Raw genomic sequence first — 57,671 nt, 5'->3', positions numbered from 1 at the left:
CATCGCCGCCAAGGACGCCCAGGTCAGCGGCGACTGCAGTGATGTGATCTACGAAACCGCCGACTTGTGGTTCCACAGCCTGGTCATGCTCGCCCAACTGGGGCAGCATCCACAGGCAGTGCTGGATGAACTGGACCGTCGCTTCGGCTTGTCCGGGCATGCCGAAAAGGCCTCGCGCCCGTCCGCCTGAATAACTTTTACAGAGGAATTGCAGCATGGGCATTTTTGACTGGAAACACTGGATCGTCATTCTGGTGGTGGTGGTACTGGTGTTCGGCACCAAGAAACTGAAAAACCTCGGCACCGACGTGGGCGAGTCGATCAAGGGCTTTCGCAAAGCCATGAACGACGATGAGAAGCCGGCCGACCCGGTCGTCAACCCGGTGCCTCCGGCCCAGCCTGTGCACCCACAGGCCACCCAGCCGATCACCGAGCGTCGTACCTTCGACGTGCAGGCTGAAAAAGTCGAAGAGCCGACCCGCAAAGACTCGTGAGCACTGACTAATGTTTGGTATCAGCTTCTCTGAACTGCTCCTCGTCGGCCTGGTTGCCTTGCTGGTACTCGGGCCGGAACGCCTGCCCGGTGCCGCGCGCACGGCCGGCCTGTGGATCGGGCGCCTGAAACGCAGTTTCAACGCCATCAAACAGGAAGTTGAACGGGAAATCGGCGCCGACGAGATCCGTCGCCAGCTGCACAACGAACATATCCTGTCGTTGGAGCAGGAAGCGCGCAAAATCCTGTCTCCGGTGCAGGAACCCGCCAAACCGGCGGAGCCTGTGGTGGAACACAGTATCGCGCCGCCCGCGGCCGAGCCTGCACCCGTGGTGGAACCGACCCCGGCACCGAGCGTTCCCGCCCCGACAGAGCCAGCGCCGACGCCCGTTGCGTCGCCCGCTCCCCATGACCCTACATTGCCGCCGCGAGCCCCATGAGCGCTGATAAACCGGAAAACGACCAGCACATGCCGCTGGTCTCGCACCTCACCGAGTTGCGTACCCGCCTGCTGCGTTGCGTAGCGGCCATCTTCATCATCTTTGCCGGGCTGTTCGCCTTCACCCAGCAGATCTACACCTTCGTCTCTACGCCCTTGCGCCAGTACCTGCCGGCCGGCGCGACGATGATCGCCACCGACGTATCGTCGCCGTTCCTCACGCCGCTGAAGCTGACCATGATGGTCTCGCTGTTCCTGGCCATCCCGGTGATCCTGCACCAGATCTGGGGCTTTATCGCGCCGGGGCTGTACAAGCATGAGAAACGCATCGCCGTGCCGCTGCTGGTGTCGAGCATCCTGCTGTTCTACACCGGCATGGCGTTCGCCTACTTCCTGGTGTTCCCGCTGATCTTCAAGTTCTTCGCTGCCGCCACCCCGGCCGGCGTGGAGATGATGACCGACATCACCAGCTACCTCGACTTCGTGATGACGCTGTTCTTCGCCTTCGGCGTGGCCTTCGAAATCCCGGTGGCGGTGGTGCTGCTGGTGTGGATCGGCGTGGTCGACGTGAAGTACCTGAAGAAAATCCGCCCGTACGTGATCATCGGCTGCTTCGTGGTCGGCATGATCCTCACGCCGCCGGACATTTTCTCCCAGACCCTGCTCGCCGTGCCGATGTGGATGCTGTTCGAGATCGGCATCCTGTTCAGCGCCTTGATCAGCAAGCGCGGTGAACATCCGGATGACCAACCCGCCGACGACGACCAGCCGCCAGCGACCCAGCCGTGAACCTGCTGCTGCTCGAAGAGGCCGACTTCATCGCGGCCGACCGCGTCATCTTGCGTGATCGGCGCCTGGTGCACATGCAGGACGTCCACCGCGCGGCGGTCGGCGACAACTTGCGTGTCGGCCGCATTGGCGGGCTGATGGGCAATGCGCAACTGCAACGCCTTGAAGCACACGAAGCCGAGCTGCAAGTGAGCTTCGACCTGCCGCCCCCGGCCAAACTGCCGCTGACCCTGCTGCTGGCCCTGCCGCGCCCGAAGATGCTGCGGCGGGTGCTGCAGACCGTGGCAGCCATGGGCGTGCCCAAGGTGGTGCTGGTCAACAGCTATCGCGTCGAAAAGAGTTTCTGGCAAACCCCGTTCCTGGAACCCGAGGCGATCCGCGAGCAACTGATCCTCGGCCTTGAACAGGCGCGCGACACCGTGCTGCCCGAGATCATCATCGAGAAGCGCTTCAAACCCTTCGTCGAAGACCGCCTGCCAGCCATGACCGAGGGCACCCTGGGCCTGATCGGCCATCCGGGCGATCACCCGGCGTGCCCGCGCGGGCTGGATACGCCGGTGACCCTGGCCATTGGCCCGGAAGGTGGCTGGATCCCCTATGAAGTGGACCTGCTGAGCAAGGCCGGAATGCAGCCAGTCCAGCTTGGCGCGCGCATCCTGCGGGTCGAAACCGCCGTCACCGCCCTGCTCGCCCGGCTGTTCTGATCCCCCACTTGTTGCGGGTGAAGGTGTTTCAGGGGCGATCTGGCAAGCCTGCCAGCTGAGACAAGTGGAATTTTTGTGGATGGCAGGCTTTTTGTGGCGAGCGGGCTTGCCCCGCGTTGGGCTGCGAAGCGGCCCCAAACCCACCACTCATAAACACCTGACCCACCGCACTCTGCTGGATTGGCCCTGCTGCACAGTCCAACACAGGGCAAGCCCGCCACAACCCCTTCCTCCTACAGAATCTTCCCGCTCTGCCGATAACCCCTGGATAAGTCCAAGCCTTGTTCCAGGGGAGATCGCAGCATGTATCGTTGGTTAGCCGAAAAGCTGGGGAATGTGAGCGTCAACCGCAAGCTGGGCATAGGTTTTGGCCTGGTGTTGATCCTGACCCTGTTGATCACGTTCACCGGCTGGACCGGGCTGGGCGAGGTGATCAGCCGTGGTGACAAGCTGGGCTTCATCTCCAGCCTCACCGGGCTGACCAAAGACCTGCGCCTGGCGCGCCTGGACTTCGAAACCCGCCGTGGCGAACAGGGCACCGGCGCGGTCAATGACCTGATCACACAGCTGGAAAACGGCTTGAAAACTGCCGAGTCCCTGATCGAGCAACCCGACGACAAGGCCCTGGTCGAGCAACAACTGGACGCCTTGAACCAATACAAAAAAGCCTTCGGCGCGATGGTCCAGGCCGGCCTAAAGCGTGAAGGGGCTCGCAGCAAACTCGGCGACACCGCCGACAACGCCGTCGCCAAGATCAACGAAGTCGAAAAAACCCTGCTGCAAGGGGACAGCGTCACCCAGTTCAATCGTGTGGTCGACCTGAGCAAGCTGATCCAGCAATCACGCTTCCAGGTGCGCGGCTACACCTACAGCGGCAAAGTCGAGGCCGAACAGCCGGCGCTGGATGCCATCGACAACGCCCTGAAGAAAATCACCGAACTCGAAGGCCAACTGCCGGCCGAGTTCCAGGCCAACCTGCAAGAGGCCAGCGTTTCGCTGCAAGCCTACCGCGCGGCCGTCAGCCAGTACCGCGACTCCCAGGTCGCCAGTGCTGCGGCCCTGGCAATCATGAACACCCAGGGCGATGTGCTGCTGGGTCATAGCGAAAAACTCACGGCTTCCCAGACAGTGGTGCGCGATACCGACGCAGCGCAAGCCAAACAGTTGTTGCTGCTGGCCACCGCACTGGCGCTGATCTTCGGCGTCGTCGCGGCCTGGGCCATCACGCGCCAGATCGTCATTCCGCTGAACCAGACCCTCAAAGTCGCCGAGCGCGTAGCCTCCGGCGACCTGAGCCACAACCTCACTTCCCTGCGCAAGGACGAGCTGGGCCAGCTGCAACGCGCCATGCAAAGCATGAGCGTAGGCCTGCGCGAACTGATCGGCGGCATCAGCGACGGCGTCACCCAGATCGCCAGCGCCGCCGAGCAACTGTCGGCCGTGACGGAGCAGACCAGCGCCGGCGTCAACAGCCAGAAAGTCGAGACCGACCAAGTCGCCACCGCCATGAATGAAATGGCTGCCACGGTGCAGGAAGTGGCGCGCAACGCCGAGGAAGCTTCTGAGGCCGCTGTAGCCGCCGACCAGCAAGCCCGTGAAGGCGACAAGGTCGTCGGCGAAGCCATCGCCCAGATCGAACGCCTGGCCACAGAGGTCGGTAATTCCACCGAGGCCATGGGCCATCTGCAGCGCGAAAGCGACAAAATCGGCAGCGTGCTTGATGTGATCAAGTCCGTGGCCCAGCAAACCAACCTGCTGGCCCTCAACGCGGCGATCGAGGCCGCGCGGGCCGGTGAAGCCGGCCGCGGCTTCGCGGTAGTGGCCGATGAAGTGCGCAGCCTGGCCCAGCGCACCCAGAAGTCCACAGAGGAGATCGAGGAGCTGATTGTCGGCCTGCAAAGCGGCACCCAGCAGGTAGCGAACATCATGGACAACAGCCGCGGCCTCACCGACAGCAGCGTCGAGCTGACCCGCCGTGCCGGCAGCGCCCTGGGCAGCATCACCCGCACGGTATCGACCATCCAGGCGATGAACTCGCAGATCGCCACCGCCGCCGAGCAGCAAAGCGCCGTGGCCGAAGAGATCAACCGCAGCGTGCTCAATGTGCGCGACATCTCCGAACAGACCGCTGCGGCCAGCGAAGAAACCGCTGCGTCGAGCACCGAACTGGCGCGCCTGGGCACGCACCTGCAAGCGCTGGTCAGCCGCTTCCGCGTCTGACGCCCACCCCACGTGGCGACCTGTCCTGGGTCGCCGCGCATACCCTGTGAAATTTCCTACGCACTTATCAGCCCCGCCGTCGCGCCCCGAGAACTAGCGTTCAGTCAGTTCAATGTGCTTGCGCACCTCAAGAACGCCCGTTGTTCTCTTGTCGGAGGGGTCATCATGTTTGCTCGAATGACGCACCTGTTGGGTGACGCCAGCGTCACCCTCAAGCTGGTCCTGGGATTCTCGCTGGTCCTGGCCCTGAGCCTGGTGATTGCCGTCACCGGCTGGCAGGCTCTGGCCGCCTCGCTCTATCGATCACAAACGCTGACGATACTTGCGCAACTGGCGGTGACGGGCGAAGAACTGCGCGCTGACAGAATTGTTTATCGCACCCTCGACGATACCAACAGCCTAAATAAATTGAGTGTCAGCATGGGCAAAGTCGACGATCTGCTGGTGGAGCTTTCCGGCCGACTGAAAATACCCAAACCCATCGAATACCTGCAGGAAATGACGCGCATTTCAGCGTCGTTCAAAACCACACTCAAGGACGTGCCCCTGCTGGTTGAAAAGCGCGAGGGCGCCCGTGAACAGCTGAAGCAAAGCTCGTCGCGTACCGGCGACGTCCTGGCACAACTGGCCAGCGACCTGCCTGACCAGGAGGACGCAAAGGCCCTGGATGCCATCGAAGACCTGCGCCAGGCCATCGAGCAGGCCGAAGATCGCGCGCAGAGCCCCGCGTGGGCTGCCAGTTCGCTGGAGGCCTATGCGCAGGCGATCGGTGACGCAGAGCGCAGCCTGGAAACCGCCCAGGCCGCCGTGGCGAAACTGCCGGTGGACGGCAACCTGCTGAAAAATACCGTGCTCGGCACCCGCACTTACCTCACGCGTCTCAAGGACACCCAACTGACCACGGAAAATACGCAAACCCAACTGGAGCAACAGCTGGATCAACTGCTCGCGCAGAGCGACCTATTGAGCCAGGACCAGACCCACAGGCGCGACAGTGAGGCCGAGCAAGCCCGCACCCAGATGCTGGGGGTTACCGCTGCGGCGTTGCTCCTCGGTGTCCTGGCCGCCTGGGTGATTGCCGGGCAAATCGTCAAGCCGCTGCGCAAGGCATTGGACGTCGCCCATCGCATTGCCGAGGGCGACCTGAGCCACGACATACAGACCAGGCGCCGGGACGAACTGGGCCAGTTGCAACGCAGCATGGCGCAAATGACCCTGAACCTGCGCGGGCTGATTGGCAATATCAGCGATAACGCCCGGCAAATCGCCAGTGCAGCCGAGGAGCTGGCGGCCATCACCGTGCAAACCCGTGCCGGGGTCAGTCATCAGCGCGATGAAACCGAGCAGGTCGCGACAGCCATGAACCAGATGCTGGCCACTGCCCAGGAGGTGGCGCGCCACGCCGAGCAGGCGTCCATCGCCGCAGCCGAAGCCAATCAACAAGCGGAATTGGGCGATCAGGTGGTGACGGATGCCGTCGCGCAGATTGAACACCTGGCCCATGAGATGGCGCGCTCGAGCCAGGCCATGCTGGCGCTGCAACACGAGAGTCAGAAGATCGGCAGCGTGCTGGAGGTGATCAAGTCCGTGTCACAGCAGACCAACCTGCTGGCGCTCAACGCCGCGATAGAAGCCGCACGTGCTGGCGAAGCTGGCCGCGGCTTTGCGGTGGTTGCCGATGAGGTCCGCAGCCTGGCGCAACGGACCCAACAGTCTGCCGAGGAAATCGAGGGGCTGATCGGGGGCTTGCACAGCGGCACGCAACAAGTGGCCGACATCATGGACTACAGCCGCACCCTGACCGACAACAGCGTCACCCTGACGCGCAACGCCGGGGATGCCCTGACCGAGATCGCCCGCACCGTGGCGGTCATTCAGGAGATGAACCCGCAGATCGCCGCAGCCGCCGAAGAGCAAAGTGCAGTTGCTGAGGAGATCAATCGCAGCGTCTTGAAAGTCCGCGACGCCTCGGAACAGACCGCCACCGCCAGTGAGCAGACGGCGGCGGCGAGTCTCGAGCTGGCGCGGCTGGGAACGGATCTGCAACAGTGTGTGGGGCGGTTCAAAGTCTGAGCGCCCCCGCGCGTTACAGGACCTGACGCAAGAATGCCTGGGCCCGTGGGTCTTTCGGCGCGTCGAAGAACTCGGCCGGGGCGGCGTCTTCGAGCAATTTACCGTGATCGAAGAACAGCACCCGGTCCGCCACTTCGCGGGCAAAGCCCATTTCGTGGGTCACGCAGACCATGGTCATGCCTTCCAGGGCCAGGGTCTTCATGACGTCCAGCACTTCGCCGACCATTTCCGGGTCGAGCGCCGAGGTCGGTTCGTCGAACAGCATCACCTTGGGTTCCATCGCCAGCGCCCGGGCAATCGCCACGCGCTGTTGCTGGCCGCCGGACAGTCGCGACGGGAACTCGTTGGCTTTCTGCGCAATACCGACTTTTTCCAGCAGCGCCAGGGCCTTGGCCTCACGCTCCTGCTTGCCGCGCTTGCGCACGACTTTTTGCGCCAGGCACAGGTTTTCCAGCACGGTCATGTGCGGGAACAGGTTGAAATGCTGGAACACCATGCCGACTTCACGGCGATAGGCGTTCACGTCGGTTTTGGGGTCGGCCAGTTGCAGGCCGTCGATGCTCACCGAACCCGAATCGAATTCCTCCAGGCCGTTGAGGCAGCGCAGGAACGTCGACTTGCCGGACCCCGACGGGCCAATGACCACCAGCACTTCGCCCTTGGCGACTTGAGTGGTGACGTTATCCACCGCGCGCACCACATGGCCACGGGTGTCGAAGACTTTTACCAGATCGCGGACTTCAATCACTTTGCGCGAGCCTCCGCTCAAGCCGGCTGGCCATTTTCGACAGCGGCAGGTTGATCAGCAGGTACAGGCCTGCCACGCAGAACAGGATTTCAAACGGCGAGAACGAGGTGGTGATCACCTCGCGGCCACTCTTGAGCAGTTCGGTAATCGCGATCACCGACACCAGCGAGGTGTCTTTCACCAGGCTGATAAATTGCCCGGCCAGCGGCGGCAGCACGCGCTTGAACGCCTGCGGCAACACCACGTGGCGCATCGACTGGCTGGCACTCAGGCCCAGGGAGCGCGCGGCTTCGTTCTGGCCACGGGTGATGGACTGCACGCCGGCACGAACAATCTCGGCCACATAGGCACCGGTGAACAGCGACAGTGCGGCGATCCCGGCAAACTCGCGGGACAGGTTGAGCACCGTGCCGATGAAGAAATAGAAAATGAAGATCTGCACCAACAGCGGCGTACCGCGCACCAGTTCGACGTAGATCGTCGATAGATCGCGCAAGGTCGGATTAGTGGACAGACGGCACAACCCGGTCGCCAATCCAATCGCCAAACCGAGAATGCCGGACACCACCGACAGCCACAACGTGGTCCACAAGCCCCACATCAGTGGCCCCAACGCCCAATGCCGGGTCACACCGACCACATCGCCCTCGGCCACATCGTCACCGCGCGCCACTTGCAGGCTGTTGTCGGCCACGCTGAGCTTCTGCTCCACGCCGGCATCGTTGCGCAGGGTCACTTCGGCTACATCGCCTTTGCGCACCAACTCGACCACGGTGGAGATATCGGCGGCACGCTGCGACGTTTCGGCCTGATAGGCGAAGTACTGCGGTACGCGATTCCAGCGCCATTCGTAGGACATCAACGACGTGGCGTAGTACAAGGCGCCGGCCAGGCCGACCAGCACGACCACGGTCAGCAGGTGCCAGGGCCATTGGGCTTTTTTCTGTTTCATTTCAGGTTCCGCAAAATTGTATCGCCAGGCAGGCCGCCATCGCGGGCAAGCCCGCTCCCACAATGCTCGATGTCAGGCCTGACAACTCGGTCAACTGTGGGAGCTGGCTTGCCTGCGATACAGGCAACTCGGTCTCGGCCTTATTCCATGTCCTTGAGCCACTCGGAGCTCTTGAACCACTTGTCATGGATACGATCGTAGGTGCCGTCGTTGCGGATCTGGTGCAGGAAGTTGTTGATGTAGTTGATGCTGTCGTAGTCACCCTTTTTCAGGCCAAACGCCAACGGCTCGAAGGTGAAGGGTTCTTCCAGGAACACCAGCTTGCCGTTACCGACTTTTTTCTCGGCAACCACGTTGTAGGGGGCGTCATACACAAAGGCGTCGGCCTTGCCGTTGACCACGTCCAGCACGCCTTCCTGCTCGTTGTCATAGCCGTGGTACTTGGCCTTGGAGATCAGCTTCTTGGCGACCATCTCACCGGTGGTGCCGAGCTTGGAGGTCAGGCGGTATTTCTCGTCGTTCAGGTCCTTGTAGGACTTGATGGTGCCTTCCAGGTCCTTGCGAATCAGCAGGGTCTGGCCGACGACGATGAAGGGTTCGCTGAAGTTCAGGCGCAGGTTGCGCTCCTGGGTCAGGGTCATGCCGCTGCCGATCATGTCGAACTTGCCGGTCAGGAACGCCGGGATGATCCCGTCATAACCGGTGGAGACCAGCTCCAGCTTGACGCCCATGGACTTGGCCAGGGCCTTGAGGATGTCGACTTCGAAGCCGATGATCTCGCCACGCTTGTCGGTCATTTCGAACGGCATGTAGGTCGGGTCCATGCCGACTTTCAGCGTGCCGCGCTTGACCGCATCGTCGATGGCGCCGGCCTGGGCCGCAGTGGCGGCAACCAGCGCCGTGACGCCGAGCAGCAGCATCGAAAGATACTTTTTCATCATCAAGTCCCCTGAACGTTTCTTATGAGGTCGGCGCGCAAACGGGCTGCACCATTTCGGGGTGCGATCCTAACCCACTCGATGCCCGTCACAAAGGTTTCACGGGTAATTGTTATCGGCGTATGTCGCAAAGGCCCCACAACGGTGCAGCCAAGCGCAGGACTAGACGCATGCACACGGCAAAGCGCCAACGGATTGATGTGTAAGAAGTTATGACTTTCAGTGGATTTCCTTCAGCCAGGCTGTGTCTTTAAACCACTTGTCGTGCAAGCGATCATAGGTGCCGTCCTGGGCGATCTGATTGAGGAAATGGTTGATCCAGTTGAGGCTGTCGAAATCGCCCTTTTTTACCCCAAACGCCAGTGGCTCGAAGGTGAACGGCTGTTCCAGGGCCAGCAGCGCGCTGTTTTCCGGACGCCCCAGGGCGATCAGGTTGTAGGGCGCATCATGGATAAAGGCATCGGCCGCACCGGTCACCACCTGATGCACGCCCTCCTCCGGCGTGGCAAAACTGCTTAATCGCGCTGCGCCGAGAAAGCGTTGCGCCGCCGCCTCGCCGGTGGTGCCTTCGGTGGTGGCGATGCGGTAGCTGGCGTCGTCGAGGTCTTCAACGCTGCCGACCTTGCCGAGCAGGCTGGGGTGCAGCAGCACGGACTGGCCGACCACGATGAAAGAGTCGCTGAAATTCAGCTTCAGGTTGCGCTCCTGGGTGACCGTCATGCCGCTGCCGATCAGGTCGAACTTCTTCGCCAGCAACCCCGGCATCAGCTCCGTATAGGGCACGCTGACCAGCTCCAGCTCCACCCCCAGGGCCTGGCTCATCACCTTGAGCAGGTCGATTTCAAAGCCGACGATATGCCCCTGTTTGTCGGTCATTTCAAACGGAACGTAAGTGGGCGTGGTGCCCACCTTGAGCACGCCGCGCCGAACGGCGTCATCAATGGCCCCGGCCTGGACCAGGCCGATGTGCAGCCACGCGACAGCGATTATCAGCAGTGCCGAACAATACCGTTTACTCATGAATCCCCCTGTGACTACGTCAAATTCGGGGCGATGCTAACCCAGCCGCGCGCACGGCAATACGCCTCGGGCGAGGGTCTTTTGTTTCGAAATAACAAGGAGTTAGAGAGATACGGAATAGGGTCGAAACGCTGTAGGACACGCGTCTCGAACACCCCCGAGGAGAACCCTCGGGGGCGTCTGAATCAGGCCGGTTGGGCCTGGGACGACAGCGGTTGCAGCGGCAGCAACGGCGCGTGCGGATCGGCCTTGATCGAGTCACGCCAGGCGGCGAGCCACTCGGGATGCCCTTCGCTCCAGACCTGCTCGTGCAGGCGGGCCAGGGCTACCGGATCACTGAGCAAGGCCAGGCGCTCGGCATTGTTGAGGCCGGCAGGGCCGACTTTCAACGCATGACGCACACGCTCGACACGCACGTATTCGATCGGCTCCGCTTCACGGTGCCGCGAGGTCGCCAGGGCGCAGGCCAGGGCGTTCTGCTGCGGGTCGACCACCGAACGCACGAAGCCGTCGTTGAGTGCGTGCCAACGGTTTTCGTGGGTGTACTTCTCGGTCGACAGCAGGGCTTGCGGCGGATTGTATTCCTCAGGGATCAGGAACAGGCTCTCGTCACGCGACTTGAGGCCCAGCTTGACCCGGCTGGAAATCACCGACACCGGGATCGACAGCATCAGCGAACCGACGATCGGGATCAGCCACCACAGGAAGCTTGGGTTCAACCACACCACCAGCAGCGCCCACAGGAAGCCGAGCACGGTTTGCGGGCCGTGGCGCTTGACCGCTTCGCTCCAGGGGGTGGAGTCGTCGTCACGCTGTGGCGAATTCCAGGTCGCGGCCCAGCCGAGGAACGCGGCAAGTACGAAACGCGTGTGGAAAATCATCCGCACCGGTGCCAGCAGCATGGAGAACAACATCTCCAGCAGCATCGACAAGGTCACCTTGAACTTGCCGCCGAACTCTTTCGCGCCCTTGGCCCAGATCAGGATGATGCTCAGCAACTTGGGCAGGAACAGCAGCACGATGGTGGTGGAGAACAGCGCCACCGCCTTGTCCGGATGCCATTGCGGCCACAGCGGGTACAACTGGCGTGGCGCCATGAAGTACTGCGGCTCCATCAGGGTGTTGACCGCCAGCAACGCGGTGGACAACACCAAGAAGAAGAACCACAACGGCGCCGACAGATAAGACATTACACCGGTCAGGAACACCGCGCGGTGCACCGGGTGCATGCCTTTGACGAGGAACAGGCGGAAGTTCATCAGGTTGCCGTGGCACCAGCGACGGTCACGCTTGAGTTCGTCGAGCAGGTTCGGCGGCAACTCTTCGTAGCTGCCCGGCAGGTCGTAGGCAATCCACACGCCCCAGCCGGCACGGCGCATCAGCGCGGCTTCGACGAAGTCGTGGGAGAGAATCGCACCGGCAAACGCACCCTTGCCCGGCAACGGCGCGAGGGCGCAGTGCTCGATAAACGGCTTCATCCGGATGATTGCGTTGTGACCCCAGTAGTGGGATTCACCCAGCTGCCAGAAGTGCAGGCCGGCAGTGAACAGCGGGCCGTAGACGCGGGTGGCGAACTGCTGCATGCGTGCATACAGGGTGTCCATGCCCGACGCACGCGGCGCGGTCTGGATAATCCCGGCATCCGGCGTGGCTTCCATCAGGCGGACCAGGCTGGTCAGGCATTCGCCGCTCATCACGCTGTCGGCGTCGAGGACCACCATGTACTTGTAGTCACCGCCCCAACGACGGCAGAAGTCGTCGAGGTTGCCGCTCTTGCGTTTGACGCGACGGCGACGGCGGCGATAGAAGATCTTGCCGAAGCCGCCGGCTTCGCGGCACACGTCGAGCCAGGCTTGCTGCTCGGCGATGCAGATGTCGGCGTCATTACTGTCGCTGAGCACGAAGAAGTCGAAGCGATCCAGGTCGCCGGTGGCGGCCACCGACTCGAACGTCGCGCGCAGCCCCGCAAACACACGCGGCACGTCTTCGTTGCAGATCGGCATCACCAACGCGGTGCGCGCATCTTTCGGGATCGGCTCGTCGCCGGCACTTTTACCGGAGATCCGGTATTTGTCGTGGCCGGTGAGCAACTCCAGGAAGCCCATCAGCGCGGTCCAGAAACCGGCCGAAACCCAGCAGAACAAAATCCCGAACATGATCAGGATGCTGGTTTGCAGGGCGTAAGGCAGCACCTGGGTGGCGGTTTGCAGCAGGGTCTGGTTGCGGATCTCGTCGAAGTCGACCAGCGACCAGCCCTGGTACGGCATGATGCCTTTCATGTACCAGCCGGCGACGATGGTCTGGCCGAGCATCAGCACCAGCAGGATGTAGCGGCGGATCGAACCGACGGTGCGCCAGCGCGCAGCCGGCAACACACGCTCGTCTTTCGGCGGCTTCGGCGGGTTGGTGCGGCCGGTCAGGCGCCGCCAACCACGTACCAGGATATTGGTGCGCCATGGCTCAGGCACGACCTTGGTACGGCGAATCGGCGGCGTGGCCTTGAGGCACACGCGACCGTTGGCGTCGAGCGCGAGCATTTCGGCGTCTTGCAGCTCTTCGGCCGTGTTCAGGGTCAGCCGGCGGCCGACCGACGCCTGGGCGGCATCGACCGGCGCATCGAACGTCGACGACGACAAGCGCTCGTGCAGCTCGGTGAAGGATGTGCAGCCCGCCAGTTCGGCGCGCTGCTCAGCGGTCATCGGGAGATGCGCCAGATACTCGGAGAGAGTCTCTGGCTGGACTTGAGAATTACTCATCGGCAGGCAACTGATAGCTCCAGGTTTCGGTCAGGACTTGCTCGGTCTTGATCGGCTCCGGCGTGGCTGGGGCAGCTTCTGGCTGCTTGGCTTCCTTGTCTTTCGCGTCTTTCTTGGCCTGTTTCTCGTGCTGCTTGGCCAGGACCTTGTCAGCCTTGAGCACTTGCGTCGAAACCTGCTCCGGCTCCGGCTGCACGATGTCTTGCACCAGTGCGGCGCGCATTTCGGTCGGCTTGCCTGCGTCCTTGATCTTCATGCGCAGGGTCAGGCGCCAGCCTTTGGTGTGCTCGTTGTAACGCACGCTGTTTTCCACGATTTCAGCGTTGTCACCCACGCTCACCTGGCTGCGCACCGGGGCGTCCGGCAGCAGTTTTTTCAGGGACGGACCTTCGAAGTCGACCAGGTAGGCAACGCTGCCATCCGGCTGACGGATCAGGTTCGATTGCTTCACATCACCGGTGGAACGCAGGGTCTGCTTGACCCAGGCGCTGTCCGGCGAGTGGAACGCGGCGTCGTCCAGCGTCCAATGCAGGCGATAGGCAACATCCAGCGGCTTGCCGACTTCCGGCAATTCGGCCGGGCTCCAGAACGCCACGATGTTGTCGTTGGTCTCGTCGGCGGTCGGGATCTCTACCAGGTCGACGGAACCCTTGCCCCAGTCGCCTTCAGGTTCGATCCAGGCGCTTGGGCGCTTGTCGTAGTTGTCGTCCAGGTCTTCGTAGTGGCTGAAGTTGCGACCACGCTGCAGCAGGCCGAACCCACGCGGGTTCTCGACGGTGAAGTTGCTGACCGACAGGTGTTTAGGGTTGTTCAGTGGGCGCCAGATCCACTCGCCGTTACCGGCATGGATCGACAGGCCGCTGGAATCGTGCAGCTCGCGACGGTAGTTGAGGACCTTGGACGGCTGGTTGGCGCCGAACAGGAACATCGAGGTCAACGGGGCAACGCCCAGCTTGCTGACCTTGTCGCGCAGGAACATCTGGGATTTGACGTCGACCACGGTGTCGGTGCCCGGACGCAGGATCAAGCGGTAGGCGCCGGTGGCACGTGGCGAGTCCAGCAGGGCGAAGATCACCAGGTGCTTGTCACCCGGCTTCGGGCGCTCGATCCAGAACTCGGTGAAACGCGGGAATTCTTCACCGGACGGCAGCGCGGTATCAATCGCCATGCCACGGGCAGACAGGCCGTAGACCTGGTCCTTGCCCACGACGCGGAAGTAGCTGGCGCCGAGCATGGTCATGATTTCGTCTTGCTTGTCGCCCTTGTTGATCGGGTACAGCACGCGGAAACCGGCATAACCCAGCTGTTCGGTGGCCTTGGGATCAAACTTGACGTCGCCGAAATCGAAGCGCGTCGGGTCGTATTTGATTTCCTGGACGCTGTCGGCAGTGACTTCGTTGATTTTCACCGGTGTATCGAAATGCATACCCTGGTGATAGAAGGACAGCTTGAACGGGGTGTTCTGATCGGCCCACTCGGCTTTTTCGTTGCGGAAACGAATCTTTTGGTAGTCAGCGAATTTCATTTCGCGGAATTCGTTCGGCAGATTGCTGCGCGGAGCTTCGTATTTCTGCCCGGCCAGCTCTTTTGCCTTGGCCGACACATCATCCAGACTGAATGCCCACAGTTGACCCGCGCCGAACAGGCAAAACAGGGCAGAGCCCGTCACCAGTGCGTTTCGTAACCGTTTGGCAGACAATTTTGGTGCATTACAGGGACTAACAATCACGAGCAACCCTCGCCGAAAACAGATCAAAAAACCAACGGCCAGCTATCTATATGCCAGGTTGGCGAGCATTGTTCCGACTCCCCTGGGTCAAAATGATTCCCCAATGGCGATCGGACAAGTCTCTACCTAAGTCAAAAATGGACCAAACAACGCTGATCCCCGTAGCGCGCGATTATCTAGTAGCCCGCGAGACAACGCATCAGGGACAACGAAGTATTTGTAGCGAAACCCTGCGTTTTTAGGCATTAAAGTCGTTTTTAATACATTCATGTCTGTAAGAGGAAGGTCACAGGGCCATCATTGACCAAATGCACCTGCATATCGGCACCAAAACGCCCCGACGCCACCTTGCCATGCAATTGTTGCGCTTGTAACAGCAAGTGATCAAATAGCGCCGCTCCCAGGGCGGGCGGTGCCGCCGTGGAGAAGCTTGGCCGCAGCCCGCTTTTGGTGTCCGCCGCCAGCGTGAACTGCGACACCAGCAGCAAACCACCGCCGATGTCCTTCAACGACAGGTTCATCTTGCCCTCGTCGTCGCTGAACACACGGTAGTTAAGCAGCTTGTGCAGCAGCTTATCGGCACTTTCGGGCGTATCCGACGGCTCGACGGCCACCAGCACCAGCAAACCCTGGTCAATCGCCCCGACGATTTCGCCGTCTACTTCGACGCGGGCGCCACACACCCGTTGCAACAGGCCCTTCATGCTTCTTCTGGCGGCAGATCAAGCAGGCGGCGTGCCATTTCGGCGGTCGCACGCACCAGCGCATCGGTAATACCCGGCTCGGACGCGGCATGGCCCGCCTCGCGGATCACCTGCAGCTCGCTGTTGGGCCAGGCCTGGTGCAGCTCCCAGGCGTTATCCAGCGGGCAGATCATATCGTAGCGCCCATGAATGATTACGCCAGGCAGATGGGCGATCTTGTGCATGTCGCGAATCAGCTGGTTGGGTTCCAGGAAGGAGTTATTGGTGAAGTAGTGGCACTCGATGCGCGCGATCGACAGCGCACGTTGCGGCTCGGAAAAACGCTCCACATGCTGCGGGCTCGGGCACAGGCCGAGCATGCGCCCTTCCCAGCCGGACCAGGCCTTGGCCGCGTGCATCTGGGCGATCTGGTCGTTGCCGGTCAGGCGCTTGTGGTAGGCCGTGATCATGTCATGACGCTCATCGGCCGGGATCGGCGCGATGTAGTCCTGCCAGTAGTCCGGGAACAGGCGGCTCGCGCCCTCCTGGTAGAACCAGTGGATATCCTGCGGGCGGGCCAGGAAGATGCCGCGCACGATCAGGCCATGCACACGCTCGGGGTGGGTTTGCGCGTAGGCCAGCGCCAGGGTCGACCCCCAGGAACCGCCGAACAGCACCCATTTGTCGATGCCCAGGTGTTCGCGGATGCGCTCGAGGTCGGCGACCAGGTCCCAGGTGGTGTTGTTTTCCAGGCTGGCGCGTGGCGTGGAGCGCCCGCAGCCGCGCTGGTCGAAGGTGACGATGCGGTACAGGTTCGGGTCAAAATAGCAGCGGCTCTGGGCGTCGCAACCGGCGCCGGGACCGCCATGAATGAAGACAACGGGCAAGCCCTCGGGGGAGCCACTTTCATCGACGTACAGCGTGTGGGTGTCATCGACGGCCAGATCGTGCCGGGCGTAGGGTTTGATCTGCGGGTACCAAGTCTGCATTGCGCGCTCCGTAGGGGGTCGGGTTCATCCCTGGGGGGACGTCTTTTATTTTGCCGTCTGGCACTATAAACCCGAATTGTGCAATGAGCATGTCCTTGAGCACTTAGACCTGTGTCAGCCCTTCGCTCCTGAGGTAGTCCAACAGATAGCCGTACAGCCGGTCGACTTCCGGCACCTGGCCACGCGCGCGCAAACAGCCATGGACCAGGCCTTTGCCGGGGTACAGCACGGCGGCCACGCCTGACTGTTGCAGGCGTTCGGCGTAAAGCATGCCGTCGTCACGCAGCGGGTCGAACTGGGCCACGGCGACCAGTGCCTTGGGCAAGCCGCTGAAATCCCTGGCCAGCAGCGGCATCGCATAGGCCGACGGCTTGCCCGCGCCGCGCAGGTAAAGTGCCAGGTAGCAATCGGTGTCGGCGGTGCTGAGCAGCGGCGCGTCCATGCAATCGCGGCGCGAGGGCAAATCGGCCGGGCCACCCAGGCCGGGGTAGATCAACACCTGGGCCCGGGGCAACGGCTGCCCGTCGTCGCGCAAACCCAGGCACAGCGCCGCCGCCAGGTTGCCGCCGGCACTGTCGCCGATCACCGCCAGGCGTTGGGGGTCGATGGCATACGGTGCCGCCCCCGCCTGGAGCGCCTGCCACACCGCGCGGCAATCCTCATAGGCCGCCGGAAACGGGTGTTCCGGCGCCAGGCGGTAGTCGATGGCGATCACCAGCACCTGCAACGCGCTGGCCAGTTCGAAACAGATGAAGTCATGGGAATCCAGCCCGCCGACCACCCAGCCGCCGCCGTGCATATATAGAAGACAGGGCCAGCCCTGCGCCGGCGTGGGCGTCGTCGGCACGTAGCTGCGTACACCGACGCCGCCGAGAGAGACGTCCTTGACCGTCAATCCCTCAGGCACGGGTGGGGTGAACGCCTGGCACATGCGGTCGTAGTTTTGGCGCAGCCCAGCCAGGGAGGAATCGTCGCTGGTGAAGGACTCAGTCCTGGCGACGAAGGCTGCCATCTGCGGAGAAATCGGGTACATGCGCAAATATCCCTGACAATGGAGATCCACCTGTGCGAGCGGGCTTGCTCGCGAAGGCGGTGTATCAGTCGCCTGATGAGTTGGCTGGCCTATCGCATTCGCGAGCAAGCCCGCTCCCACATTTGCTGTGTATTGTTTGATCTACCGAGCCCGGCTCAGGGTTTCAGCGTGGCTTGTACGGACGCCACGCCATCGCTGCCATCAAATGCAGTCACCCCGGCCAGCCAGCGCTGCAAGTCCTCGGGATGGTCGCGCAACCACTGCTTGGCCACGTCCTGCGGCGACTGGCGCGCCATGATCGGTACCATCAACTGGCTTTCCTGGGCGGCGGTGAAGGTCAGGTTTTCCAGCAGGTGGTTGGCGTTGGGGCAGTGCTCGGCGAAATCCGGGGCGGTGACGGTGGACACCGTGGCACGGCCCTCATTGGCGCCGAACACGTCTTCGCTGCCGGTGAGGTAGGCCATTTTCATGTTGATGTTCATCGGGTGCGGCGTCCAGCCGACAAACACCACGAACTCCTTGCGATTCACCGCTCGCTGCACGGCGGCGAGCATGCCAGCTTCACCGGAGGCCACCAGCTTGAAGTCGCCCAGGCCGAAGTGGTTGGTGTCGATCATTTTTTGGATATCAGTATTGGCGCCGCTGCCGGGCTCGATGCCATAGATCTTGCCGCCGAGCTGGTCCTTGAAACGGGCAATATCGGCGAAGGTTTTCAAGCCGGCGTCGGCCACGTATTGCGGCACGGCCAAGGTAGCTTGGGCGTCGGCCAGGCTGGGCGTGTCGAAGACCTTGACCTGCTTGGCGGCCAGGAACGGCGCGATGTTGTTGTCCATCGCCGGCTTCCAGTAGCCGAGGAAGATATCCAGGCGTTTGTCGCGGATGCCGGCAAAGATGATCTGCTGCACGGCGCTGGTCTGTTTGCTGTCGTAGCCCAGGCCATTGAGCAGCACATCGGCCATGCCCGAGGTGGCGACCACGTCGGTCCAGCTGACCACGCCCATGCGCACGGTTTTGCACGAGGCGGGTTCAGCCGCCATGGCGTGCGCACTGAGCAGCGCGGCGCCGGTAAGCGTCAACAGGTAACGGGTGAACAGTCTTTTCATGAAAGTGGTCTCACTCGGCAGCTTTATTGTGGGGAGTGGCGTCTGGTGCGCCGTACCCACAACCTTACCCAGCGAGAACACTGTCAACACGAACTGGGGCGACCGGCAGTTGCACTGGGGCGACTGTGAGGACCCCTTCGCGAGCAAGCCCGCGCCCACATTCAGACCGCACGCTCATGTTGGAACTCGGTCAAGTGTGGGAGCGGGCTTGCTCGCGAAAGCTGTTACAGCAGTAGCGAAAACTACCGGTAGTGCTGCTGCCCCCAGGCCAACAACCCTTCCAGCAACTGCTTCAACACCACCCGCGTCGGCTCGGCCAGGTCAGGCCGATAACGGAACGGCTCAAACTCTTCCATATAGGCGCTCTGGCACAACTCCAGCTGCACGGCGTGGATATCCTGCGCCGGGTCGCCGTAGTGACGAGTGATATGCCCGCCTTTGAAGCGCCCGTTGAGCACGTGGGTGTACTGCGGATGCGCGGCGCAGATGGCTTCCAACCGGCTCGCCAGCTCAGGGTCGCAGGCCGCGCCGTTGAAGGTGCCGAGGTTGAAGTCCGGCAGCTTGCCGTCGAACAGGTGCGGGATCACCGAACGGATCGAGTGCGCATCGAACAGCAATGCGTAGCCGAACTCGGCCTTGAGCCGCGCCAGTTCTTCTTGCAGGGCGCGGTGATACGGGCCCCAGATCTTCTGCAGGTAGCTGGCACGCTCGGCCTCGCTTGGCTCCAGGCCTTCGCGGAACAACGGCACGCCATCGAACAGGGTCGCCGGGTACAGACCGGTAGTGGCGCCGGCGTACAAGGGTTTGTCGTCTGAAGGCCGGTTCAAGTCGATGACAAATCGCGAGTACTCGGCCGACAAGGTGCTGGCGCCCAGTTCCTCGGCAAAGTCATACAGCGTAGGGATATGCCAGTCGGTGTCCGGCAGGCTTTGCGCCTCGGGGATCAGGCCCGCTTCCACCGCAGGCGTCAGGCGCAGGCCGGCGTGGGGCATGCTGATCAGCAGCGGCACACGGCCTTGTTTGAAATTGAGAACCTTATCCACAGCAGCACTCCTCATACGGTGACGTCGACGCCATGGCGCACGACGCGTTTATCCAACTCGCCGCCCAGCCAGTAGGCCAGGTCAGCGGGACGATCGATCTGCCAGGCGACGAAATCGGCGACTTTGCCCACCTCCAGCGAGCCATGGGTGTCGCCCATCCCGAGGGCGGTGGCCGCATGCTGGGTGGCGCCGGCCAGGGCTTCTTCCGGGGTCATGCGGAACAGCGTGCAGGCCATGTTCAGCATCAGGCGCACCGACAACGCCGGCGAGGTGCCAGGGTTGAGGTCGCTGGCGATGGCGATTTTCACACCGTGCTTGCGCAGCGCCTCCATCGGCGGCAACTGGGTTTCACGCAGGAAGTAGAACGCCCCTGGCAGCAACACGGCGACGGTGCCGGCGGCGGCCATGGCGATGGCGTCTGCTTCGGTCATGAATTCCAGGTGATCGGCCGACAACGCGTGGTAACGCGCCGCCAGGCTGGAGCCATGCAAGGAGGACAGTTGCTCGGCGTGCAGCTTCACCGGCAGGCCGAGTTGCTGGGCGACCTTGAACACGCGCTCTACCTGCGCCGGGGAAAACGCCAGGTATTCGCAGAACGCGTCGACCGCATCCACCAGCCCTTGCGCCGCCAGCGCCGGCAGCATCTCGCTGCAGATATGTTCGATGTAGTCGTCGGCGCGGTCCTTGTACTCCGGCGGCAACGCATGAGCCGCCAGGCACGTGGCCCGCACGCTGACCGGCAGCGCTTCACCGAGGCGCCGCGCCACGCGCAGCATCTTGCGTTCGTTGACCAGGTCCAGCCCGTAGCCGGACTTGATCTCTACCGTGGTGACGCCATCGCGCAGCAGACTGCGCAGGCGCTTTTCGGCGCTGGCAAACAGCTCGTCCTCGCTGGCAGCACGCGTGGCACGCACGGTGCTGGCAATCCCGCCGCCCTGGGCCGCGATCTCGGCGTAGCTCACGCCTTGGAGGCGCTGCTCGAACTCGCCGCTGCGATTGCCACCGAACACGGTATGGGTGTGGCAGTCGATCAGCCCGGGGGTGACCCACGCGCCTTGCAGGTCATGCACTTGCGCGTAATCCGCGCTCGGCACCTGGCTGCGGGGGCCGATCCACTCAATGAGCGAATCGGCGGTCACCATGGCGGCATCCTCGATGATCGAGTATTTGCCGCTGGCCATGGTTGCGACGTGGCAGTGTTGCCAAAGCGTTTTCATCAACGCCTCCCTAAGTTATCGATGAGACAAAGCCGGGTCGTAATGGACCTTGGCCGCCTGCCCGGCAGCGGGCTTGACCCACAGCAGGTAGGCAACGACCAGCAACACGATCCACACCGCCCCGACCAGCAAGGCTGCCTGGGTGTCCGGGAAATAACCCAGCACGCCAAACACGAACAGCATGAACACGATGGCCGCGGCCGGCGCGTAGGGCCAGAACGGTACCGGGAATTTCAAGTCGGCCACCTGCTCCTGGGTCATGGAGCGGCGCATGGCGACTTGGGTAAACAGGATCATCAGCCACACCCACACGGTGGCAAAGGTGGCAATCGAGGCGATCAGCAGGAACACGTTTTCGGGAATCAGGTAGTTGAGCACCACGCCGCCGAGCAGCGCCGCCCCCATCACCACCACGGTCATCCATGGCACACCGTGCCTGGACAATTGCGCAAAGCCCTTGGGCGCCTGCCCTTGCTGGGCCAGGCCGTACATCATGCGCCCGGCGCCGAAGATGTCGCTGTTGATCGCCGACACCGCCGCCGAGATCACCACGATATTGAGAATAGTCGCCGCCGAACCGATGCCCAGGTTGCTGAAAATCTGCACGAACGGGCTGCCCTGGCTGCCGATCTGCGGCCACGGGTAGATCGCCATCAGCACGAACAAGGTCAGCACGTAGAACAACAGGATGCGCAGCGGCACGGCATTGATCGCCTTGGGGATCACGCGCTGCGGGTCCTTGGCTTCACCGGCAGTGATACCGATGATTTCGATGCCGCCAAACGCGAACATCACCACCGCGAACGAGGCGATCAGGCCGCCGATGCCGTTGGGCATGAAACCGCCGTGGGCCCACAGGTTGCTGATCCCGCTGGCGTGCGTTTCGCCCGCCGAATGGATGCCGAACAGCATGATGCCGAAGCCGCCGAGGATCATCGCCACGATGGCGCCGACCTTGAGCAACGACAGCCAGAACTCCATCTCGCCAAACACTTTGACGTTGCACAGGTTCAGGCCGCCGATCAGAAACACGATGCCGAGCACCCAGACCCAGCGCGCAACCTCGGGAAACCAGAAGCCCATGTAGATGCCGAAGGCGGTGACGTCGGCGAGGCAGACGATGATCATTTCAAAGGCGTAGGTCCAGCCGAGGATAAAACCGGCCATGGGGCCCAGGTAGGTGCTGGCGTACTGGCCGAAGGAGCCGGCCACGGGGTTGTGCACAGCCATTTCACCGAGGGCGCGCATGACCATGAACACCGCGGCGCCGCCGATCAGGTAGGCCAGCAGCACGGCGGGGCCCGCCATCTGGATGGCAGAGGCGGAGCCGTAGAACAGCCCGGTGCCGATCGCCGACCCCAGTGCCATGAAGCGAATATGTCGGGCTGATAGCCCGCGTTTCAAACCTTTTTCTTGCTGGTGCATTTCTCGTCCCTAATTATTCTTATGAAGAGAAGATCGTTCCCACGCCCTGCGTGGGAACGCATCCTATGACGCTCCGCGTCACGGCTCTAAAAGCAGACGCAGAGCGTCCAGGGCGGCATTCCCACGCAGCGCGTGGGAACGAGCAGTTACAGACTTGGCAACAGCTTGGCTGGCACCAGTTCATTCAAGCAGCGGCTGGCGAGCAGGTCGGTGGCGGCGATGATGTCCGGGGCGAAGAAGCGGTCCTTGTCATAGAACGCCACTTTGTCGCGCAGGATGCCACGCGCTTTTTCCAGCTTCGGCGAGGTTTTCAAGCCTTCACGCAGGTCCAGGCCTTGGGCGGCTGCCAGCCATTCCACGGCGAGGATGCCACGGGTGTTTTCGGCCATTTCCCACAGGCGCTTGCCGGCTGCGGGGGCCATCGACACATGGTCTTCCTGGTTGGCGGACGTCGGCAGGCTATCCACGCTGTGCGGATGCGCCAGCGCCTTGTTCTCGCTGGCGAGTGCGGCGGCAGTCACCTGGGCGATCATGAAGCCGGAGTTGACCCCGCCGTTGCCCACCAGGAACGGCGGCAGTTGCGACATGTGCTTGTCCATCATCAGCGAGATACGGCGCTCGCTCAGCGAGCCGATTTCAGCGATGGCCAGCGCCATGTTGTCAGCGGCCATGGCCACCGGCTCGGCGTGGAAGTTACCACCGGAAATCACATCGCCTTCAGCGGCAAATACCAAGGGGTTGTCCGACACGGCGTTGGCTTCGATCACCAGCACTTCGGCGGCCTGGCGGAACTGGGTCAGGCACGCGCCCATGACTTGTGGCTGGCAACGCAGGGAGTACGGGTCTTGCACCTTGTCGCAGTTCTGGTGCGACTGGGAGACCTGGCTGCTTTCACCCAGCAGGTCGCGATAAGCCGCCGCCGAGTCGATCTGCCCACGCTGGCCACGGGCGGCGTGAATGCGCGCGTCGAACGGCGAGCGCGAACCCAGCACGGCTTCCACGGTGAGCGCACCGCACGCCAGCGCGCCGGCGAACAGGTCTTCGCCCTCGAACAGGCCACGCAGGGCATACGCGGTGGACACCTGGGTGCCGTTGAGCAGCGCCAGGCCTTCCTTGGCGGCCAGGGTCAACGGGGTCAGGCCGGCGACTTTCAGCGCGGCGGTTGCCTCCAGCCATTCACCCTTGTAGCGCGCCTTGCCTTCGCCGAGCAGCACCAGCGACATATGCGCCAATGGCGCCAGATCGCCGGAAGCACCGACCGAACCCTTGAGTGGGATATGCGGGTACACCTCGGCGTTGATCAGCGCGATCAGCGCGTCGATCACTTGCCGACGAATCCCGGAGAACCCACGGCTCAGGCTGTTGACCTTGAGCACCATGACCAGCCGCACCAGCGCATCGCTGATCGGCTCACCAACGCCGGCGGCGTGGGACAGCACCAGCGAACGCTGGAGGTTTTCCAGGTCTTCGCTGGCGATGCGGGTCGAAGCCAGCAGGCCGAAACCGGTGTTGATGCCATAGGCGGTGCGGTTCTCGGCGAGAATCTGCTCCACGCAGGCGACACTGGCTTCGATCTGGGCCGAGGCGCTGTCATCCAGACTGAGGGTTACCGGCTGCTGGTAGATGGCCCGCAGTTGGGCGAGGCTCAGTTGGCCTGGAATCAGGTTTAGCGCAGTCACATTCATGCTCCTTTTGAATTATTTTTCAGTGCAAATGGGGAATTGTCTGGTGCAGCAGGGCCGTGTCCTGAAGCAATGCAGCGGCGGCCGCAATGTCCGGTGCCAGCCAGCGGTCCTGCTCATAGGCCGGCACCACTTCACGCAGCAGGCGCCAGGCACTGTCGGTGCCCGCGCCGAAGCGCTGGTCCTTGAGGAATTCGAAAGCCTGGGCCGCCAGCAGGTACTCGATGGCGAGGATCTGCGTGACGTTGGCCAGCACCTGGTGCAGCTTCAGCGCGGCGTTGGTGCCCATGCTCAAGTGGTCTTCCTGCAGGCCCGAGGTGACGAAGTTGTCGAGCACCGCCGGTTGCGCCAGCTGGCGGTTCTGCCCGCACAGAGAGGCGGCGACGTACTGCACGATCATCATCCCGGAGTTGACCCCGGGGTTGCTGACCAGGAACGCCGGCAGGCCGCTGACGTGCGGGTTGATCAGGCGGTCCAGGCGGCGCTCGGCCACCGAGCCGATTTCGGCCATGGCGATCGCCAGCATGTCGGCGGCCAGTGCCACGGACTGCCCGTGCGGGTTGGCCTGGGACACCACGCGGTAATTGTCCGGGGTACCGAGCACCAGCGGGTTGTCGGTGGCGCTGTTGAGTTCGGTTTCGATCTGGCGGGTCGCGTGCTCCACCTGGTCGCGCGCCGCGCCGTGGATCTGCGGGATCGAGCGGATGCTCAGCGCGTCCTGGGTGCGGATGCCTTTGCTGCTGGCGATCACTTCACTGCCGTCGAGCAGCGCACGCAGGTTGATGCCGACATGTTGCATGCCCGGGTGCCGCTTGAGCGCGATGATTTCTGCATCGAAGGCATCGATCTGGCCGCGCTGGGCTTCAAAACTCATGGCACCGATCACGTCGGCCCACTGCAGCAAGTGATGCGCATCGGCCAGCGCTAGGCAGCTCAGGCCGGTCATGCACGGTGTGCCGTTGACCAGGCACAGGCCGTCCTTGGCGCCTAGCACCACCGGCTGCAAACCTTCTTCGCTGAGGGCCTGTTGCGCCGCGACGATCCGGCCCCGGTAGCTCACAGTGCCGACACCGAGCAAGGCCACGCCGACATGGGCCATATGGGTCAGGTAACCCACCGACCCCTGGGACGGCACTTGCGGCGTGATGCCGTGGTTGAGCAGCGCCAGCAGCGAATGCACCACCTGCGGATGCAGGCCGGATTTGCCCTGGCTGTAGTTGATGACGGCCGCGCAAATGATCGCGCGGGTCTGCTCGTCGCTCAGCACCGGGCCGACGCCACAGGCGTGGCTCAGCAGGGTATTGCGCGACAGCTGGCTGAGTTGCTCGCCCTTGAGCGACACGTTGCACAGCGCGCCCAAGCCGGTGTTCACGCCATAGGCGCGCTCGCCGCTGGTGACGATGCGCTGCACGATGGCCTGGGCATTGTCGATCCGCGCCCAGGCCTGGCCCGAGAGTTCGAGGACCGCGCCATGGCGAGCGACGGCGACGACGTCCTGCCAGCGCAAGGGGGCGTCGGCGATGATGATTTTTGCAGCCTGGGACATCGTTGACCTCTTCATGTTTATCGTTCCCACGCTCTGCGTGGGAATGCCACCTGGGACGCTCTGCGTCCCGCTGTTAGAGGTGACGCAGAGCGTCACGGGATGCATTCCCACGCAGAGCGTGGGAATGATCAGCTACACCACCGCCGCCCGCCGCTGGACAAACCGGTCCACGTACTCATCCGCCGGCGAATGCAGGATCTCGCGCGGGGTGCCGACCTGGATCAGCTTGCCGTCCTTGAGGATCGCAATGCGGTTGCCGATGCGCACGGCCTCATCGAGATCGTGGGTGATGAACACGATGGTCTTGTGCAGGGTCTTTTGCAGCTCGAGCAACTGGTCCTGCATTTCGGCGCGGATCAGCGGGTCGAGGGCGCTGAAGGCTTCGTCCATCAGGATGATGTCGGTGTCGGCCGCGAGCGCACGGGCGAGGCCGACGCGCTGGCGCATGCCGCCGGAGAGCTGGTGCGGGTATTTGTTTTCGTAGCCCTTGAGGCCCACGGTTTCGATCCAGTGCAGCGCACGTTCGGCGCAGACCTGCTTGGTTTCGCCACGCACCTTGAGGCCGTAGGCGACGTTGTCCAGCACACTCTTGTGGGGCAGCAGGCCGAAGCTCTGGAACACCATGCTGATCTTGTGCCGACGGAATTGACGCAGCGCTTCCATGTCCAGTTGCAGGATGTCTTCGCCGTCGACCAGGATCGCGCCGCTGGTGGGGTCGATCAGGCGATTGAAGTGGCGCACCAACGTGGACTTGCCGGAACCCGACAGGCCCATGATCACGAAGATCTCACCGGTGCCGATGCTCAGGGACAAGTCGTTCACCCCGACCACGCAACCGGTTTCGGCCAGGACCTGGTCTTTGCTCTTGCCTTGGCCGATCAGCGACAGCGCATCCTTGGAACGGGCGCCGAAGATCTTGAAGACGTTTTTGACTTCGATTTTGCTGACAGTAGTCATTTGCTCGCCTCATGCCGTGGACGACCATAGGCCTGGGTAATGCGGTCGATGACCACTGCGAGAATCACGATCGCCAGCCCGGCTTCGAGGCCCCGGCCGACGTTGAGGGTCTGGATGCCGACGAGGACGTCCTCACCCAGCCCACGGGCGCCGATCATCGAGGCAATCACCACCATCGACAACGCCATCATGGTGGTCTGGTTGATCCCGGCCATGATGCTCGGCAGGGCCAGCGGCAGTTGCACGCCGAACAGTTGTTGCCAACGGTTGGCACCGAAGGCGTTGATCGCTTCCATGACTTCGCCGTCGACCTGGCGAATGCCCAGGTCGGTGAGGCGGATCAACGGCGGTGCGGCGTAGATCACCGTGGCGAAGATCGCCGGGACCTTGCCCAGGCCGAACAACATCAGCACCGGGATCAGGTACACGAAGCTGGGCATGGTTTGCATGATGTCGAGCAACGGCATCAGTACCGAGCGCAAGCGATTGCTGCGCGCCGACAGAATGCCCAGCGGGATGCCGATCAGCACCGAGATCACCGTGGCGACCATCATCAGCGCCAGCGTCTGCATCAGCTTGTCCCACAGGCCGACCGCACCCACCAGGAACAGCAGGCCGACGATCACCGCCGTGGTCACCACCTTGCGGGTGGCGTGCCAGGCAACTGCGCCGACGATGGCCAGCATCAGCCACCAGGGCGCCGCACGCAGCAACCCTTCCAGGTTGACGATGGCCCATAGCAGGGTGTCGGAGATGTGCCGGAACACATCACCGTAGTTGGTGACCAGTGAATCCACCCAACCGTTGACCCAGTCGGCAATGGAAAACGTAAAACTCTCAGGAAACATATCGTGCTCTCGATCCAGTGGGTTGTGGCCAGGCACCCGGCCACCCCTGAGGGTAGCCGGGCACACTTGACCTACAAGGCCGCGTCGATTTTCTTGGCTGCGTCGTCGCTCACCCAGGCGTGCCAGACTTCAGGATGTTCCTTGAGGAAAATTTTCGCCAGTTTTGGCGACTCAATTCGCTCCTTGGCCATGCGACCCAGGTTCTGGTTCAGCAGGTCGATCGGCAGGTTGACCTTTTCCAGCACGGCCACCAGTTCCGGCGCCTGCTCGTGGAAGGTCTTGGACAAGCCGACCTTGATGCTCACGCTTTTATCGACGCCGGGTTTTTCTTCAAGCTTGACCAGGTCGACCTGGCCCATCAGCGGCGTTGGCGACCAGTAGTAGAACAGGATCGGCTCGCCACGCTTGTAGCTCGACAGCACGGCCGCATCCAGCGCCGGGCCGGTGCCTGGACGGAAGTTGGTGTAGGTGCTTTCCAGGCCGTAGCTCTTGAGCATTTCGCTGTTGTCCAGCTCGCAGGTCCAGCCGGCCGGGCAGTTGTAGAAACGGCCCTTGGACGGCTCTTCCTGGTCCTTGAACACCGAGGCGTACTTGGCCAGGTCAGCGATGTTTTTCAGGTCCGGCGCCTTGGGTTCGAGCTTGCGCTTGGCGTCGCCTTCGATCACGTAGCGCGGCACGTACCAGCCCTCGACAGCGCCCACCACAGGGGCGCCGACGCCGACGACTTTGCCGGCCTTCTCGGCCTTGTTCCACACTTCACTGCGGCCTACCCATTCTTCGGCGAAGACCTGGATGTCGTTGCTGCTCAGGGCGTTTTCCATGGTGATGGAGTTGCCCGGCAGGCTGTCGGTTTTGCAGTCGTAGCCTTTTTCCAGCACGGTCTGCAGGATGTCGGTGAGCAACATGCCGCTTTCCCAGTTCAGGCCGGCGAATTTCACCGGTTTGCCGGACTCGCACCAACCGGCCGCCTGGGCGCCGGCAGTGGCCAGCAAGCCTGCAGAGAACAGAGTGGCCAACAGGGTTTTATGCATTTTCATTGTTGTGACGCTCCCAATCTTGAAATGGATTACGGCAGTCAGTAGGCATCCTGCCCTGTCCACGTCCCATCAGGCTTGTGCGGCCAGCCCGTTTGTCGTCGTCGGTGCAGCGCCCTGCTCTATCGGCAGGATCAGGTGTTCAGGAATCGCGCTGTGCCACTTTTTCGCAGCCCAGTAATACAGCGCAGCAGGCACCACCAGGCCGATGATCCAGGAGATATCGGTGTCGCCAAGGCTCGCGACCAGTGGGCCGGTATAGAAATGCGTGGAGATGAACGGCATCTGGATCAGCACGCCGAACACGTAGATGCCGATGCCCATCAGGTTCCAGCGGCCATAACGACCATTGGGGTTGGACAGCGCCGGAATGTCGTAGCGTTCCTTGGTGATGCAGTAGAAATCCACCAGGTTGATCGCGCTCCACGGCGTGAAGAATGCGAGCAGGAACAGGATGAACGCGGAGAAGTCCTTGAGGAACGAGTCCTTGCCCAGCAACGCCAGCGCGGCGGCAATCGATACCATCAGGAAGATGTACAGCAGGCGCACCGCACTCGAGATGTGCCGGCTGCCACGAAAGCCGCTGATGATCGTCGCGATGGACATGAAGCTGCCGTAGGCATTGAGGGTGGTCACCGTGACCTTGCCGAAGGCGATGCTGAAATACAGCAGCGCCGCGACAATCCCGGTGCCGCCCAGGCCGACGATAAATGACACCTCATGATGGGCGAATTGCGAGCCGGCCAGGGCCGCCGCGAACACACCGAACACCATCGACGCCTGCGCCCCGATCACCGAACCCAGGCCCACGGCCCAGAAGGTTTTCGACGCTGACGTGCTACGCGGCAAGTAGCGCGAGTAGTCCGCCACATACGGGCCAAAAGCGATCTGCCAGGAGGCCGACAGCGAAATCGCCAGGAGGAAACTGCTGAGGGAAAAATGTTTGTTGCCCAGCAGGGCACCCACGTCGTTGCCCGCCAGCAGCTTGTAGAACAGGTAGATGAAGGCCACCACCCCCAACACACTGGCCACGCGACCGATGCCGTGGATGACGCGGTAGCCGAAGACGGTGAACACCATGATCAACCCGGCAAACAGCACAATGCCGACCCAGTCTTCGACGTGCAGCAACTGCGCTACCGCCTGCCCCGCCAGCAATGAACCGCTGGCCGAAAAGCCGATATACATCAGGCACACCAGCACCAACGGGATCACGGCGCCATATACGCCGAACTGCACGCGGCTGGAGATCATTTGCGGCAAGCCCAGTTGCGGGCCTTGCGCAGCATGCAACGCCATGACGCCGCCGCCCAGCAGTTGCCCGATCAACAAACCGATCAACGACCAGAACACATCACCGCCGAGCACCACGGCCAGGGCCCCGGTGACGATGGCAGTAATCTGCAGGTTGGCACCCAGCCACAGGGTGAACTGACTCAATAGACGACCGTGTCTTTCCGCTTCCGGGATGTAGTCGATCGAACGCCTTTCGATCAACGGGGTGGTGCTTGCACGTACGTCATTTGCAGCCATGTGTGTTCAACCTCTGATGGATTGTTCATAAAGCCTGGGTAAAACCGCTTTTCTGTGGGAGCTGGCTTGCCTGCGATGGCATCTCCTCGGTTCTACTGATAGACCGAGTCGCCCGCATCGCAGGCAAGCCAGCTCCCACATTGAGTTACTTGATCATCGGGAGGTTGAGCCCCTGCTCCTTGGCGCAGTCGATCGCGATCTGGTAGCCGGCATCCGCGTGACGCATCACACCAGTGGCAGGGTCGTTGTGCAGCACGCGCGCGATGCGCTCGGCCGCTTCGTCGGTACCGTCGCAGACGATCACCATGCCGGAGTGCTGCGAGAAGCCCATGCCCACGCCGCCGCCGTGGTGCAACGAGACCCAGGTCGCGCCGCTCGCGGTGTTGAGCAGGGCGTTGAGCAGCGGCCAGTCGGACACGGCGTCGGAACCGTCCTGCATGGCTTCGGTTTCGCGGTTCGGGCTTGCGACCGAGCCGGAGTCGAGATGGTCGCGGCCGATCACGATAGGTGCCGACAGCTCACCGCTGCGTACCATTTCGTTGAACGCCAGGCCGAGCTTGGCGCGCTGGCCCAGGCCAACCCAGCAGATACGCGCCGGCAGGCCCTGGAAGCTGATGCGCTCGCGCGCCATGTCCAGCCAGTTGTGCAGGTGCGCGTCGTCCGGGATCAGCTCTTTGACTTTGGCGTCGGTCTTGTAGATGTCTTGCGGGTCGCCGGACAGTGCTGCCCAACGGAACGGACCGATGCCACGGCAGAACAGCGGGCGGATGTACGCCGGTACGAAGCCTGGGAAGTCGAACGCGTTCTCGACGCCTTCTTCCTGGGCCATCTGGCGGATGTTGTTGCCGTAGTCGAAGGTCGGGATGCCTTGCTTCTGGAATTCCAGCATCGCCTTGACGTGCACGGCCATCGACTGTTTGGCGGCCTTGATCACGGCGGCTGGCTCAGTCTTGGCGCGGGCGCGGTATTCGTCCCAGCTCCAGCCGGCCGGCAGGTAGCCATTGAGCGGGTCGTGGGCGCTGGTCTGGTCGGTGACCATGTCCGGGCGTACGCCGCGCTTGACCAGTTCCGGCAGGATTTCCGCCGCGTTACCCAACAGGGCAATGGAGATGGCCTTGCCTTCCTTGGTGTACTTGGCGATACGCGCCAGGGCGTCGTCGAGGTCGGTGGCTTGTTCGTCGACATAACGGCTGTTCAGGCGGAAGTCGATGCTGACCTGCTGGCACTCGATGTTCAGCGAGCATGCACCCGCCAGGGTCGCGGCCAACGGCTGGGCGCCGCCCATGCCACCGAGGCCGGCGGTGAGGACCCAGCGGCCCTTGAGGTTGGAATCGTAGTGCTGGCGGCCGGCTTCAACGAAGGTTTCGTAGGTGCCCTGCACGATGCCTTGGCTACCGATGTAGATCCAGCTGCCGGCGGTCATCTGGCCGTACATGGCCAGGCCCTTGGCATCCAGTTCGTTGAAGTGTTCCCAGCTGGCCCAGTGCGGCACCAGGTTGGAGTTGGCGATCAGCACGCGCGGAGCGTTGCTGTGGGTCTTGAACACGCCGACCGGCTTGCCGGATTGCACCAGCAGGGTTTCGTCGTCGTTCAGGTGAGTGAGGCTCTCGACGATCTGGTCGTAGCACTCCCAATTGCGCGCCGCACGGCCAATACCGCCGTACACCACCAGCTCCTTCGGGTTCTCGGCCACTTGCGGGTCGAGGTTGTTCATCAACATGCGCAGCGGCGCTTCAGTCAGCCAGCTTTTGGCGGTGAGCTTGTTACCGCGGGCCGCGCGGATTTCGACGTCACGGTATTTTGTAGGCCTGGCTTTAGAAAAATCGGTCACGGCTGGACTCCTCGGCATGATGCGCGAACATGGATGGTGCGAAGGAGAGTCTTACGCACACATCTTTACTTGTACATACAAGCATATGCAATCAAGCGGCCAACTTTTTGCGCGAGTCGTTTGGATTTTTTTCCAAAGCGTGTGCGAGCCTTGGAAAATAAGGCTTCGAGGCTTGATGAAATTTCTTACAAAGGAGTTTTGCTACGGGAGGGGTTCGTCACCAACGCGTGGTTTTGCGCCACGCTGGGGCATTCGGTAACAAATTGGTGCGCAGGCTGGAAACAGTTTTTTGCTCACCACAAAACAACTGTGGGAGCAGGCTTGCCCGCGATAGCAGTGTGTCGATCAGCACACCCCATGCTGATACACCGCTATCGCAGGCAAGCCTGCTCCCACCGTTTTTTAATCGTGTTGAGTCAGCTCGATGATGCAACTGCGGCCGCTGACCGAGATATCCAGCAGGCCAGTGTTACCGTCCACTTGCAGGCAGTCGTGATGGCCAAGCACGTGGTCCAGCACCTTCACTTCATCCGCCACGCTGAACACCAGCACCGTGTGCGCCGTGCTGAAAAAGCGCTGCACGCCGTCAATCCACTGCAAACGTGCGTGGTAGCGCTGGGGCGAGTAGATCAGGTTGAAATCGCGGATCGGCCCCGTGATCAAGCGGCACGACACTTGGCTGTCGCCCTTGAACGCAAAGGGTTGCAGCGGCAACAGGCCCAGCTGTTCCTCGCCATCCACGGTAAGCACCATGCCGGCGCCCTTGATCACGGTGATCACGCGCTGATAGCCGGCGAAGGTGGAAAACCCACCCGACTCGGCGATATCGGCAATCGACAGGCGCCAGCCAAAGCCATCCAGGCCGGTACCGGCGTCACGGGTGATTTCTTCGGTGCTGCCACCGCCGTTTTTCCACGGCATGCGCACGTAATCGGCGGCGCGCCAGACTTTCACTGCACTCATTTACTGAAACGTCCTTCCAGGCTATGACGGGAACCGGGGTGGATCAAACGCGCAGCGGTCACCGGCTGGCGACCCGACCAGGTGCGTCGGCGAATCAACAGGCAGGGCTCGCTCGGCTCGATCTGCAGCAACTTGCACTCGGCGGCGTCGGCGAGAATCGCCTCGACCACGTGCTCGCCTTCGGTCAGCGGTGCGACCTGGTTCAGATAGGCGTAGGGGGTTTGCTGGGTGAAGTCCTGCTGCAGGTACTCCGGCGCGACCAGGGCGTTGACGAAACGGTCTTCGATTTGCACCGGAATGTCGTTTTCGAAGTGCACGATCAGCGAATGGAACACCCGTCCGCCTTCGCGCATTTCCAGCGCTACGGCGCGTTCGGAGCCGGCCGCTTCTTCACCAAGGTGAATGACCTGGCAAGTATGCCGATGCCCACGGGAGGCGATTTCATCGGCGATGTTGTGCACCTCGAACAGCGCCGACTGGCTCTTGGGTTCGGCGACGAACGTGCCGACACCTTGCATGCGCACCAACAAACCTTCGGCGGTGAGCTCGCGCAGGGCGCGGTTGATGGTCATGCGGCTGAAGCCCAGCTGGCTGACCAGCTCGCTCTCCGACGGCACGCGGTAATGGGGCGGCCAGTTGCCGTTGAGGATCTGCTGGCTGATCATCTGTTTGACGCGGGCGTACAAGGGCGCCGGACTTTCGTCCATGTGGGCAGCCAGTGAAGACTTGGCGGGCGGAGTCGGCACAGGGAATCCTTGCAAGAGGAAAAGATGCATAGATTGCCGGAGTTTACCGAGCAGGCAAACGTCTGTATATGTATATACAAATAAACACACGACCGGGGTGACATGATCATGTCCGCTTTCTTTGCCGAACGCGCACTGCTGCCTAATGGATGGGCCAACGATGTACGCTTTGAAGTCAGCGCCGATGGCCTGCTGACCCACGTTGAGCCCAACGCCAGTGCAGACGGCGCCGAACGGCTCAGGGGCCCGGTATTGGCGGGCATGCCGAACCTGCACTCCCACGCGTTCCAGCGCGCCATGGCGGGGCTGGCGGAAGTCGCCGGCAACCCGAATGACAGCTTCTGGACCTGGCGCGACCTGATGTACCGCATGGTTGGCAAGATCAATCCGGAGCAATTGCAGGTCATCGCCCGACAGCTGTACATCGAGATGCTCAAGGCCGGCTACACCTCGGTGGCTGAGTTCCACTACGTGCACCATGACGTCAGTGGCCAGCCCTATGCTGACCGCACGGAGCTGTCGCGGCAGATCAGCCAGGCGGCCGCCAGCAGCGGCATCGGGCTGACATTGGTGCCGGTGCTCTACACCCACTCGGGATTTGGCGGCCAGGCACCCAATGACGGCCAGCGCCGGTTTATCAACAGCACGGAAAACTACCTGGACCTGCAAGCGCGCCTGAAACCGATCCTCGCCGCGCAACCGGCGCAGCAGCTGGGGTTGTGCTTTCACTCCCTGCGCGCGGTGACCCCGCAACAAATCAATGACGTGCTGGCCGCCAGCGACAAAGCTTGCCCGGTGCATATCCACATTGCCGAGCAGCAAAAGGAGGTCGACGACTGCCTGGCCTGGAGCGGCAAACGCCCGCTGCAATGGCTGTATGACAATGTCGAGGTGGATGAACGCTGGTGCCTGGTGCACGCCACTCACGCGGATACCGACGAAGTCGCCCGCATGGCCAAGAGCCGCGCGATTGCCGGTTTGTGCCTGACCACCGAAGCCAACCTGGGCGACGGGATCTTCCCGGCCGTGGACTTTCTGGCACAGGGCGGCCGCATTGGGATCGGCTCCGACAGCCACGTCTCACTGAGCGTGGTCGAAGAATTGCGCTGGCTGGAATACGGCCAGCGCCTGCGCGACCAGCGGCGCAATCGCTTGTATCGCAGCGATCAGCCGATGGTCGGCCGCACACTGTTCGATGCCGCGCTGGACGGTGGCGCACAGGCGCTGGGGCAGCCGATTGGTCGACTGGAAGTGGGTAAGCGTGCGGATTGGATTGTGCTGGACGGCAATGATCCGTACCTGGCCACGGCGAGTGAAGACGGGATCCTGAATCGCTGGCTGTTCGCCGGTGGTGATCGGCAAGTACGCGATGTGCTGGTCAACGGTAAGTGGGTAGTACGGGATGGGCGCCATGCTGGCGAGGAAGAAAGCAGCCGGGCATTCACGCAAGTCTTGAAGGATTTGCTCGGCTGACGGACGACACAAAAAAATAGGGGAGCTGGCAAGCCAGCTCCCCTATTGGATTGAGGGTTCCCTCAGTTACTCCGAGGTCTTGGCCATCTGCTTGTCCGACGTACGCCAGATCAACCGTGTGGTGTCATACCCCTGTTGCCGCGCCCTGCTGAGCAGGTCTTCGCGGGTGTCGGCATTCACCGTCGGCGTGCGCGACAGGATCCACATGTAGCGCCGGCTCGGGCTGCCTACGATGGCGGTCTTGTAGTCATCGCTGACGTACAGTACCCAGTAGTCGCCCTTGGCGACGCCGGGCAGCAGCGCGGTAAACCAGTTATTGAATTCAACCCAGAGCTTGTCGGTCTTGCCCGGCACTTGCGGCGTGGCCGTGCCTTTGGCTTCTTCCCACTTCCACTCGCTGGTCAGGCAGCGGTTGAACACCGACATATCGCCATCGGGCAGCAGTGTGTAGCGGGCTTCGGACTGCGCGCAGTTGCGCTGGAAGTACATCGGCAATCGGGCCAACTCATACCAGGTGCCCTGGTAACGCTTGAGATTGACGTTGCTCGCGGTCTTGGGTTGCAGATCATCGCCAGAATGACTGGCGCAGCCCGCCAAAAACAGGCTGGCACAAAGGCACAAAACAAAACGCATCATTCTTCTTCTCCCGCAGGCTCTCGCCCCGGTTTACTTCAGGCCTTGCCCGGAAAACATCAGAACTTTGTCACCGGCATATTGAACGCTGATAAAGCTGTTTTTATCGCCCCACGTGCAGCTGGACATGCCCAGTGCGCCAGAACAATCGGTCGGCTTACCCAGCAGCGACTCCACCTCGGCCTTGGCCATGCCAGCCGACAACTTTGCGTAATTTTCCTGGTTGACCTTGCTGCAAGCGGCCAACAGCACGCAAAAAGCCAGCAAAGCGAGACGGCGTAACGACATGGAAAAACTCCTGGAGGGACGAAGCAGCTTGGGTATCTGCCAGAAGCTTAGAAGGGAAAAGAGGTGTCTGGTTCCCGACGAACGAAAACAAAAAAGCCCCGAAAACGCTGAAACGTTTCGGGGCTTCTTTAACGGTGAACCAGCTCACAACACGGCCGATAATTTATCGCCGTGGGTTATGCCTTGTGATAGGCCGTCACACGCTCAACTTCTTCCTTGGAACCCAGGAACACCGCCACACGCTGGTGCAGGCCTTCAGGCTGGATGTCGAGGATGCGCTGGTGGCCGTCGGTGGACGCACCGCCCGCCTGCTCTACCAGGAACGACATCGGGTTGGCTTCGTACATCAGGCGCAGCTTGCCTGGCTTGGATGGCTCGCGGCTGTCGCGTGGGTACATGAACAGGCCACCACGGGTCAGGATGCGGTGTACGTCAGCGACCATCGCAGCCACCCAGCGCATGTTGAAGTTCTTCTTCAACGGGCCTTCCTCGCCTTCCATCAGCTCGTTGACGTAGCGCTGTACCGGGGCTTCCCAGTGACGCTGGTTGGACATGTTGATCGCGAATTCCTGGGTCGAGGCAGGGATCGAGATGTCTTCGTGGGTCAGTACGAAGCTGCCCATTTCACGGTCCAGGGTAAAGCCCTTGACGCCGTCGCCCAGGGTCAGCACCAGCATGGTCTGCGGGCCGTAGATCGCGTAGCCGGCAGCGACCTGCTCGGTGCCTGGCTGCAGGAAGGCCTTTTCGTTCAAGGCTTCGTTCTGGCTCAGGTATTCGTTCGGGCAACGCAGTACCGAGAAGATGGTGCCGACCGGGGCATTGATGTCGATGTTCGACGAACCGTCCAGCGGGTCGAATACCAACAGGTAGGCGCCTTTCGGGTATTTGCCCGGAATCTGGTAGGCATTGTCCATTTCTTCGGACGCCATGCCGGCCAGGTGACCGCCCCATTCGTTGGCTTCGAGCAGGATCTCGTTGGAGAGTACGTCGAGCTTCTTCTGTACTTCGCCCTGCACGTTTTCAGTGCCCATGCTGCCCAGGACACCACCCAGTGCGCCTTTGGAGACGGCGTGGCTGATTTCCTTGCAAGCACGCGCCACCACTTCGATAAGGAAGCGCAGATCGGCAGGCGTGTTGTTGCTGCGGGTCTGCTCAATCAAATAGCGACTCAAGGTAACGCGGGACATGGAAGGCTCCGGAGAATGGGGGGGGCTAAAAACCCGCGCAGTTTAACGCGAGTCGGGGCGTATTTCCTCCTATCAGAGGATTTAAACCCAATAGAGTTCATGGACTTTATTTAACGTGCCACCGGCGGCTTGCGCAGCAAACTGTAGGCCATGCCTCCCAGCGCCGCCACACCCAGCAGGAGTACGGCCCACAGGCCGAGCTTCTTCCAGTCGGTGCCGGCCTCGGTCGGCGCCACCACGGCCGGCGATTTGACCACCACCTCCGTCGACAACGTAGCCTGGCCCAGCGCCTTGACGCGCGCGGCGCTGTAATCGGGAATCAGCGTCGACAGCGGCAGGTTCGCCGCCTTCACCGAGGCATTGCCCAACGCCAGCGTGAACGGCGGCTCACCCCGCGCCAGGAACACCAACTGCGTGGCGCGCACGGCAAAACGCAGGGCCGGTGCTTCAACGCCCAGGCCACCGCCGCGCTCGTCCACCTGCAATTTCAGCTGGTTGACCACCTGGCCAGGCAAACGCAGCTCATCCTGCACCACGTCCTGGCCGTTCTGGGTCAGGCGGTACAGCAAGCCATTGCTCAACGGTTGCCAGGCCTGCTGGCTGTCCCGCCGCCCTGCCAAGGTCACCGGCGCCAAGGTGTTGGGCTGCTTCAATTCAACCCGCAAGCGCTCGACATTCAGCCCCACCGGCAACTGCCAACTGTACTCCCCCGCCTTGAGCCGCGACCCCGCCAACGGCTGCGACCACACCAACGGCAGCGGCAGACTGCTGCTCGATGCACTCACCAGCTTGGCCGAGGTCAGGCGCGGCGCCGCCTGGCCTTGCCACATCAGGCGCAGGTAGCGTGCGGACTGCCCTGGCAAGCTGACGTCATGCTGCTCGACTCGCTCATCGGCAAACGACAAGCGTGCCACCTGCCCATCGCCCCAGGATTCCCAGTGCTGCAAGTCATCGCTGGCTTCGATGCTGAAGCGCTGGAAGCCCTCGTGGTCGCGGCTCCAGTCGAGGCTCAACTGCTGCAATGGCGCCTTGATCGCGCTGGCATCCAGCACCCAGCCGCGCAATACCTGCTTGCCGGGCTTCGCGCCGCTCGAGGGTTTGATTTCCACCAGCGTGCCCGCCGTAGTGGCTTTCATCGTCACGCCAGGCGAAGCGTCACGGGTATCGGAGGCGTACAGCGGGAACCACTTCACGTCAGTGATGTTGCGGCTTTCGGTGCGCTCGGAGGTCTGGCGCGACAGCGCATAGGCTTGCGGCTCGCCGGCGGCGTTGAACACGCGCACATCGCTCAGGTCAGCCTGGCGCGCGGCCAACTGCACGGCGAGGGGCAACTCCAGGCGATACCAAGGGCCGTTGCCACTCACCGCCAGCGGTACCTGGGTGGTGAAATCGGCCGGGGTTTCCTGCGCCCACACGGCCAACGTCGTACACAAGCCCACCGCAATCATGCTCAACTTACCGATCAAGAGGCTGCTCCTTCAGTTTCCAATACAGGTTCGGCACGCTTGGGCGGCAGCGGCGCAAAGTAGCCCACCACCAGCAACAGCCCGCCCACGCCGATGAACGACACGATCCGCGCCAGACCGCCGCGGTTGCTCAGTTCGACAAAGAACAGTTTGGCGACCACTACCGCAATCAACACCGCCCCGATCAACCACACTTCACGACGATGGCGCAGGTGGCCACCGATCATCAAGCCGAGGGCGATGAGGGTCCAGACGATCGACAGGCCGGCCTGTACCAGCATCGACGCCAGCAACGCATCCAAATGGAAAGGCACCCCGCCCCAATGGTGGGCCGTGCGCATCACCAACGCGGTGAAGAAGGCAAACAGCGAAACGCCCGCTACACCCTGGGCGATCAACTCGGCACGCGGCCCACGTTGCGGCGCCACGCTGCGCGACCACAGGTACACACCCAGCAGCGCAAACAGCAGGCCCAGGTCCAACGGGTTGAGCAAAGACACATAGGGCAAAGGGTTCGCCGTGCCGTCACTGAAGCTGTTCGCCAGCCAAAACCAGCCGAGCATCAGCACCGCCAGCGGCAAGGCTGCCAGCACACGGTACTCACGCGGGTACGCCGCCACTGGCCATGGCCAGGTGCGCGGCGCGGCGGCCAGCACCAGATACAGGCTGGGCAGCATCGCCCAGCCCAGCCAGCGCCAGGCGTTGTATTCACTCGAGAGCCGCAACAGGCCGTAACGCAGCTCCAGCGCCAGCACGCCGATCAGCATCCAGCAGCCCAGCACATGGGCCACGCTCAGCACCCTGGCCGGCACACTCGCCGCCAGACGCCGCAATGCAATGAAGTGCACCGCGAACACCGCCAGCCAAGCCAGCCAGCCGTAGTGCGCCGCCGGGTGATAGTAGTTGTGCGCCGAGACCAGCAGCACCACGCCCGCCGCCGGCATCAGCAAGGCGCATAGCACACCGAGCGACGCCCAGTGCAGCCGCGCCGCCAGCAGCGCCCAGATCGCCACGCTCAGCGCCGCGATGCCGAGCAAGGCCGGGCCCTGCAGCTCGTCAGGAAGAAACCGCAGCACTTCACCTACCAACGCCAGCGTCCACCAGGCCGCGCCCCACACCAACAGCAGGTCGGACAGACGCTGCAGCTTCAGCACAGCGAACACCGGCGCATGCGGCTCACGTTGCAAACGCCAGGCGCCGACCAGGGCAGCCAGGCCCAGCACCATCGGTGTCCAGAACCCGCTGTGGGCCAGCGGCCGCAAGCCCTCGCTGGTCAACGGCCCCAGCAGTTGCGGCACCGCCAGCAGGAACGCACTACCTCCGATCACCTGCAACAGCAGGCCAAAGACGAAACTGACGCGCTGCTGCAAGTGCAGGCTCAGCCAGATGATCAGCACGCCACTGGCCGCCCACACCGCGCTGGCGCTTTCCCACGGCAACACGAACAGCACCGCGAGGTTGATCAGCACCAAGCCGGCCAGCAGCACCACCGAAAGCCCGCGCAGCAAGCGCACGTCACCGCGCACGCTATCATCGCGGGCCGCCAGCAGCATGCCGCCGATCAAGGCCAGGCCGATCAGCGAGGCGGTCAGCAAACCGCTCCAGCCCGCATTGAAGACCGCCGCGCCGTCACCGCCTTGCAAGCGCAGCAGGAACACAGCACCGCCGAGCAACTGCACCGCGAATGCCGTGAACAGAAAGGTGCGCGAGCCGATGCGCAGGCCGACGAACAGCGTCACCAGACCGGCGATTGCCCAACTGATCGCGGTGCCTTGGGTCAGCAAAAAGAACGGTGCAAGCAGGTACAAAAAGCCCAGGCCCAGGCTCGCCAACACGGGCAGGCCTTTGCGCTCCCACGCTGCAGACTGCTGCGCCGAGGCCTTGCGCAATTGGTCGAAGCTGAACAGCAACGCCGCGCCGAGCAGCAGCGCCCCCAGCGGGGCGCCGTCGAGCAAGGTGTGCTCGCCGATGCGCAGCTCACTGAGGAATGCCAACGCCGAACCCACTTGCAGCAACAAGCCGAAGGCACGCGCCAAGGGCCGCTCCTGACGCAAGCCAAGCCAGAAGATCCCGGCGCCTTCGACCGCCCAGGCGGCGGCGGTCCAGCGCGCGTCGAGACCCAACGGAATGGCCAGGCTGGCAAAGATCACCCCCAGCGCCAGGCAGGTTTCCGCCAGCAGCAACGCGCGCCCGCCACCCAACAGGCGAGCCAGGCCCATGTAGATGATCCCCAGGCCCAACGCGCTGAACGCAGCGGCAAACTCCAGGTGCTGCACCAGTGCGAACTGCAGGCCGAACCCCACCAGCGGCGGGCCAAACAGCATACTGCCGTCGACATAGTGCCCCTTGGCCAGCGACCAACGCAGCAGCGCAGCCCGGCTGTCATCGTCGGGCGCGTCACGCATTTCCAGCAATGTGCGCCGGGCGAACAACAGGCCGATGGCCAGGTACATCAGGAAAAACAGGATCAGGAACGGCTCGGTGCTCCACAGCAATTCGGGCGTGTAGGAGCGCATGCCCCAGGCGAAGCCAATGCCAAAGGTGCCGGCAAAACCGATCAGGTTGAGCAGGCGCCAGGCTTTGAACCACGCGATGGCAAGGATGCCGGCGTTGAGCAGGGCGAAATAACTGAACAGCGCCACATGGTTGCCGGCACCGGTTGAGGTGAGGATCGGCGCCGCAAAGCCGCCCAGCGCCGCCGCGCAGGCTAGCCCCAGCGCATCCTGGGTAATCGCCAGGATCGCCGAGAACACCGTGACCGCCACCAACAGCCCCAGCGCCGCGCTCGGGTCGATCAAGGGGTGCAGGCGCATCGCGGCAAACACCGTCAGGTACAGCACCGCAATGCCGGTCCCCTGCAGCATCAGCCCGTAGTTGCTGTTGCGCAGCCGCAGCCACCAACCCAGGCCCAGCAGGCCCAATGCGGCGGCGGCAACGCCGGCGTAACGCAGTTCGATCGGCACGACCATGCCTTCGGTGGCGTAGCGCAGCAGGAACGCCAGGCCGAGAAACAACAGCACTACGCCGACACGCAGCACGGTATTGCCGCCAAACAGCCAATTGCGTGCGCCGCTGATCGCGCGTTCGATCAGGCTGGGGCCGCGGGGGATTTCAGGTTCCTGGGGGCGCGGCGTGGGCGCGGGGGTCCACACGTCATCCGGCAGCGGTTGGCTGGCTTCGACAGCCGCAGCGGCGGGGGCTATTTCTGCTTCTGCCGGCAACTCCCACACAAGCTCAGGAGCCTGGGTGACAGGCGTCGGCTCAGGGATAAGCGGTTCGACACTCACAGGGCTGGCCGGCGTGGGCACTTCCAATTGCCGCAGGCGCTCACCCAGCGCGATCAGCGCTTTCTGCGTGGTTTCCAACTGACGTGCCTGCTGATCCGCCTGGGCCGAGAGCTTCGCCAGGCGAATCGCCTGACCCACGCCCAACCCCAACAGCGCACCGAAACCGGCATCGGTGAACGACTCATCGAGCGTCCAGCCGAGCACCAGGCCAATCAGCATGAAAATCCATTGCATGGTCGATATCCCTAAGCAGCCCGAGGCGGGCGAACTGGCGCCTAGTATATCGACGCAGACCCCATGTGGAAGCACGCTTATGTGGGCGCCGGGCTTGCCCGCGATGCAGACACGTCGGCGTATCAGTCACACCGAGGTGATGCTATCGCAGGCAAGCCAGCGCCCACATAAACCCGCACACATGTTCAGGTCAGCGATGTTTAGTCGAGGGCTTTCCAGATCTCGGTCGCGTACTCCCTGATGGTCCGGTCCGAGCTGAACCAACCCATCCGCGCCGTATTCAGCACTGCCGAACGCCACCATGCCTTGGAGTCGTGCCAATGCGCTTCGACCCGCGCCTGGGCGTCCCAGTAGGAATCAAAGTCGGCACACACCAGGAAGCGGTCGTAGTCGACCAGCCCGTCGATCAGGCCGACATAACGGCCCGGGTCATCCGGCGAGAACACCCCACCGCGAATCGCCTGCAGTACATCGTTGAGCCGATGCGATGCGGCAATCTCCGGCCCGGCGTTGAATTCCCCGGCGTGCTTGCGGGCTTCCACCTGCTGCGCACTGAGGCCGAAGATAAACATGTGCTCGGCGCCCACGCGCTCGTGCATTTCCACGTTGGCGCCGTCCATGGTGCCGATGGTCAGCGCGCCGTTGAGGCCAAATTTCATGTTACTGGTGCCCGAGGCTTCAAAGCCGGCGGTGGAAATCTGCTCCGACAAGTCCGCCGCCGGGATGATGCTTTCCGCCAGGCTGACGTTGTAGTTGGGCAGGAACACCACCTTGAGCAGACCGCGCACGGTCGGGTCATTGTTGACAGTGCGCGCAATGTCGTTGGTCAGCTTGATGATCAACTTGGCCTGGTGATAACTGGCCGCCGCCTTGCCCGCGAAGATCTTCACGCGCGGCACCCAGTCGGTACCAGGTTCGGCACGGATCGCCTGGTACAGCGCCACGGTGTGCAACAGGTTCAGCAGTTGGCGCTTGTACTCGTGGATGCGCTTGACCTGCACATCGAACATCGCCGCCGGGTTGATCGCGATTCCCAACCGCTCATGAATGATGTCGGCCAATGCCCGCTTGCTGTGCAGCCGTTGCTCGGCAAACGCCTTGCGAAAGGTCTGTTTCTCGGCAAAGGGCTCAAGCTCCACCAGGCGCTCTTCGGGCTTGTCGAGAATGTCCGGGCCCAACGCCTCCACCAGCATCGAGGTGAGCTTGGGGTTGGCCTGGTACAGCCAGCGGCGGAAGGTGATGCCGTTGGTTTTGTTGTTGATGCGCTCCGGGTAGAGCTTGTGCAATTCGGAAAACACCGTGCTGCGCATCAACTGGGTGTGCAAACCGGACACGCCGTTGACGCTGTGGGAGCCGAGAAACGCGAGGTTACCCATGCGCACGCGACGGCCGTTGTCTTCTTCGATCAGCGACACCGCGCGCAGCACGTCAAAGTCGTGGATGCCTTTGGCGCGCAGCGAGTCGATGTGCTGGGCGTTGATCAGGTAGATGATCTGCATGTGCCGCGGCAGCATGCGTTCCATCAGGCCGACCGGCCAGGTTTCCAGCGCCTCGGGCAGCAGCGTGTGGTTGGTGTACGACAAGGTTTCGACGGTGACATCCCAGGCGGCTTCCCATGGAATGTCGTGCAGGTCGACCAACTGGCGCATCAACTCGGCGACGGCGATGGACGGGTGGGTGTCGTTGAGCTGGATCGCCGCGTGCTCGCCCAGGCTCAGCACCGAGCCGTGCATGTTCTTGTGGCGGCGCAGCAGGTCCTGCAGCGAGGCCGAGACGAAGAAATATTCCTGGCGCAGGCGCAATTCCTGCCCCGCTTCGGTGCTGTCGGCCGGGTAAAGCACGCGCGAGATGCTTTCGGCGCGGGCCACTTCGGCCACCGCGCCCAGGTGGTCACCGGCGTTGAAGCGCTCCAGGTGCAGGTCTTCCACCGCCCGCGCACGCCACAACCGCAGGGTATTCACACTGGCGCCGCGCCAGCCGACCACCGGGGTGTCGTAGGCAACGGCGCGCACGGTTTCGTTGGGCGACCACACCTGAATCATCTTGCCAGACGCATCCGCCAGGGTTTCGACGCTGCCGCCAAAGCCGATCGGGTAAATCACTTCGGCGCGTTCGAATTCCCACGGGTTGCCGAAATCCAGCCAGCGTTCGGTTTGCTCCTGCTGCCAGCCATCGACAATCGCCTGGCGGAACAGGCCGTGTTCATAGCGGATGCCATAGCCATGGCCGGCAATGCCCAGGGTCGACATGCTCTCCATGAAGCAGGCCGCGAGACGGCCCAGACCGCCGTTGCCGAGCGCCGCGTCGGGCTCCAGCAGGCGGATGCGCTCCAGGTCCACGCCCAGCTCGGACAGGGCTTCGCGCGCAATTTCCAGCACGCCAAGGTTGCTCAGGCTGTCGTAGAGCAAGCGACCGATAAGGAATTCCAGCGAGAGGTAATACACCCGCTTCTGGCCCTTGCGGTAGATCCGCCGCGTGTGGTCCATCCAGTGGTCGACCATCTGGTCGCGGGCGGCCAGGGCAATGGCTTCGAACCAGTCATGGTCGAAGGCGTGATCCGGGTCCTTGCCCACCGCGTAGGTGAGTTTGGTCAAGACGGCATCGCGAAATGCGGCTACCTCTGCTTCTCGTGCAAGTGGTTCCTGAGACATCAAATGCGACCTCGGGCGAGATAGAAGGAGTTGCTAGAGCCTAGACGGTCTGACAGACGGTAGACGCTCTGGTTCGGCAGTTTTTTAACTCATTCACCTTTGCGGGAATTAGATGCAGGGGCCGTGCCTGCTTTCCCCTGGCGCACCGTTGGAGATGAAATCTGCAAAATACTGTTCAAAAAATCACCAATCCCGGTATGATCGCGCGCCCGGATATCGCCCCACCTTGGAACCCTGATGAAGCCTCAACTGATCGCCGCCGCGGAACTCGACCGTCTCGAGACCTGGCAGAAATATTCCGCCCACATGTGCGGTGGCTGCGTGTCCAGCTGCTGCACGCTGCCGGTCGAGGTGAAGATCAAGGACCTGATCCGCATTGGCATCGTCGATGAGTTCGAGCGCGGCGACCCGCCGAAGAACATCGCCAAGCGTTTGCAGAAGGAAGGCATCGTCGAGCGCTTCAATTCCAAGTCGGAAATATTCACCCTGCAGCGCATGAGCAACAACGATTGCCTGTACCTGGATCGTAAGACGCGTTTCTGCACTATTTATGACAAGCGCCCGGACACCTGCCGCAACCACCCCAAGATCGGCCCGCGCCCAGGGTATTGCGCGTACAAGCCGAAGGAAGTGGTGCGCGAAACCAAGTTCAAGACCCTCGACAAGTTCTGATCCAAAACCCACCCCTTTGGCAAGCGGGCCTGCTCTGATGAACGAGCTCGCTGTGATGAACGAGCCTGTTGTGATGGGGGGCTTGTTGTGGCGAGCGGGCTTGCCCCGCGTTGGGCTGCGCAGCAGCCCCTCCAGGAATCGGTGCGTTGTTTCAGGCAAACCGAGGTGTATGGGTTTGGGGCCGCTTCGCAGCCCAACGCGGGGCAAGCCCGCTCACCACAACAAGCCCGCTCGCCACAAAAGCCGCCGGCGCCGCCAATAAGCAGGCATAAAAAAACGCCCCCGGCCTTTCGACCGGGGGCGTTTTTCATTCAGCCTGAGTTAACTCAGTTCTTGGCTTTCTTGGCAGCGCGGGTACGCTCGCCTTCGTCCAGGATCTTCTTACGCAGGCGGATCGACTTCGGTGTCACTTCGCACAGCTCGTCGTCCTGGATGAATTCCAGGGCCTGTTCCAGGGTGAAGCGAACAGGTGGAACCAGGGCGATGGTTTCGTCTTTACCCGAAGCACGCATGTTGTCGAGCTTCTTGCCTTTGGTTGGGTTGACGCCCATGTCGTTGTCACGGCTGTTCAGACCAACGATCTGGCCGTTGTAGATCTCTTGACCGTGTTCAACGAACAGCTTGCCACGCGCCTGCAGGGTTTCCAGGGAGTAGGTCAGTGCCTTGCCGGTTTCAACCGATACCAGAACACCGTTCTGACGGCCGGACATGTCGCCGGACTTCATGGTGTCGTAGCGATCGAAGATCGAGGTCAGGATGCCAGCACCGTTGGTCAGGGTCAGGAACTGGTTACGGAAACCGATCAGACCACGAGCAGGGATGTTGTATTCCAGACGTACACGGCCCTTGCCATCCGGCACCATGTTGGTCAGGTCGCCCTTACGCAGGCCCATCTCTTCCATAACCTTGCCCTGGGATTCTTCAGGGGTGTCGATGGTCACGTTTTCGAACGGTTCCTGCTTCACGCCGTCAACCTGACGGATGATCACTTCAGGACGACCAACGCCCATTTCGAAGCCTTCGCGACGCATGGTTTCGATCAGTACCGAGAGGTGCAGCTCACCACGGCCGGAAACCTTGAACTTGTCAGCCGAGTCGCCTTCTTCAACGCGCAGAGCAACGTTGTACAGCAGCTCTTTGTCCAGACGCTCCTTGATGTTACGGGAGGTCACGAACTTGCCTTCTTTACCGCAGAATGGCGAGTCGTTTACCTGGAAGGTCATGGAAACGGTTGGCTCGTCGACGGTCAGAGGCTTCATCGCCTCGACAGCGTCCGGGTGGCACAGGGTGTCGGAGATGAACAGCGAGTCCATACCGCTGATGCACACGATGTCGCCAGCAGCCGCTTCTTCAACGTCGATGCGGTGCAGACCGTGGTGACCCATCAGCTTCAGGATACGACCGTTGCGCTTCTTGCCGTCGGCGCCGATAGCGACAACCGGGGTGTTCGGCTTGACGCGACCACGAGCGATACGGCCAACGCCGATAACACCCAGGAAGCTGTTGTAGTCCAGTGCGGAGATTTGCATCTGGAACGGACCGTCACGGTCAACAGCCGGCGCAGGTACGTTGTCGACGATAGACTGGTACAGCGGGGTCATGTCTTCAGCCATGTCGGTGTGGTCCAGACCGGCAATACCGTTCAGGGCCGAGGCGTAGACGACTTTGAAGTCCAGCTGTTCTTCGGTAGCACCCAGGTTGTCGAACAGGTCGAAGATCTGGTCCAGAACCCAGTCCGGACGCGCGCCTGGACGGTCAACCTTGTTGATGCACACGATCGGACGCAGGCCGGCTTCGAACGCCTTCTTGGTCACGAAACGGGTTTGCGGCATAGGGCCGTCTTGAGCGTCAACCAGCAGCAGAACGGAGTCAACCATCGACATTACGCGTTCTACTTCGCCGCCGAAGTCGGCGTGGCCCGGGGTATCCACGATGTTGATGTGGTAGCCGTTCCAGTTGATAGCGGTGTTTTTTGCCAGGATGGTAATACCGCGCTCTTTTTCCTGGTCGTTGGAGTCCATCACGCGCTCGTCGTTGAGCTCGTTGCGCTCCAGGGTGCCGGATTGACGCAGGAGTTTGTCTACCAGGGTGGTTTTACCATGGTCAACGTGAGCAATGATGGCGATGTTACGTAGATTTTCGATCACTTGTGTATCTCGATCAGAGGATTCGGTGTGCTGACAGGTCGTGGCAGCGATTAACAGTAGAGTCAGGCCTTGCCGTTACAGCTTGACGGCAGAGTCGGGGGGCCGGTGACGCAGGCCACAGGCAAACAGCCCCGGGCTCTTAGCTCGGTCGATAAACGCGCACATTGGCATACCCCTCACTGAGCAAATGGTGAGCATGCAGGCGACTCATCACGCCTTTGTCGCAATACAGCAGGTACTGACGGCTGTTATCCAGTTCCTTGAAACGCGCGTTCAATGCATAGAACGGCAGCGTTTGTACGTCGATGCCAGCGATCTCCAGCGGCTCATCTTCAGCGGCATCCGGGTGACGGATGTCGACGACGATCTGGCCGGCCAGGGCTTCGCTGACTTCTTCGATCTGCACATCCTGGCCCAGTTCATCGATGACACGATCGATCGGGACCAGCTTGGCGTTCTCGAGCGCACGCTCCAGAATCGCCATGTCGAATTCTTTTTCTTCATGCTCCACGCGGTGACGCTTGGCGTGGGTCTTGGGGTTCACCGAGATGACCCCGCAGTACTCGGGCATGTGCTTGGCAAAGTCAGCGGTGCCGATCTGCTCTGCCAGGTCGATGATGTCCTGCTTGTGGCTGGCGATCAGCGGGCGCAAGACCAGCTTCTCGGTGACGCAATCGATGATCGACAGGTTCGGCAGCGTCTGGCTGGACACCTGGGAGATCGCTTCACCGGTCACCAGCGCGTCGATCTGCAATTGATCGGCGATTCTGGACGCAGCGCGCAACATCATACGCTTCAATACTACGCCCATATGACTGTTATCGACTTTGCCGAGAATTTCGCCCAGCACTTCCTCGAACGGTACGCTCACAAATAGCACGCGCTGGGAGCTGCCGTACTTCTTCCAGATAAAGTGCGCGACTTCCATCACGCCCAATTCGTGTGCACGCCCGCCCAGGTTAAAGAAGCAGAAGTGGCTCATCAGGCCGCGACGCATGATCTGGTAGGCCGCCACCGTGGAATCGAAACCGCCGGACATCAGCACCAGGGTCTGTTCCAGGGCGCCCAGCGGGTAGCCGCCGATGCTGTCGTGCTGGCTGTGGATCACAAACAACCGTTGGTCGCGAATTTCCATGCGCACTTCAATTTGCGGCGCCTTGAGGGAAATTCCGGCGGCGCCGCACTCGCGACGCAGCTTGCTGCCGACGTATTTTTCGACATCCATGGAGCTAAACGGGTGCTTGCCGGCACGCTTGCAGCGCACCGAAAAGATCTTGCCTTCCAGCGCGTTTCCGTAGTGCTGCTTGCACTTTTCGGTGATGTCGTCGAAGTCGCCCAGCGGGTACTCATCGACCTGCAGGAAATGCGCGATGCCCGGCATGCAGCTCAGGCGCTCAGTCATATCCTTCAAGGCTTTGGCGTCGGTTACGCGGGTTTCCAGCTCGAGGTTGTCCCACACGCCGTTCACCACCACAGCCGGGTCCAGATCGCGGAGCACGGCACGGATGTTCTTGGCCAACTGACGGATGAAACGCGTCCGTACCGGTCGGCTCTTGATGGTGATCTCGGGGAAGACTTTAACGATTAATTTCATGGAAACAGCGCGCGCAGGGCCTGCCGAAAAAGGGGGGCGCGGATTATAGCGGAAATCGCTCAAGGTTTAACCAGTTAATATGCATCAGCCGCTTCACGCACCAAAACGGGTCATTTACAGAAATTAACGCTACATTGCAGTGCGTTATTTATTCCGTTTCAGCGGATTGCACCTTTATAGGGGCCATTTTGAAGCAAAAAGGCCATGTTGGCGCACTGGCATGCAATTTGCTCTCTTGTGAGGCAGGTTGCCATGGCGGAGTATCCGCGCCGGCATCACCCACATTCTAAGGGCTAACTCCACTACCCCAGCCCGAAGCCACCCGGAGGACACCATGTCGAAGTCGGTTCAACTCATCAAAGATCATGACGTTAAATGGATTGATCTGCGCTTCACGGACACAAAAGGCACTCAGCACCACGTGACCATGCCGGCTCGCGACGCGCTGGATGATGCTTTCTTCGAAGAAGGCAAAATGTTCGACGGCTCCTCCATCGCCGGCTGGAAAGGCATCGAAGCTTCCGACATGATCCTGATGCCGGACGACAGCACTGCCGTACTGGACCCGTTCACCGAAGAAGCCACCCTGATCCTGGTGTGCGACGTGATCGAGCCTTCGACCATGCAGGGCTACGACCGCGACCCACGTGCGATCGCCAAGCGTGCCGAGGAATACCTGAAGTCCACCGGTATCGGTGACACCGTATTCGTAGGCCCAGAGCCAGAATTCTTCATCTTCGACCAAGTCAAGTTCAAGTCCGACATCTCCGGCTCGATGTTCAAGATCTACTCCGAGCAAGGTTCTTGGATGTCCGACCAGGACGTGGAAGGCGGCAACCATGGCCACCGTCCAGGTATCAAAGGCGGCTACTTCCCAGTTCCACCGTTCGACCACGACCACGAAATCCGTACCTCCATGTGCAACGCCATGGAAGACATGGGCCTGGTCATCGAAGTGCACCACCACGAAGTGGCCACTGCCGGCCAGAACGAAATCGGTGTGAAGTTCAACACCCTGGTTGCCAAGGCTGACGAAGTTCAGACCCTGAAGTACTGCGTACACAACACTGCCGTGGCCTACGGCCGTACCGCTACCTTCATGCCTAAGCCACTGTACGGCGATAACGGTTCGGGTATGCACGTTCACCTGTCCATCGCCAAGGAAGGCAAGAACACCTTCGCTGGCGAAGGTTATGCCGGCCTGTCCGACACCGCCCTGTACTTCATCGGCGGTATCATCAAGCACGGTAAGGCCCTGAACGGCTTCACCAACCCGTCGACCAACTCCTACAAGCGTCTGGTCCCAGGTTTCGAAGCACCAGTGATGCTGGCCTACTCGGCTCGCAACCGTTCTGCCTCGATCCGTATTCCTTACGTGTCCAGCCCTCGCGCTCGCCGTATCGAAGCACGCTTCCCGGATCCAGCAGCCAACCCGTACCTGGCCTTCGCTGCCCTGGTAATGGCCGGCCTGGACGGTATCCAGAACAAGATCCACCCTGGCGACGCCGCCGACAAAAACTTGTACGACCTGCCGCCTGAAGAGGCCAAAGAGATCCCACAAGTGTGCGGCAGCCTGAAAGAAGCCTTGGAAGAGCTGGACAAGGGCCGTGCGTTCCTGACCAAAGGCGGCGTATTCAGCGACGACTTCATCGATGCCTACATCGAGCTGAAAAGCGCAGAAGAAATCAAAGTACGCACCTTCGTACACCCACTGGAATACGAGCTGTACTACAGCTGCTGATCCGGTAGCGCTGCGTAACGCGGCGTGATGAAAAAGACCTCCTTCGGGAGGTCTTTTTTTTGCCTGCACATCATGAAAAATGCAGGCGCGGGCTCGCGCGTGATTGCGCCGCATCCAGTACCTGTTGTATTGACTGACACTGCCATCGCGGGCAAGCCCGCTCCCACAGGAGATCGCCTTTGAAGCTTCGACTTGCCTCTGTCCTATTATTTATCAGCGCCAATGCACTCGCCGCCCCACCGACCCTGGAGCCTTTGCTCAACAGCATCGCCGAACGCCTGGAGATTGCCGATCAGGTCGCGCTGAGCAAGTGGGACAGCAAAAAGCCCGTGGAAGACAAGAAGCGCGAGCAAGAAGTGATCGCCAGCGTCATCGCCCAGGCGCCAACCTACAAGCTGGCGCCCGCCGCGGCCGAGCAGTTTTTCTCGGCGCAGATCGAAGCGAACAAACTGGTGCAATACACCCATCTGTCCGACTGGCAGTTCCAGGGCAAGGCGCCGGACGATCCGCGACCGGACCTGGTCAAGCAGATCCGCCCGAAACTGGATGAACTGCAAAAACGCCTGCTGCAGCAACTCGCCGACTTCACCCCGCAGCGCACCGACGCGCAGTGCCCGCAATGGCTCGCCTCAGCCGTGCACGAGCCACTCAATGATCCGCTGCGCCAACTGGCAATGATCCGCGCCACCGCCGAGCTGTGCATCAACAAAGGCTAAAAGCTGCAACCCCATCAAAACTGTGAGAGCTGGCTTGCCTGCGATAGCGCAGGCAAGCCAGCGCCTCCATGCGCGCAACCTTTCAAGTCATCCCCTCACTTCCTGAACAACCTTCACAAAACCGCACTATATTGGTGCGATAGGCTGCACCCTACCCACCTGTCCAGCCCATTTTGGTTCGATTCTTCCCGATCAAGCTGGCAGAACGCCACAGTTTCGCGCCTAAAACCCCTATTTCAGGGCTTTAACGCTTCTTTTCGGAGCCTTGGTTTGGTTTTTGCATTTTCCTTGTATCAGCGTGTGCCTCAAGCCCGCGCCATGCTCCAAAAGAGGTCCTGATGACCATCAGCGATGCACTGCACCGTTTGCTACTCGACAACCTGACCACCGCGACCATTCTGCTCAATGACGATCTGCGCCTTGAGTACATGAACCCGGCGGCGGAGATGCTCCTGGCCATCAGCGGCCAGCGCAGCCATGGGCAGTTCATCAGCGAGCTGTTCACCGAATCGGCCGAAGCCTTGAGCTCGTTGCGCCAGGCGGTGGAGCAGGCACACCCGTTTACCAAGCGCGAGGCGATGCTCACGGCCCTGACCGGCCAGACGCTGACCGTCGACTACGCCGTGACCCCGATCCTGAGCAACGGCGCCACCCTGCTGCTGCTCGAAGTCCACCCCCGCGATCGCCTGCTGCGCATTACCAAGGAGGAAGCGCAGTTGTCCAAGCAGGAAACCAGCAAGATGCTGGTGCGCGGCCTGGCCCACGAGATCAAGAACCCCCTCGGCGGGATTCGCGGCGCGGCGCAGCTGTTGGCCCGTGAGCTGCCGGACGAGAACCTCAAGGACTACACCAACGTCATCATCGAGGAAGCCGACCGCCTGCGGAACCTGGTGGACCGCATGCTCGGCTCCAACAAGCTGCCGTCGCTGGCGATGACCAACGTGCACGAGGTGCTGGAACGTGTCTGCCAACTGGTCGAAGCCGAAAGCCAGGGCTGCATCACCTTGGTGCGCGACTACGACCCGAGCATTCCCGACGTCTTGATCGACCGCGAGCAGATGATCCAGGCGGTGCTCAATATCGTGCGCAACGCCATGCAGGCCATCAGCAGCCAGAATGAACTGCGCCTGGGCCGCATCAGCCTGCGCACCCGTGCCCTGCGCCAATTCACCATTGGCCACGTGCGCCATCGCCTGGTGACCAAGGTCGAGATCATCGACAACGGCCCGGGCATTCCTGCGGAACTGCAGGAAACCATTTTCTTTCCCATGGTCAGCGGCCGTCCGGACGGTACCGGGTTGGGCCTGGCCATCACCCAGAACATCATCAGCCAGCACCAGGGTCTGATCGAATGTGAAAGCCATCCTGGCCACACCACGTTCTCGATCTTTCTGCCTCTGGAACAAGGAGCCCCATCGACATGAGCCGTAGTGAAACTGTCTGGATCGTCGATGACGACCGTTCTATCCGCTGGGTCCTCGAGAAAGCCTTGCAACAGGAAGGCATGACCACCCAGAGCTTCGACAGCGCCGACGGGGTGATGAGTCGCCTGGCTCGCCAGCAGCCGGATGTGATCATCTCCGACATCCGCATGCCCGGCGCCAGTGGCCTGGACCTGCTGGCACGGATCCGCGAGCAGCACCCGCGCCTGCCAGTGATCATCATGACCGCGCACTCGGACCTGGACAGCGCTGTCGCGTCCTATCAGGGCGGTGCTTTTGAATACCTGCCCAAGCCGTTCGATGTGGACGAGGCGGTGGCGCTGGTCAAGCGCGCCAACCAGCACGCCCAGGAACAGCAGAACCAGGAAGCGCCACCCGCCCTGACCCGCACCCCGGAAATCATCGGCGAAGCGCCGGCGATGCAGGAAGTATTTCGCGCCATCGGGCGTTTGAGCCACTCCAACATCACCGTGCTGATCAACGGCGAGTCGGGTACTGGTAAAGAGCTGGTGGCCCATGCCCTGCACCGTCACAGCCCACGGGCCGCATCGCCGTTCATTGCCTTGAACATGGCGGCGATCCCCAAGGACCTGATGGAGTCCGAGCTGTTCGGCCATGAAAAAGGTGCCTTCACCGGCGCAGCCAACCTGCGTCGCGGGCGCTTTGAACAGGCCGACGGCGGCACGTTGTTCCTCGACGAAATCGGCGACATGCCGGCCGACACCCAGACCCGCCTGCTGCGTGTATTGGCAGACGGTGAGTTCTACCGCGTCGGCGGGCACACGCCGGTCAAGGTCGACGTGCGTATCATCGCCGCGACGCACCAGAACCTGGAAACCCTGGTGCACGCGGGCAAATTCCGTGAGGACTTGTTCCACCGCCTCAACGTGATCCGCATCCATATTCCGCGGATGTCGGACCGTCGTGAAGACATCCCGACCCTCGCCCGCCATTTCCTCAGCCGCGCCGCCCAGGAGCTGGCTGTCGAGCCGAAGCTGCTCAAGAGCGAGACCGAGGAATACCTGAAGAACCTGCCGTGGCCAGGCAACGTGCGCCAGCTGGAGAACACCTGCCGCTGGATCACGGTGATGGCTTCCGGGCGCGAAGTGCACATCAGCGACCTGCCGCCGGAGCTGTTGAGCCTGCCACAGGACTCGGCGCCGGTGACCAACTGGGAACAGGCGCTGCGCCAATGGGCCGACCAGGCCCTGGCTCGCGGCCAGTCGAACCTGCTGGACAGCGCCGTGCCGGCCTTCGAGCGGATCATGATCGAAACCGCCCTGAAACACACCGCCGGCCGCCGCCGCGACGCCGCCGTGCTGCTGGGCTGGGGCCGCAACACCCTGACGCGCAAGATCAAGGAGTTGGGGATGAAGGTCGATGGCGGGGATGATGACGAAGGTGATGAGGCCTGATCACTCATCCCTGATCCACTGAAGATCTAATGTGGGAGCCGGGCTTGCCCGCGATGGCGCTGTGTCAGTCACTGGATGTATCGACTGACACAGCGCCATCGCGGGCAAGCCAGCTCCCACATTTGTTTTGTACCAGACTAACGACCGTGCACCGCTTCAATGCACCATGAACCGGCATCGGGCACGTATCCCAAGCGCAAAACAGCCACCTGATTAAGAAAAAACCAAATCGCAAAAACACCAAAGCCCCGTATTCCGGGGCTTTGCGCTTTCTGGCAATTTTTTTTGGCACACATTGCAAACTCTGGCACGCGCCCTGCAATAACCCTTGTACTACCCAGTTTCGGGGACCTTGGTACAGGCAGGCCGAGAATCCCCTCTTTACACCCGGGGTGCTTGATGCGAATCGCGTCGCGCTCCACACCGCTTTGGGGAACCTCGGTACAGGCAGGCCGGGGATTCCCTCTTTAACACCGAAGCCGATATGGCTTCACCCCGTTTTGGGAGCCCTGGTACAGGCAGGCCGGGAACTCCCTTCTTTACACCCGGGGCTTATGTGGCACAGCGCCCATAGCCCCAGCCCGTTTTGGGGACCTTGGTACAGGCAGGCCGGGGATTCCCTCTTTTATTGCTCTTGGAGATGGATCTCCAGCCGCCAGCGGCCATCGGCCTTCTCCCCTTTCCACTCCCCGCGCAATGGCCGAGCCGCCACCAGGTTCAGCAGCAAGCCGCCATCGGTCTTGCGCACGCGCCAGTTCACATCCTTATCGTTGACCTTGAGTTGCCCACCGGCCGCCTTGCCTTGCGCATCAAACAGCAGCGCCACGGTGCCATCAACCAACTCGCCGTGCAGCTTGGGTTCGCTGTTGAACCACACCACCACGCCGTCGGCCACTGTCTCGACCTGCTGCAATTGGACCGGGTCAGGGGTGGTCAGGCGGCCGATCATCAGGCCGATCATCAGGCCAACAATCGCCAACGAGCCCATGACCTTCGGGAATAGCTTCGGCCTGGGGTCTTCTTCAGGGGTAGAATGCAGCGCATCTTTGCCTTCGGAGCCGTGCATGTTTCACGTCATCCTTTTTCAACCAGAAATTCCGCCGAATACCGGCAACGTTATCAGGCTGTGCGCCAACAGTGGCTGCCACCTGCATTTGATCGAGCCGCTGGGCTTCGACATGGACGACAAGCGCCTGCGCCGCGCCGGCCTGGACTACCACGAGTATGCCACCCTGCAGCGCCACGCCGACCTGGCCAGCTGCCTGGAAAGCCTGGGCCAGCCACGCCTGTTCGCGTTCACCACCAAGGGTTCGCGGCCGTTCCATGACGCCAGCTTTGCCGAAGGCGACGCCTTCCTGTTCGGCCCGGAAAGCCGGGGCCTGCCGGCCGAGGTGCTCGACGCCCTGCCCGACGGCCATCGCCTGCGTTTGCCGATGCGCGAGGGCTGCCGCAGCCTGAACCTGTCCAACACCGTGGCCGTCGCGGTTTACGAAGGCTGGCGGCAACTGGGGTTCAAGTAACACCCAAAACAAAATGTGGGAGGGGCTTGTGTGGCAACCGGGCTTCTGTGGGAGCCGGGCTTGCCCGCGATGCAGGCACCTCGGTGTCTCAAAAACACCGTGGTGACGCTATCGCAGGCAAGCCAGCTCCCACAGAAAACCGGCTCTCACACAAGCCCGCTCCCACATTGGATCGGCGTCGTTGCTCAGAACAGCTTACTGAACCGTTGGCGAGCCTTCCTGTTGCATGCGCTGCAGCTCTTGGGCGTACAGGGCATCGAAGTTCACCGGCGCCAGCATCAGTGCCGGGAACGAGCCACGGGTGACCAGGCTGTCCAGGGTCTCACGGGCATACGGGAACAGGATGTTCGGGCAGAACGCGCCCAGGGTGTGGCTCATGGACGCTTCGTCCAGACCCTGGATCAGGAAGATGCCAGCCTGTTGCACTTCAGCGATGAAGGCCACTTCTTCGCCGTTCTTGACGGTCACCGACAGGGTCAGCACGACTTCGTGGAAGTCGCCTTCCAGTGCCTTTTGGCGAGTGTTCAGGTCCAGCGCAACGCTTGGGGTCCATTCCTGACGGAAGATCGCCGGGCTTTTCGGCGCTTCGAACGACAGGTCGCGCACATAGATACGCTGCAACGAGAATTGTGGGCCTTGAGCTTCTGCTGCTTCGGTGTTCTGTTGGTCAGTCATCTCAGATCCTTGATCTTGGGGTCTTTTAGGGGTTGGGAGTCAGACGAGCAGCAGCGCATCGAGTTTACCCGCGCGCTCCAGGGCGAACAGGTCATCGCATCCACCGACATGTTTGGCGCCGATCCAGATCTGCGGCACGGACGTGCGCCCCGCCTTCTGGGCCATTTCGGCGCGCACCTGGGGTTTACCGTCGACCTTGATCTCTTCGAAGGCAACACCCTTTTTCTCCAGCAAGGCCTTGGCCCGCATGCAGTAAGGGCACCAATCGCTGGAATACACGACAACCTGGCTCATATCACTTCACCAGCGGCAGGTTATCGGCCTTCCAGCTGCCGATACCGCCGGACAGTTTGGCGGCGGTAAAACCGCTCTTGAGCATCTCGCGGGCGTGGGTGCCGGCGTGCTGGCCTTGGGCGTCGACCAGGATGATGGTCTTGGCCTTGTATTTTTCCAGCTCGGCCAGGCGCGCGATCAGCTTGTCCTGCGGAATGTTCAGGGCGCCAACGATATGACCGGCGGCAAATTCCTTGGCCGCACGGATATCCACGACAACGGCCTCATCCTTGTTGACCAGCGCGGTCAGCTCCGACGTGCTCAGGCTGCGGCCACCGCGGCTCAATTCATGAGCGATCAGCAGCGCCAGCAGGATGACGAAGGCACCCGCGAGCAGGTAGTGGGCAGTGGCAAATGCAATCAGGTGATCAACCATCAAGGAGGTTCCAGGGCGTTAAAATGGCGGTAAGTATACACAGCCGCCAAGGGGGGCCAACCCCCGTAAAGCGGTGACGTGGTCGGAACTTCGCTTTAAACTGCCACTCCCTTTTCAATTGTCTTCCTTTATTAACGCCGCGAGAGGATCTATGACTACTACGCCTAAACCTTTGGTCCTGATAATTCTCGATGGCTTTGGACACAGTGAAAGCCACCACGACAACGCCGTATACGCGGCCAGGAAGCCCGTGCTCGACCGCCTGGTCGCCACCGTTCCCAACGGCCTGATCTCCGGTTCCGGCATGGACGTGGGCCTGCCGGATGG

The 57,671-nt window shown here is 61.9% G+C and carries 48 protein-coding genes and 2 pseudogenes (2 of these 50 only partly in view); 16 read left to right on the top strand and 34 right to left on the bottom strand.

Annotated features, from left to right (window positions below):
• From BBG20_RS02330 to BBG20_RS02300, 8 genes and pseudogenes are all read left to right on the top strand, one after another.
• Nucleotides 1-190, top strand: the 3' portion of a protein-coding gene (locus tag BBG20_RS02330) for a phosphoribosyl-ATP diphosphatase (protein ID WP_065899885.1). It extends 143 nt beyond the left edge of the window; 190 of the gene's 333 nt are visible here — the last part of the coding sequence; its start codon lies beyond the left edge, outside the window; it ends in the stop codon at nt 188-190.
• 25 nt (nt 191-215) lie between these two features.
• Complete coding sequence (locus tag BBG20_RS02325; protein ID WP_012721795.1) at nt 216-494, top strand: twin-arginine translocase TatA/TatE family subunit; 279 nt, start codon at nt 216-218, stop codon at nt 492-494.
• 10 nt (nt 495-504) lie between these two features.
• Complete coding sequence (gene tatB, locus BBG20_RS02320) at nt 505-933, top strand: Sec-independent protein translocase protein TatB (protein WP_065899883.1); 429 nt, start codon at nt 505-507, stop codon at nt 931-933.
• The gene (gene tatC, locus BBG20_RS02315; RefSeq protein ID WP_065899881.1) at nt 930-1,721 is read left to right on the top strand and encodes a twin-arginine translocase subunit TatC; all 792 of its coding nucleotides are present in this window, start codon (nt 930-932) and stop codon (nt 1,719-1,721) included. The genes tatB and tatC overlap by 4 nt, the downstream gene beginning before the upstream one ends.
• On the top strand, nt 1,718-2,425 hold the full coding sequence (locus tag BBG20_RS02310; protein ID WP_065899879.1) for a 16S rRNA (uracil(1498)-N(3))-methyltransferase: 708 nt from the start codon (nt 1,718-1,720) through the stop codon (nt 2,423-2,425). The genes tatC and BBG20_RS02310 overlap by 4 nt, the downstream gene beginning before the upstream one ends.
• Nucleotides 2,426-2,728: 303 nt before the next feature.
• A pseudogene (locus tag BBG20_RS33425) lies at nt 2,729-3,739 on the top strand (methyl-accepting chemotaxis protein); the annotation flags it as partial.
• A gap of 33 nt (nt 3,740-3,772) precedes the next feature.
• Nucleotides 3,773-4,645, top strand: a complete 873-nt coding sequence (locus tag BBG20_RS33420) for a methyl-accepting chemotaxis protein (protein WP_404940330.1) — start codon at nt 3,773-3,775, stop codon at nt 4,643-4,645.
• 165 nt (nt 4,646-4,810) lie between these two features.
• Complete coding sequence (locus BBG20_RS02300; protein ID WP_065899872.1) at nt 4,811-6,718, top strand: methyl-accepting chemotaxis protein; 1,908 nt, start codon at nt 4,811-4,813, stop codon at nt 6,716-6,718.
• A 13-nt stretch (nt 6,719-6,731) separates the two neighbouring features.
• Here BBG20_RS02300 and BBG20_RS02295 read toward each other — a convergent pair whose 3' ends face one another.
• From BBG20_RS02295 to hutC, 22 genes and pseudogenes are all read right to left on the bottom strand, one after another.
• The gene (locus BBG20_RS02295) at nt 6,732-7,466 is read right to left on the bottom strand and encodes an amino acid ABC transporter ATP-binding protein (RefSeq protein ID WP_058423697.1); all 735 of its coding nucleotides are present in this window, start codon (nt 7,464-7,466) and stop codon (nt 6,732-6,734) included.
• Nucleotides 7,459-8,418, bottom strand: coding sequence for an amino acid ABC transporter permease (locus BBG20_RS02290; RefSeq protein ID WP_065899870.1), 960 nt, complete (start codon nt 8,416-8,418; stop codon nt 7,459-7,461). Before BBG20_RS02290 ends, BBG20_RS02295 begins: the two co-directional genes overlap by 8 nt.
• Nucleotides 8,419-8,558: 140 nt before the next feature.
• Nucleotides 8,559-9,356, bottom strand: a complete 798-nt coding sequence (locus tag BBG20_RS02285) for a transporter substrate-binding domain-containing protein (protein WP_065899930.1) — start codon at nt 9,354-9,356, stop codon at nt 8,559-8,561.
• Between the two features lie 219 nt (nt 9,357-9,575).
• Entirely contained in the window at nt 9,576-10,376 is an 801-nt protein-coding gene (locus BBG20_RS02280) for a transporter substrate-binding domain-containing protein (RefSeq protein ID WP_065899868.1), read from the bottom strand.
• Between the two features lie 183 nt (nt 10,377-10,559).
• Nucleotides 10,560-13,132 (bottom strand): annotated as a pseudogene (gene mdoH / locus BBG20_RS02275) (glucans biosynthesis glucosyltransferase MdoH); the annotation flags it as partial.
• A complete protein-coding gene (locus tag BBG20_RS02270; protein WP_207200698.1) occupies nt 13,125-14,804 on the bottom strand; it encodes a glucan biosynthesis protein G in 1,680 nt (559 codons plus the stop codon). The gene BBG20_RS02270 and the pseudogene mdoH, both read right to left, overlap by 8 nt.
• A 323-nt stretch (nt 14,805-15,127) precedes the next feature.
• Entirely contained in the window at nt 15,128-15,565 is a 438-nt protein-coding gene (dtd, locus tag BBG20_RS02265; RefSeq protein WP_065899864.1) for a D-aminoacyl-tRNA deacylase, read from the bottom strand.
• Entirely contained in the window at nt 15,562-16,533 is a 972-nt protein-coding gene (gene pip / locus BBG20_RS02260) for a prolyl aminopeptidase (RefSeq protein ID WP_065899862.1), read from the bottom strand. Before pip ends, dtd begins: the two co-directional genes overlap by 4 nt.
• Before the next feature lie 103 nt (nt 16,534-16,636).
• Nucleotides 16,637-17,566, bottom strand: a complete 930-nt coding sequence (locus BBG20_RS02255; RefSeq protein ID WP_065899859.1) for an alpha/beta hydrolase — start codon at nt 17,564-17,566, stop codon at nt 16,637-16,639.
• Between the two features lie 155 nt (nt 17,567-17,721).
• A complete protein-coding gene (gene choX / locus BBG20_RS02250; protein WP_065899857.1) occupies nt 17,722-18,669 on the bottom strand; it encodes a choline ABC transporter substrate-binding protein in 948 nt (315 codons plus the stop codon).
• Between the two features lie 242 nt (nt 18,670-18,911).
• Nucleotides 18,912-19,712, bottom strand: coding sequence for an N-formylglutamate deformylase (gene hutG, locus BBG20_RS02245; protein WP_065899855.1), 801 nt, complete (start codon nt 19,710-19,712; stop codon nt 18,912-18,914).
• Nucleotides 19,713-19,723: 11 nt separating this feature from the next.
• The gene (gene hutI, locus BBG20_RS02240; protein ID WP_065899853.1) at nt 19,724-20,929 is read right to left on the bottom strand and encodes an imidazolonepropionase; all 1,206 of its coding nucleotides are present in this window, start codon (nt 20,927-20,929) and stop codon (nt 19,724-19,726) included.
• A gap of 15 nt (nt 20,930-20,944) precedes the next feature.
• Complete coding sequence (locus BBG20_RS02235) at nt 20,945-22,354, bottom strand: amino acid permease (RefSeq protein WP_065899851.1); 1,410 nt, start codon at nt 22,352-22,354, stop codon at nt 20,945-20,947.
• Between the two features lie 146 nt (nt 22,355-22,500).
• On the bottom strand, nt 22,501-24,039 hold the full coding sequence (hutH, locus tag BBG20_RS02230) for a histidine ammonia-lyase (protein WP_106805389.1): 1,539 nt from the start codon (nt 24,037-24,039) through the stop codon (nt 22,501-22,503).
• A gap of 19 nt (nt 24,040-24,058) precedes the next feature.
• Complete coding sequence (locus tag BBG20_RS02225) at nt 24,059-25,582, bottom strand: HAL/PAL/TAL family ammonia-lyase (protein ID WP_065899846.1); 1,524 nt, start codon at nt 25,580-25,582, stop codon at nt 24,059-24,061.
• A gap of 132 nt (nt 25,583-25,714) precedes the next feature.
• On the bottom strand, nt 25,715-26,539 hold the full coding sequence (locus tag BBG20_RS02220) for a quaternary amine ABC transporter ATP-binding protein (RefSeq protein WP_065899844.1): 825 nt from the start codon (nt 26,537-26,539) through the stop codon (nt 25,715-25,717).
• Nucleotides 26,536-27,387 (bottom strand): ABC transporter permease, encoded by an 852-nt coding sequence (locus BBG20_RS02215; RefSeq protein ID WP_012721776.1) that lies wholly within the window; start codon nt 27,385-27,387, stop codon nt 26,536-26,538. Before BBG20_RS02215 ends, BBG20_RS02220 begins: the two co-directional genes overlap by 4 nt.
• A 71-nt stretch (nt 27,388-27,458) precedes the next feature.
• Nucleotides 27,459-28,424, bottom strand: a complete 966-nt coding sequence (locus BBG20_RS02210) for an ABC transporter substrate-binding protein (RefSeq protein ID WP_065899842.1) — start codon at nt 28,422-28,424, stop codon at nt 27,459-27,461.
• Between the two features lie 69 nt (nt 28,425-28,493).
• Nucleotides 28,494-29,954, bottom strand: coding sequence for a purine-cytosine permease family protein (locus tag BBG20_RS02205; protein WP_065899840.1), 1,461 nt, complete (start codon nt 29,952-29,954; stop codon nt 28,494-28,496).
• A 145-nt stretch (nt 29,955-30,099) separates the two neighbouring features.
• Nucleotides 30,100-31,803 carry a urocanate hydratase gene (hutU, locus tag BBG20_RS02200; RefSeq protein WP_065899838.1) on the bottom strand — a complete coding sequence of 568 codons (1,704 nt, stop codon included), beginning with the start codon at nt 31,801-31,803 and terminating at the stop codon, nt 30,100-30,102.
• A 384-nt stretch (nt 31,804-32,187) separates the two neighbouring features.
• Nucleotides 32,188-32,748, bottom strand: a complete 561-nt coding sequence (locus BBG20_RS02195; protein ID WP_065899836.1) for a HutD/Ves family protein — start codon at nt 32,746-32,748, stop codon at nt 32,188-32,190.
• The gene (hutC, locus tag BBG20_RS02190) at nt 32,745-33,455 is read right to left on the bottom strand and encodes a histidine utilization repressor (protein WP_017738808.1); all 711 of its coding nucleotides are present in this window, start codon (nt 33,453-33,455) and stop codon (nt 32,745-32,747) included. The genes BBG20_RS02195 and hutC overlap by 4 nt, the downstream gene beginning before the upstream one ends.
• Before the next feature lie 147 nt (nt 33,456-33,602).
• Here hutC and BBG20_RS02185 point away from each other — a divergent pair, with 147 nt between their 5' ends.
• Entirely contained in the window at nt 33,603-34,967 is a 1,365-nt protein-coding gene (locus BBG20_RS02185; protein WP_065899924.1) for a formimidoylglutamate deiminase, read from the top strand.
• Nucleotides 34,968-35,033: 66 nt separating this feature from the next.
• Here BBG20_RS02185 and BBG20_RS02180 read toward each other — a convergent pair whose 3' ends face one another.
• The 6 genes from BBG20_RS02180 to BBG20_RS02155 form a co-directional block, all read right to left on the bottom strand.
• The gene (locus tag BBG20_RS02180; RefSeq protein ID WP_065899835.1) at nt 35,034-35,603 is read right to left on the bottom strand and encodes a lipocalin family protein; all 570 of its coding nucleotides are present in this window, start codon (nt 35,601-35,603) and stop codon (nt 35,034-35,036) included.
• Nucleotides 35,604-35,633: 30 nt separating this feature from the next.
• Nucleotides 35,634-35,888 (bottom strand): hypothetical protein, encoded by a 255-nt coding sequence (locus tag BBG20_RS02175; RefSeq protein WP_017849914.1) that lies wholly within the window; start codon nt 35,886-35,888, stop codon nt 35,634-35,636.
• 176 nt (nt 35,889-36,064) lie between these two features.
• Complete coding sequence (locus BBG20_RS02170) at nt 36,065-37,075, bottom strand: class 1 fructose-bisphosphatase (protein WP_065899834.1); 1,011 nt, start codon at nt 37,073-37,075, stop codon at nt 36,065-36,067.
• 110 nt (nt 37,076-37,185) lie between these two features.
• Nucleotides 37,186-38,538: a DUF3999 domain-containing protein gene (locus BBG20_RS02165; RefSeq protein ID WP_065899923.1), complete on the bottom strand. Its 1,353-nt coding sequence runs from the start codon at nt 38,536-38,538 to the stop codon at nt 37,186-37,188.
• The gene (locus BBG20_RS02160; protein WP_065899832.1) at nt 38,538-42,062 is read right to left on the bottom strand and encodes a DUF2339 domain-containing protein; all 3,525 of its coding nucleotides are present in this window, start codon (nt 42,060-42,062) and stop codon (nt 38,538-38,540) included. The genes BBG20_RS02165 and BBG20_RS02160 overlap by 1 nt, the downstream gene beginning before the upstream one ends.
• Before the next feature lie 200 nt (nt 42,063-42,262).
• On the bottom strand, nt 42,263-44,713 hold the full coding sequence (locus BBG20_RS02155; protein WP_065899830.1) for a glycogen/starch/alpha-glucan phosphorylase: 2,451 nt from the start codon (nt 44,711-44,713) through the stop codon (nt 42,263-42,265).
• 237 nt (nt 44,714-44,950) lie between these two features.
• On the opposite strand from BBG20_RS02155, the gene BBG20_RS02150 reads away from it, so the two are divergent.
• Entirely contained in the window at nt 44,951-45,385 is a 435-nt protein-coding gene (locus BBG20_RS02150; protein ID WP_017529542.1) for a YkgJ family cysteine cluster protein, read from the top strand.
• 326 nt (nt 45,386-45,711) lie between these two features.
• On the opposite strand, the gene typA is transcribed toward BBG20_RS02150, so the two are convergent.
• On the bottom strand, nt 45,712-47,532 hold the full coding sequence (typA, locus tag BBG20_RS02145) for a translational GTPase TypA (RefSeq protein ID WP_058423717.1): 1,821 nt from the start codon (nt 47,530-47,532) through the stop codon (nt 45,712-45,714).
• Nucleotides 47,533-47,671: 139 nt separating this feature from the next.
• On the bottom strand, nt 47,672-49,126 hold the full coding sequence (gene thiI, locus BBG20_RS02140; RefSeq protein ID WP_065899825.1) for a tRNA uracil 4-sulfurtransferase ThiI: 1,455 nt from the start codon (nt 49,124-49,126) through the stop codon (nt 47,672-47,674).
• Nucleotides 49,127-49,460: 334 nt separating this feature from the next.
• On the opposite strand from thiI, the gene glnA reads away from it, so the two are divergent.
• The 4 genes from glnA to ntrC all read left to right on the top strand — a co-directional run bounded on the left by glnA (nt 49,461) and on the right by ntrC (nt 54,440).
• Complete coding sequence (gene glnA, locus BBG20_RS02135; RefSeq protein ID WP_065899824.1) at nt 49,461-50,867, top strand: type I glutamate--ammonia ligase; 1,407 nt, start codon at nt 49,461-49,463, stop codon at nt 50,865-50,867.
• 179 nt (nt 50,868-51,046) lie between these two features.
• Nucleotides 51,047-51,583 (top strand): chorismate mutase, encoded by a 537-nt coding sequence (locus BBG20_RS02130; protein WP_065899821.1) that lies wholly within the window; start codon nt 51,047-51,049, stop codon nt 51,581-51,583.
• A gap of 338 nt (nt 51,584-51,921) precedes the next feature.
• A complete protein-coding gene (gene glnL / locus BBG20_RS02125; RefSeq protein WP_016979130.1) occupies nt 51,922-53,007 on the top strand; it encodes a nitrogen regulation protein NR(II) in 1,086 nt (361 codons plus the stop codon).
• Nucleotides 53,004-54,440, top strand: coding sequence for a nitrogen regulation protein NR(I) (gene ntrC / locus BBG20_RS02120; RefSeq protein WP_008435682.1), 1,437 nt, complete (start codon nt 53,004-53,006; stop codon nt 54,438-54,440). The genes glnL and ntrC overlap by 4 nt, the downstream gene beginning before the upstream one ends.
• A 625-nt stretch (nt 54,441-55,065) precedes the next feature.
• On the opposite strand, the gene BBG20_RS02115 is transcribed toward ntrC, so the two are convergent.
• Complete coding sequence (locus BBG20_RS02115) at nt 55,066-55,506, bottom strand: hypothetical protein (protein ID WP_065899819.1); 441 nt, start codon at nt 55,504-55,506, stop codon at nt 55,066-55,068.
• On the opposite strand from BBG20_RS02115, the gene BBG20_RS02110 reads away from it, so the two are divergent.
• Complete coding sequence (locus BBG20_RS02110) at nt 55,505-55,960, top strand: tRNA (cytidine(34)-2'-O)-methyltransferase (RefSeq protein ID WP_058413147.1); 456 nt, start codon at nt 55,505-55,507, stop codon at nt 55,958-55,960. The genes BBG20_RS02115 and BBG20_RS02110 overlap by 2 nt on opposite strands.
• Nucleotides 55,961-56,155: 195 nt before the next feature.
• On the opposite strand, the gene secB is transcribed toward BBG20_RS02110, so the two are convergent.
• The 3 genes from secB to BBG20_RS02095 are packed head-to-tail and all read right to left on the bottom strand — an operon-like array spanning nt 56,156 to nt 57,344.
• The gene (secB, locus tag BBG20_RS02105; protein ID WP_065899817.1) at nt 56,156-56,635 is read right to left on the bottom strand and encodes a protein-export chaperone SecB; all 480 of its coding nucleotides are present in this window, start codon (nt 56,633-56,635) and stop codon (nt 56,156-56,158) included.
• A 39-nt stretch (nt 56,636-56,674) separates the two neighbouring features.
• Nucleotides 56,675-56,929, bottom strand: a complete 255-nt coding sequence (gene grxC, locus BBG20_RS02100) for a glutaredoxin 3 (protein WP_065899814.1) — start codon at nt 56,927-56,929, stop codon at nt 56,675-56,677.
• A gap of 1 nt (nt 56,930) precedes the next feature.
• Nucleotides 56,931-57,344: a rhodanese-like domain-containing protein gene (locus BBG20_RS02095; RefSeq protein ID WP_065899812.1), complete on the bottom strand. Its 414-nt coding sequence runs from the start codon at nt 57,342-57,344 to the stop codon at nt 56,931-56,933.
• A 151-nt stretch (nt 57,345-57,495) separates the two neighbouring features.
• Here BBG20_RS02095 and gpmI point away from each other — a divergent pair, with 151 nt between their 5' ends.
• Nucleotides 57,496-57,671, top strand: the beginning of a protein-coding gene (gene gpmI, locus BBG20_RS02090) for a 2,3-bisphosphoglycerate-independent phosphoglycerate mutase (protein ID WP_065899811.1). 1,351 nt of this gene lie beyond the right edge of the window; 176 of the gene's 1,527 nt are visible here — the first part of the coding sequence; it begins with the start codon at nt 57,496-57,498; its stop codon lies off the right edge, out of view.

The sequence above is a fragment of the Pseudomonas aylmerensis genome, assembly GCF_001702265.1.
Lineage (GTDB): Bacteria > Pseudomonadota > Gammaproteobacteria > Pseudomonadales > Pseudomonadaceae > Aquipseudomonas > Aquipseudomonas aylmerensis.
The sequence above is the reverse complement of the archived record's forward strand: the minus strand, read 5'-3'. Positions and strand labels throughout refer to the sequence as shown.

Excerpts from the sequence above, each read along its gene's own strand:
- choX (WP_065899857.1), bottom strand. The coding sequence starts at position 18,669 with ATGAAAAGACTGTTCACCCGTTACCTGTTGACGCTTACCGGCGCCGCG.
- dtd (WP_065899864.1), bottom strand. The coding sequence starts at position 15,565 with ATGAAGGGCCTGTTGCAACGGGTGTGTGGCGCCCGCGTCGAAGTAGAC.
- BBG20_RS02290 (WP_065899870.1), bottom strand. The coding sequence starts at position 8,418 with ATGAAACAGAAAAAAGCCCAATGGCCCTGGCACCTGCTGACCGTGGTC.
- BBG20_RS02150 (WP_017529542.1), top strand. The coding sequence starts at position 44,951 with ATGAAGCCTCAACTGATCGCCGCCGCGGAACTCGACCGTCTCGAGACC.
- BBG20_RS02170 (WP_065899834.1), bottom strand. The coding sequence starts at position 37,075 with ATGTCCCGCGTTACCTTGAGTCGCTATTTGATTGAGCAGACCCGCAGC.
- glnL (WP_016979130.1), top strand. The coding sequence starts at position 51,922 with ATGACCATCAGCGATGCACTGCACCGTTTGCTACTCGACAACCTGACC.
- tatC (WP_065899881.1), top strand. The coding sequence starts at position 930 with ATGAGCGCTGATAAACCGGAAAACGACCAGCACATGCCGCTGGTCTCG.
- BBG20_RS02095 (WP_065899812.1), bottom strand. The coding sequence starts at position 57,344 with ATGGTTGATCACCTGATTGCATTTGCCACTGCCCACTACCTGCTCGCG.
- hutU (WP_065899838.1), bottom strand. The coding sequence starts at position 31,803 with ATGCCGAGGAGTCCAGCCGTGACCGATTTTTCTAAAGCCAGGCCTACA.
- BBG20_RS02160 (WP_065899832.1), bottom strand. The coding sequence starts at position 42,062 with ATGCAATGGATTTTCATGCTGATTGGCCTGGTGCTCGGCTGGACGCTC.
- BBG20_RS02255 (WP_065899859.1), bottom strand. The coding sequence starts at position 17,566 with ATGTACCCGATTTCTCCGCAGATGGCAGCCTTCGTCGCCAGGACTGAG.
- BBG20_RS02280 (WP_065899868.1), bottom strand. The coding sequence starts at position 10,376 with ATGAGTAAACGGTATTGTTCGGCACTGCTGATAATCGCTGTCGCGTGG.
- glnA (WP_065899824.1), top strand. The coding sequence starts at position 49,461 with ATGTCGAAGTCGGTTCAACTCATCAAAGATCATGACGTTAAATGGATT.
- BBG20_RS02110 (WP_058413147.1), top strand. The coding sequence starts at position 55,505 with ATGTTTCACGTCATCCTTTTTCAACCAGAAATTCCGCCGAATACCGGC.
- hutH (WP_106805389.1), bottom strand. The coding sequence starts at position 24,039 with ATGAATGTGACTGCGCTAAACCTGATTCCAGGCCAACTGAGCCTCGCC.
- BBG20_RS02180 (WP_065899835.1), bottom strand. The coding sequence starts at position 35,603 with ATGATGCGTTTTGTTTTGTGCCTTTGTGCCAGCCTGTTTTTGGCGGGC.
- BBG20_RS33420 (WP_404940330.1), top strand. The coding sequence starts at position 3,773 with ATGCAAAGCATGAGCGTAGGCCTGCGCGAACTGATCGGCGGCATCAGC.
- pip (WP_065899862.1), bottom strand. The coding sequence starts at position 16,533 with ATGCAGACTTGGTACCCGCAGATCAAACCCTACGCCCGGCACGATCTG.
- BBG20_RS02220 (WP_065899844.1), bottom strand. The coding sequence starts at position 26,539 with ATGACTACTGTCAGCAAAATCGAAGTCAAAAACGTCTTCAAGATCTTC.
- BBG20_RS02225 (WP_065899846.1), bottom strand. The coding sequence starts at position 25,582 with ATGTCCCAGGCTGCAAAAATCATCATCGCCGACGCCCCCTTGCGCTGG.
- BBG20_RS02205 (WP_065899840.1), bottom strand. The coding sequence starts at position 29,954 with ATGGCTGCAAATGACGTACGTGCAAGCACCACCCCGTTGATCGAAAGG.
- tatB (WP_065899883.1), top strand. The coding sequence starts at position 505 with ATGTTTGGTATCAGCTTCTCTGAACTGCTCCTCGTCGGCCTGGTTGCC.
- BBG20_RS02300 (WP_065899872.1), top strand. The coding sequence starts at position 4,811 with ATGTTTGCTCGAATGACGCACCTGTTGGGTGACGCCAGCGTCACCCTC.
- BBG20_RS02115 (WP_065899819.1), bottom strand. The coding sequence starts at position 55,506 with ATGCACGGCTCCGAAGGCAAAGATGCGCTGCATTCTACCCCTGAAGAA.
- BBG20_RS02195 (WP_065899836.1), bottom strand. The coding sequence starts at position 32,748 with ATGAGTGCAGTGAAAGTCTGGCGCGCCGCCGATTACGTGCGCATGCCG.
- hutC (WP_017738808.1), bottom strand. The coding sequence starts at position 33,455 with ATGGACGAAAGTCCGGCGCCCTTGTACGCCCGCGTCAAACAGATGATC.
- grxC (WP_065899814.1), bottom strand. The coding sequence starts at position 56,929 with ATGAGCCAGGTTGTCGTGTATTCCAGCGATTGGTGCCCTTACTGCATG.
- thiI (WP_065899825.1), bottom strand. The coding sequence starts at position 49,126 with ATGAAATTAATCGTTAAAGTCTTCCCCGAGATCACCATCAAGAGCCGA.
- ntrC (WP_008435682.1), top strand. The coding sequence starts at position 53,004 with ATGAGCCGTAGTGAAACTGTCTGGATCGTCGATGACGACCGTTCTATC.
- BBG20_RS02210 (WP_065899842.1), bottom strand. The coding sequence starts at position 28,424 with ATGAAAATGCATAAAACCCTGTTGGCCACTCTGTTCTCTGCAGGCTTG.
- secB (WP_065899817.1), bottom strand. The coding sequence starts at position 56,635 with ATGACTGACCAACAGAACACCGAAGCAGCAGAAGCTCAAGGCCCACAA.
- BBG20_RS02155 (WP_065899830.1), bottom strand. The coding sequence starts at position 44,713 with ATGTCTCAGGAACCACTTGCACGAGAAGCAGAGGTAGCCGCATTTCGC.
- BBG20_RS02285 (WP_065899930.1), bottom strand. The coding sequence starts at position 9,356 with ATGAAAAAGTATCTTTCGATGCTGCTGCTCGGCGTCACGGCGCTGGTT.
- BBG20_RS02215 (WP_012721776.1), bottom strand. The coding sequence starts at position 27,387 with ATGTTTCCTGAGAGTTTTACGTTTTCCATTGCCGACTGGGTCAACGGT.
- BBG20_RS02175 (WP_017849914.1), bottom strand. The coding sequence starts at position 35,888 with ATGTCGTTACGCCGTCTCGCTTTGCTGGCTTTTTGCGTGCTGTTGGCC.
- BBG20_RS02235 (WP_065899851.1), bottom strand. The coding sequence starts at position 22,354 with ATGCACCAGCAAGAAAAAGGTTTGAAACGCGGGCTATCAGCCCGACAT.
- hutI (WP_065899853.1), bottom strand. The coding sequence starts at position 20,929 with ATGAAAACGCTTTGGCAACACTGCCACGTCGCAACCATGGCCAGCGGC.
- BBG20_RS02185 (WP_065899924.1), top strand. The coding sequence starts at position 33,603 with ATGTCCGCTTTCTTTGCCGAACGCGCACTGCTGCCTAATGGATGGGCC.
- BBG20_RS02325 (WP_012721795.1), top strand. The coding sequence starts at position 216 with ATGGGCATTTTTGACTGGAAACACTGGATCGTCATTCTGGTGGTGGTG.